This is a genomic window from Indioceanicola profundi (genome assembly GCF_003568845.1).
Classification (GTDB): Bacteria; Pseudomonadota; Alphaproteobacteria; order Azospirillales; family Azospirillaceae; genus Indioceanicola; species Indioceanicola profundi.
In genome coordinates this window covers 3311879-3368379 of the sequence record NZ_CP030126.1, presented here as the reverse complement: position 1 = coordinate 3368379, position 56501 = coordinate 3311879, and the positions used below count along the sequence as shown (strand labels likewise).

Genomic DNA, 56501 nt, shown 5'->3' with positions numbered 1-56501 from the left:
CCACCGAGGCTCGAGATGAATAGCTCGACGGCTCATGGACGGGGGCTCCATAAGCCATCGCACTACTATACGAATTTTCGGATGTCAGAATACTAAGAAAATTGGATCAATCTATCCGGGTCGCAATTCGGCACAGCTGCTGCTTTTATATCATAAGGCATAGACCCGGAGGTAAAGGAAACGGCCGGCCTGCATGGGGCAGGCCGGCCGGGTCCAGGTCCGCGCGGGCGGAGAGATCACATGTGGATGGGGCGGCCATCCACGGCTAGGCAGGCTTCCTTGATCGCCTCGGTCAGGGTCGGGTGGGCGTGGCTGGTACGGGCCACATCCTCGGCCGACGCGCCGAACTCCAGCGCCAGCCCCAGTTCTTCAATCATGTCGCCGGCATTCGCGCCGATGATGTGGGCGCCCAGGATCTTGTCGGTCTTGGCATCCGCCAGGATTTTCACGAAGCCCTCGGTGGCCTGCATGGCGCGGGCGCGGCCATTGGCGGTGAAGGGGAACTTGCCGACCTTGTAGGCGACGCCCTCGGCCTTCAACTGCTCCTCCGTGCGGCCGACCTGGGCCACTTCGGGCCAGGTGTAGACCACGCCGGGGATGGCGTCGTAGTTGATGTGCCCCGACTGGCCGGCCATGATCTCGGCGCAGACGACGCCCTCTTCCTCCGCCTTGTGGGCCAGCATCGGGCCGGCGATCACGTCGCCGATGGCCCAGATGCCGGGCACGTTGGTGCGGAAATGGTCGTCGGTCTTGACCCGCTTGCGCTCATCCAGCTCGACGCCGGCGGCCTCCAGCCCCAGCCCCTCGGTGTAGGGGCGGCGGCCGATGGCGACCAGCACCACGTCGGCCTCGATGGTTTCGGCATCGCCGCCCTTGGCCGGCTCCACCGTCAGGCGGACCTTCTCGCCCTCCACCACGGCTCCGGTGACCTTGGTGGACAGCTTGAAGCTCAGCCCCTGCTTGCCCAGGATGCGCTGCATCTGCTTGGAGACCTCGCCGTCCATGCCGGGCAGGACGCGGTCCAGATACTCCACGACCAGCACCTCAGCACCCAGGCGGGACCAGACGCAGCCCATCTCCAGCCCGATATAGCCGCCGCCGATCACGACCAGCTTGCCCGGCACCTTGTCCAGCGCAATGGCGCCGGTGGAGCTGACGATGCGCTTCTCGTCGATCTCCACGCCCGGCAGCGGCAGCACGTCGGAGCCGGTGGCGATCAGGATGTTCCTGGTCTCGATGGTCTCGGCGCTGCCGTCGGCCTTGGTCACCTTCACCCGGCCCGGCGCCTCGATGCTGCCGCGGCCGTGGAAGCGGGTGATCTTGTTCTTCTTGAACAGGAACTCCACGCCGGTGACGTTGGACTTCACCACATCGTCCTTGTGCTTCATCAGCGTGGGGAAGTCGAGTTCGACCCCGCTCACCTTCACGCCGAAGCCGGCCAGGCTGTGCGCCGCCTCATGATACTTCTCGCTGGCGGTCAGCAGCGCCTTGGAAGGGATGCAGCCGACATTGAGGCAGGTGCCCCCCAGCGTGTCCCGCATCTCCACGCACGCCGTCTTCATGCCGAGCTGTGCCGCCCGCACCGCTGCAACATAGCCGCCGGGGCCGCTGCCGATGACGACGAGGTCGAAAGGTGAGTCAGCCATGGGAAACCGCTTCTTGTTGTGGTGCCGATTGGGGGGCCGGATAGCCCGCATCCTTATCGCAAGGCAACGCACGCACCGCAACACCCGGACAAACAAGGCATCCCTTCTTCCCCGGCATGCGGCAGCTCCCTCCCCCGTTTGGCCGGCAGGCCTAACCAAAAGTAGGTCTTCGCATCCGATAATTAGGGGGCCACCTTATTTAGAACGTCCTTAACGAAAATGCGCTCTCCTGCAAAATCGAGCGCCGAAGGGGGAGGAACCAGGATGCCGGATGCCGCACACGGAAGTGTGTTTACAGTCGATGCAGGCAGAACTTCACTGCGCGGCTCCGCGGTCGCCGAACTGGCCAAGGAGGTCGGGGACCTCGGCGTCGCCATCGCGGATGTGGCCGGCCATGTGGAGGATGTGAGCGGCCGGCTGGGGGATCAGGCCGGCATCTTCCGGGAGTTGCAGGCCGATGCCCACGGCATGACCCGCGGCAATGCCCGAATCGCCGAGGCGCTGGCCGCCTCCCGTGCCGTCTCCACCCGCGTGGAGGGGGAGATCGCGGACAGCCGCGTAAGGGTGGATGAGGCCATTCAGACCATCCGCGCCCTGGCGGAGGATGTGACCGGGATCGAGCAGAAGCTGGCCGGGCTGCAGGACGCCCTGGCCCGCGTCGGCAAGGTGGCGCATGAGATCAACGCCATCGCCAAGCAGACCAACCTGCTGGCCCTGAACGCCACCATCGAGGCGGCGCGGGCCGGGGCCGCCGGCCGCGGCTTCGCCGTGGTCGCGACGGAGGTAAAGAGCCTGGCCGGCAAGACGGCGGAGGCGACGCAGGAGATCGATGCCACGCTGCGCCTGCTGACGGAGCAGACCCGCGAACTGGCCCAGCGCAGCGCGGCCGGCGTCGCCAAAGCCGGCACGGTGCGCGAAGGCACCCACCGCATCGGAGAGGTGATGCAGGTGGTGGCCGGAGCCATGGGGGAAATGGGCCGGGAGCGCGACCGTATCGGCAGCGCCGCGGAGGAGGTCGGGACCAGCATCACCCAGGTGGAGAGCCGGATCATCGGGCTTGCCGCCGGAGTCAGCCAGTCCAGCTCCAGCCTGAACCAAGCCCGCGACCGTCTGAACGGCCTCCTTGCGTCCAGCGAGCGGCTGATCGGCCACACGGCGGAGCTGGATGTGGAGACGGTGGACACGCCTTATATCCGGGCCGTCCAGGATGCGGCGGCCAAGGCCACCGCGGCCTTCGAGCAGGCGGTGGCGGACGGCAGGCTGACCGTCGCCGACCTGTTCGACGAGAATTACCAGCCGGTTTCCGGCACCTGCCCGGTGCAGCACCTGACCCGCTTCACCGAGCTGACCGACCGCGTCCTGCCCGACATCCAGGAGCCGGTTCTGACGCTGTCCGACCGGGTGGTGTTCTGCGCCGCACTGGACCGCAACGGCTATCTGCCCACCCATAACCGGAAGTTCAGCCAGCCCCAGCGGCCGGGGGACACAGCCTGGAACACGGCCAACTGCCGCAACCGCCGCATCTTCAACGACCGCGTCGGGCTTGCCGCGGGCCGCAACACCCGCCCCTTCCTGCTGCAAGCCTACCGTCGCGACATGGGCGGGGGACAGTACACCCTGATGAAGGACGTCTCCGCCCCCATCACCATCCGCGGCCGCCACTGGGGGGCGGTAAGAATCGGGTACCGGGTGTAGTCGAAGGTCGTTTCATCGACCACGGGCAGCGGGGTCAGCGTTCATCCCGAATATCAGGCTCTGCCCTCCCGGTGGAGAGAGTTGGTCTCGGGTTTAGGCAAGGATGAATGGGATGGCGCGCCGGACCGGCGGAGCCGATCCTGGATCACCTTCACGCACCGGCGGATGAGGTGTTCTCCCTCATCCTATCCATCCCATTCATCCTTGCCTGATTCCAGACCGCCTGCCGGAACTGGCGCGGACAGGGTCGAATGGATGGGCCGGTGATATCTCGAAAGATGAAAATGATGAAGAGGATGAAAACGATGGTGCGGGGCTATTCGGCTTCCGCCTCAGCTCCTGCCCGGTCTTTAGAACTGCCTGCGGCGCTCCCGGTCCATCATCTTCATCCTTCCAATCCTTTTCATCATTCATGATGTCGCGGACCCCGACGCCGAAGCGCGGTGAGCTTCCCTGTCGGCCACGCTCCGCGTGACCGACCTACTTCGGACTCGTAGGTCGCAAGGAGGCCGGATTGCGACATGGCAGGGCGGGGGAGACGTCGCAATCCGCTGCGCTCCTTGCGACCTACGTCCTGCGCGCGGCTCAAAGGCGGCTCAGCAGTTCCGCCTTCTTCGCCGTGAACTCCTCCTCCGTCAGCACGCCCTTGCGATGCAGCTCGGCAAGGCGCTCCAGCGTTCCCAGCACGTCATCGGAAGCCGGGGCGGGTGTGGGGCGGATGGGGGCGGCTTCGGGCGGCGGGGCTGCGGGCGGAACCGTCCATGCAGGAGCCTCGGCGGACATCTCCGCCGGCGATGCCTGTCCGCCCGCCCCCACTTGGGGCAGGCTGTCCAGGCGCACGAGCCCGTACTGGCTGGTGAAGGTCAGGGACTGGTCGCCGCCCTGCTGCTGGGACACGCCGCCGATCAGGTGGTCGCCGGTGTCGTACAGCGTCACACGCCCGCCGATCTCCACCGCCAAGCGCCGCGCCGCCGGGAAGACCGCGTAGCGGAGATCGTTCTGGGACCCGGCGGAGGAGGGCTGGCCCAACTCCTCCGGCCACCAGTTCCCGGAGAAGGAGGATGCGCCCCCGGGCACGAACAGGCTGACGCCGGCCAAGCCCGAGGATTGCTGCTGCGATTGCATGGGTGCGGCCGCCATCAGGGAGGGCTGGGCGCGGAGCAGGCCCGACAGTTCGGTGCAGATCGCGTCCACCCTGGCCTTGAGGCCATGGTTGAACATGTCGCCCACCATGGTCATGCCGCCCTGCGACCACTGCCCCATGCCGCCCAGCTCGGGATGGCTGAACTGGGCCATCGTGCCATGCCCGGCCATCAGCGCCCGGAGCAGCGTCAGGACCGCATCCGTGCTGATCCCGTGCCGCTGGGCGATGCCCGCGACGGCCTGCTGCCCCTCCGGGGTGAGTTCATGCATGGGGCCTGTCCTTGGGATCGAGGTTTCCGCCGCACGGCATCTGCCGGGACGCAGTGCCGGAACGCCCCATGGCCGGCCCGGTTCCATGCGCGGCCGCAACTCCCCGGAAACGGAAACGCCCCCGCCGGTTTCCCGGCGGGGGCGCTCGCGTCAGGGCCGGATCGGCCCCCGGATCACACCTCAAGCAGCATGCGCTCGGGGTTCTCGATGCACTCCTTCACGCGCACCAGGAAGGTCACGGCCTCGCGGCCGTCGATGATGCGGTGGTCGTAGGAGAGGGCGAGATACATCATCGGACGGATCTCGACCTTGCCGTTGATGGCGACCGGCCGCTCCATCGTCTTGTGCATGCCGAGGATGCCCGACTGCGGCGGGTTCAGGATCGGCGTGGACATCAGCGAGCCGTAGACGCCGCCGTTGGAGATGGTGAAGGTGCCGCCCGACAGCTCTTCCATGGAGAGCTTGCCGTCGCGGGCCTTCTTGCCGAGATTGCCGATGGTCTGCTCCACCCCGGCGAAGCTCAGCTTGTCGGCGTCGCGCACCACCGGAACCACCAGGCCCTGCGGCGTGCCGACGGCGACGCCGATGTCATAGTAGTTCTTGTAGACCAGATCGGTGCCGTCGATCTCCGCATTGACCGCCGGCAGCTCCTTCAGGGCCGTGATGCAGGCCTTCACGAAGAAGGACATGAAGCCCAGCTTCACGCCGTGCTTCTTCTCGAACTGGTCCTTCAGGCCGTTGCGCAGCGCCATCACGTTGGTCATGTCCACCTCGTTGAAGGTGGTCAGCATGGCCGCAGTGTTCTGGGCTTCCTTCAGGCGCTCGGCGATGCGCTGGCGCAGGCGGGTCATGCGGACCCGCTCCTCCTGGTCGGCGCGCGGGCGCGGGCCGGAGGGCTGGGCCGGCCTCGCGGCCGGGACCGGCGCGGCGGCGCGGCGCGGGGTCTCCAGATGCTGGATCACGTCGCCCTTGGTGACGCGGCCGTCCTTGCCAGTGCCGGCGATGGACCCGGCGTCGACCCCGGCATCGGCCGCCATCTTGCGGGCGGCCGGCATCACGCCCGCACCTGGGGTGGGGGCGGCGGCGGCCGGAGCGGGCTGGGGAGCCGGGGCCGCGGCCGGCTGCGGGGCCGGGGCGGCAGGCTTCGGCGCGGGGGCCGCGGCGCCCTCGGAGATCAGGCCCAGCACGGCATCGACGCCGACATTGGAGCCTTCCTCTGCCGTGATTTCGGCCAGGGTGCCGGCGGCGGGCGAGTTCACTTCCAGCGTGACCTTGTCGGTCTCCAGCTCGAGCAGCGGCTCATCGGCCTGGACCGCTTCGCCGACCTTCTTCATCCAGCGGGCGACGGTGGCTTCCGTCACCGACTCGCCGAGCGTTGGGACCTTGATTTCCGTCGCCATGGGATCGGGCCTTCGTCTCGTTATAGGGCTTCGTTTCGCTTATGAGGCTTTGATTCTTGTACCGGCGTCAGATGCTGAGCGCGTCGTCCAGCAGCTTCGCCTGCTCCTGGTTGTGCCGCTTCAGCAGGCCGGTGGCCGGCGAGGCGGAGGCGGCGCGCCCGGCATATTTCGGCCGGCCGGCCTTGTGGCCGATCTCGCTCAGCACGCCCTCGATCCGGCGGTCGACGAAGTTCCAGGCGCCCATGTTCTCGGGCTCCTCCTGGCACCAGACCACGTCGGCGTTGGGGTACTTGGCCAGCTCCTGGATGAGCGCGCTGGACGGGAACGGATAGAGCTGCTCCAGCCGCAGGATGGCGACATCCTTCTGGCCCCGGCTGTCCCGCTCCGCCGCGAGGTCGTAATAGACCTTGCCGGAGCAGAGCACGACGCGGCGGACCTGCTCGTTCGGCAGCATGTCCACGCCATCCTCGTAGAGGACGCGGTGGAAGGTCTGGCCGTTGGTGAACATGTCCAGGTTGGAGACGCAGGCCTTGTGGCGCAGCAGCGACTTCGGCGTGAACACCACCAGCGGCTTGCGGAAGTCGCGGCGGACCTGCCGGCGCAGGGCGTGGAAATAGTTGGCCGGGGTGGTGCAGTTCACGATCTGCCAGTTGTCATCGCCCGACATCTGCAGGAACCGCTCCATGCGGGCGGAGGAGTGCTCCGGACCCTGGCCCTCATAGCCGTGGGGCAGCAGCATCACCAGACCCGACATGCGCAGCCACTTGGACTCGCCGGAGCTGATGAACTGGTCGATGATCACCTGCGCGCCGTTGGCGAAGTCGCCGAACTGCGCCTCCCAGATCACCAGCGCATGCGGCTCGGCCAGGGAGTAGCCGTACTCGAAGCCCAGCACGCCGGCTTCCGACAGCGGGCTGTCATGGACGTCGTAGGTGGCCTGGTTCGGGCGGATATAGTTCAGCGGGATGTACTTCTCCTCCGTCTCCTGGTCGATCAGGACGGAGTGGCGCTGGGAGAAGGTGCCGCGGCCGACATCCTGGCCGGACAGGCGGACGGTGACGCCCTCCACCAGCAGGGTGCCGAAGGCCAGCGCCTCGGCCGTGGCCCAGTCGATGCCCTGGCCGGTGGCGAACATCTCCTGCTTGGCCTTGAGCTGGCGGGTGATCTTGGAATTGACCTTCACGCCGTCCGGCACGCGGGAAATGGCCTCCCCGACCTCCTTCAGCACGTCCTCCGGCACGGAGGTGACGCCGCGGCGGTCGTCCGGGGTGGCCGTCTTCAGCCCCTGCCACTTGCCTTCCAGCCAGTCGGCCTTGTTGGGCTTGTAGGAGGGGGCGACCTCGAACTCCTTCTCCAGCGCCTGATGGAATTCGGCGGCCATGGCGTCCGCCTCCTCGGCCGTCACGACGCCCTCGCCGATCAACTGCCGGGCATAGACGTCGCGGGTGGTCGGCTGGTTGCGGATGGCCTTGTACATCAACGGCTGGGTGAAGCCGGGCTCGTCGCCCTCGTTGTGACCCTGGCGGCGGTAGCAGACGATGTCCACCACCACATCCTTCAGGAACTTCTGCCGGAACTCGATGGCGATCCGGGAGACGTGGACCACCGCCTCCGGATCGTCGCCATTGACGTGGAAGATCGGCGCCTGGATGGACTTTGCCACTTCCGTCGGGTACGGGCCGGAGCGGCTGTACTGCGGGGCGGTGGTGAAGCCGATCTGGTTGTTGATGATGAAGTGGATGATGCCGCCGGTGCGGTAGCCCTTCAGTTCGGAAAGCAGCAGCGTCTCCGGCACCAGCCCCTGGCCGGCGAAGGCGGCGTCGCCATGCAGCAGCACGCCCAGCACTTCCTGGCGGCTCTCATCCGTCGGCGGGGTCTGGCCGCCGCGCTGGCACTGCTTGGCGCGCACACGGCCGCAGACCACCGGGTTCACGGCTTCCAGGTGCGACGGGTTCGGCGACAGCGACAGGTGGATGACGTTGCCGTCGAAATCCCGGTCGGACGAGGTGCCGAGATGGTACTTCACGTCGCCGGAGCCCTGCACATCCTCCGGATGGGCGGCATTGCCCTGGAACTCGGAGAAGACGGCCTTGAAGGGCTTGCCCATCACATTGGTCAGCACGTTCAGGCGGCCGCGGTGGGCCATGCCCAACACGATCTCCTTCAGGCCCATTTGGCCGCCACGCTTCATCACCTGCTCGATGGCGGGGACCAGAACCTCGCCGCCCTCAAGCCCGAAGCGCTTGGTGCCGGTGTACTTCAACTGCAGGAACTTCTCGAAGCCCTCCGCCGCGGTGATGCGCTGCAGGATGGCCTTCTTGCCGTTCTGGGTGAAGTCCGTCTGGTTGCGGATGCCTTCGATTCGCTCCTGGATCCAGGCCTTCTGCTCCGGGTCCTGGATGTGCATGAACTCCACGCCGATATGGCCGCAGTAGGTCTTCTGCACCGCCTCCACGATCTGGCGCAGCGTGGCCGTCTCCATCCCCAGCACATTGTTGATGAAGATCGGGCGATCCAGGTCGGCGTCGGTGAAGCCGTAGGAGCGGTAGTCCAGCTCCGGATGTTCCGCCCGCTTCTCCAGCCCCAGCGGGTCCAGCTTGGCCTGGAGATGGCCGCGGACACGGTAGGCGCGGATCATCATCAGGGCGCGGATGCTGTCCAGGGTCGCCTGGCGCACCTGCTCGGCCGTGAGGCCGCCGGCGACTGCGGCGGGGGCAGCTTCCTTGCCGCCCTTCTTGTCCTTCGCCGGCGGAGCGGCATCGGGGTCCGGCGCGCCGATCACCGCGGCGGCGGACCTGGACCAGGACGCACCCTGGAGTTCCGCCAGGATTTCCCGCGCATCGTCGCCGAGCTGGGCGAAGAAGCCCTGCCAGCTCAGGTCCACGCTGTTCGGGTCCTGCTGGTAGCGCGCGTAGAGTTCCGCGATGAAGGTGGCGTTGGCGCCGAAAAGGAAGGATGTCTGCTCGGAGGGGGCGAAGTCGAGAGGGGCCATCTGGGGTTCCGCTGGGGTTTGCCCATCCATGCGGTCGGGCTTAACGGGTTGGGCCGGCTTGAAAACGGGTGAGGTTTTACGTCAAGGGCCGGGTGCCTTCAATATGCAGTGCCGCGGTATCAGCTTCCTACGGCGCGCGAGGCTTGACGGGAGACAGGTTTCCCGCATGCGCTGACAGGCGTCCCAGGAGGCCAAGGTGCGGTCGGGTCAGAGATAGTCCTTCCGACGCCCCGAATCCACCCTCCCCGCGCAAAAGCCAACCTCTTTTTCGGCGGTGCGAAAGGATTGATTCCATTGGCAGATGAATTGCCCTGTGCCGCGGGCTTTGCCAGAGTGGCGTGATCCGCCCCTTGATGGACCTGCCGATGCGCCGCCTCGCCCCCGCCCTGCTCGCCACTCTGCTGCCCCTCGCCGCCCATGCGGAGGAGGCTCCGAAGACCGTTTCCAGCGTGCTCGCCACCACCACCGGGGCCGACTGGCGCGGGCTGGAGCCGGAGAACACGTTGGTGATGGAGCTGCCGTCCGGCCGGGTGGTGATCGAGCTGGCGCCCGCCTTCGCCCCGCTGCATGCACGGAACATTCGCGCTCTGGCGCGGGAGGGCTATTTCGACGGGCTTGCCATCGTCAGGGTCCAGGACAACTATGTCACCCAGTGGGGCGACCCGAAGGAGGGGGAGCCGGACGCGCGGCCGATCCGCACCGCCGAATCCGCCCTGCCGCCCGAATTCCTCGTCAAGGACGCCGCGGCCCTTCCCTTCGCTGCCATTCCCGGCCCCGACGCCTATGCGCCGGAGGTCGGATTCGTGGACGGTTTCCCTGCCGCCCGAGACCCGAAGACGGGGGAGGCATGGCTGGCCCATTGCTACGGCATGGTGGGCGTGTCCCGCGACGGGCCGGAATCGGGCAGCGGCGCCGGCCTCTACGCCGTGATCGGCCATGCGCCGCGGCATCTGGACCGCAACATCACCGTGGCCGGCCGGGTGGTGCAGGGGATGGAGCATCTCTCCGCCCTGCCCCGCGGCACCGGCCCGCTCGGCTTCTATGAGACGGCGGAGCAGCGGACGCCCATCGCCACGGTCAAGCTCGCCGTCGACCTGCCGGAGGCGGAGCGGCCGAAATTCCAGGTGCTGAAGACCAGCACGCCGGCCTGGGCCGATTATGTGGAAGCGCGGCGCAACCGCCGTGACGGCTGGTTCGTGGAGCCGCAGAACGCCTCCGACCTCTGTAACACGCTGCCGCCGGTGCGTCCGCCCCCTGCCGGGTGAGGCATCCGCCACCCGTTTGCGCCGCACCACGGGCTGTTCATAAACGGCGCTTTGCCCGATCATGCGCCCCAACGAGAACCAAGGAGAGGAAACCATGTCCCAGTTCAAGGCTCTGCTGGTGTCCAAGCGCGAGGAAGGCGGACAGACCGCCGAGATCGTGGAGCTGTCCGACTCGGACCTGATGGAGGGGGACGTCACCGTCGCGGTGGAATGGTCCACGGTGAACTACAAGGACGGGCTGGCCGTGACCGGCAAGGCCCCGGTGGTGCGCCGCTGGCCGATGGTCCCCGGCATCGACTTCGCCGGCCGGGTCGAAAGCTCCACCCATCCCGACTGGAAGGCGGGCGACAACGTCATCCTGAACGGCTGGGGCGTGGGTGAGACGCATTGGGGCGGCTATGGCGGCAAGGCGCGGGTCAAGGGCGACTGGCTGGTGCCGCTGCCCGACGGCATGACGTCGCAGCAGGCCATGGCCATCGGCACCGCCGGCTATACCGCCATGCTGTGCGTCATGGCGCTGGAGCAGCACGGGCTGAAGCCCGGCGCCGGCGACATCCTGGTGACCGGGGCGGCCGGCGGTGTCGGCAGCGTGGCGGTGGCCCTGCTGGCCGGCCTCGGCTACCGGGTCCTGGCCTCCACCGGCCGCCCGCAGGAGGCGGATTACCTGAAGAGCCTGGGCGCCGCCGACATCATCGACCGCAGCGAGCTGTCCGGCCCCGGCAAGCCGCTGGCGAAGGAGCGCTGGGCCGGCGCTGTCGACAGCGTCGGCAGCCACACGCTGGCCAACGCCCTGGCCCAGACCCGCTATGGCGGCGTCGTCGCGGCCTGCGGTCTGGCGCAGGGCATGGACCTTCCGGCCAGCGTGGCCCCCTTCATCCTGCGCGGCGTGACCCTGGCCGGAATCGACAGCGTCATGGCCCCGCAGGCCAAGCGCCGCGAAGCCTGGACCCGTTTGGCCCGCGACCTGGACCATGGCAAGCTCGCCGCCATCACCCAGACCGCCACGCTGGAGGACGTGCCGCGCCTTGCCAGCGAAATTCTGGCCGGTCAGGTCCGCGGCCGCGTCACGGTCAAGGTGGGCTGATGCCGCCGTAGGTCGCAAGGAGCGCAGCGGATTGCGACGGTTCCGGCGATTGCCCGGCGCCAACGTCGCAATCCGGCCTCCTTGCGACCTACGAGTCCGGAGTAGGTCGGTCACGCGGAGCGTGGCCGACAGGACTATCGCCGCTTCGGCGTCGGGGCTGGTGACAGCTTGAATGATGAAAAGGATGGGAAGGATGAAGATGATGGACCGGGCGCGCCGCAGGCAGTGATCAAGACCGGGCAGGAGCTGAGGCGGAAGCCGAATAGCCCCGCACCATCGTTTTCATCCTCTTCATCATTTTCATCTTTCGAGATGTCACCGGCCCATCCATTCGACCCTGTCCGCGCCAGTTCCGGCAGGCGGTCTGGAATCAGGCAAGGATGAATGGGATGGATAGGATGAGGGAGAACACCTCATCCGCCGGTGCGTGAAGGTGATCCAGGATCGGCTCCGCCGGTCCGGCGCGCCATCCCATTCATCCTATTCACCCTTGCCCATACCCTGAACCGCCCCTTCCCACGGGAAGGACAGAGTCGAATGGCCCGGAACACAGGCGAAGGCCGTCGGCCACGCTCTGCGTGACCGACCTACGCATTAGCGTGATCGCTGGCAATCCTTACAGGCGCGCCAGACGCTCGATCAGCAGGTCCCAGAAGCCGGCCTCGTCGGCCTTGGTCATGTAGACGGCGTTCTTGGGGCGGCCGGTCTTGGCGAAGTGGTCCACCACGGTCTGGCCGATGGTGAGCGGGCTCTGCACCTCGATCTCCACATTCACCTTCTTGCCGGTGAAGAGGTCCGGCTTCAGCAGCCAGGCGATGGTGCAGGGGTCGTGCAGGGGACCGCCATCGGTGCCGTACTTCTTCTGGTCGTACTGGCGGTAATAATCCAGCATCTGGATCGTGGCCTTGGCCACGGGCGTGCCCACCGCTTCCAGCCGGTCCATGTAGCGCTGGGCGGTCAGCACCTGGTGGGTGACGTCCAGCGGGAACATCACGATCTCCGCCCCCGACCGCATCACGATGTCGGCCGCGTGCGGGTCCACATAGATGTTGAACTCCGCCACCGGGGTGGAGTTGCCGCCTTCCGTCTGGGCGCCGCCCATGATGACGATCTGCTTCACCCGGGCGGCCAGCCGCGGCTCCTTCATCAGGGCGCGGGCGATGTTGGTCAGCGGGCCGACGGGGACCAGCGTGACCGTGCCGGGCTCGTGCGCCATCACCGTTTCCACGATCCAGTCCACCGCATGCTGCGGCTGCAAGGGCATTGTCGGTTCCGGCAGGTCCGGCCCGTTCAGACCGGTGGGGCCGTGCACCTCGGGTGCGGTGTGCAGCTCGCGGAACATGGGGCGGTCGCAGCCGGCGAAGACCTTGATGTCCGGGCGGCCGGCCAGCTCGCAGATCTTGCGGGCGTTCACCTCCGTCATGTGCAGCGGCGCGTTGCCGGCTACGGCGGTGATGCCCAGCACCTCGAACTCCTCGGGGCTGGCCAGGGCCAGCAGCATGGCGACGGCATCGTCCTGGCCGGGATCGGTGTCGATGATGATCTTTTCGCGCGCCATGACGGCCACCCTCTTCTTTCCGCAGGTCCGGTTTCCGGGCAGGCAATACCTGGAAAGGGCTTGAGAGGAAAGCGCGGACAGTATTTCATGGCCCTCGTAGGGGTATTCCCCCATATGCCGGCTGCGCGGGCCTTCCGTCCGCCACGGCCAAGGAGGCAGAGCTGTTCGACCGCGCAGTCCAGTTCCACCGTGCGATGAGCCATCTCGCCAACGGCGTTCTGATCTACGCCATCTTCTATGGCGTGGTATGGCTGTTCATGTTGAAGCTGGGACTGGTGGCGCATCTGGGCCTGGTGCCCAGCGGCGGCGAACTGCCCGATCCGGTGGCGCTGGTGCTGGTTCCCCTGCTGCTCAGCGCGGCCTCCTCCTTCCTGGCCCATGCCGGGCTTCGGCTGACGCTGAAGCGGCTGCGGCTGCGGCTGTCGGGCGACGAATCCACCGCCAGCCGGGTGTTCATGGGCGTGCTGACCCTGTTGTCCCTGGGCGGGGCGCTGGCCCGGCTGCTGGACTTCGCCGATGGCCCCTGGAACAACGGTCCCTTCGCCCATGGGGAGTGGATGACGCCGCTGGCCGTGATCGTCGGCGCGTGGGCCGGCGTCGCCCTTCGCCGCCGCGTGCGGCTGTGAGGATCATGTCGTGACCCGGTCTGTTGCGTAGCCATGACCAGCGCCGATCCCCGGCCGGGCCACGACGCGCCCGGCCTTGCCATCTTCGATTTCGACGGAACCCTGGTCCAGGGGGACAGCCTGCTGCCCTTCCTGGAGCTGGTGGCCGGCCGCACCCGCGCCCGCACCGCCCTGCTGCGCGCCGTGCGCGCAAGCGTGTGGGACCGCGCCGTGCGCAGCGGGCGGGAGGACAGCCGCACCGCCGTCAAGGCCGGCCTGCTGAAGCGCACCCTGAAAGGCGTGCCGGTCGAGCAGGCGCGCGCCGCGGCCAAGCAGCTCGGCGCCTGGATACGTTGGAACCCCACCATCCTGGAGGCGCTGCGCCGACATGCCGACCGGGGCGACCGGGTGGTGGTGGCGACCGGGGCCTTGAAGCTGTACATGCCCGACCTGCTGGGCGACCTGCCCGTGGACGATCTGATCGCCACGGAGATGGAGATCGCGGACGGCATCCTGACCGGCCGCATGTGCCATGGCGGGAACTGCGTGCGGGAGGAGAAGGCCCGGCGCATCACCGAGTATCTGGAACGGAACGGCCCCTTCGCCACGACCTACGGCTATGGAAACCGCCCCAGCGACCTGCCCTTCCTGGCCCTGATGGAGCATCCCGTCGTGGTGAAGACGGCCCGGCGCGGGCGCACGCCGTGATGGTGGATTCCGGGAAAGTGCCGGAATTCAGGGCACCGATCCGGCTCAGCCGTGTTCATGGAAGGGACGCCCGCTTGCGGCGGCGATTTCCCGATTTATATCCAAAGGGTGGAGCACCCGTTCCGACCGCCGAAGCGCTGGACACGAGATGAGCCGAACCCTGCCCCGCTTCACTGGACACGATCTGTCGCGCCGCCGCCTGCTGGCGCTGGCCGCCGCGACGGCCGCAGGCGCGCTATTGCCGGCCAGGGCCTGGGCGAAGCCCGCCATCGTCGCCACCACCGGCCAGGTTGCCGACATGGTGCGGATCGTGGCGGCCAGCCGGGCGGAGGTCACGGGCCTGCTGCAGGAGGGGATCGATCCCCACACCTACAAGCTGACCCGCAGCGACATCGGCCGGCTGATGGCGGCGGACGCCGTCTTCTACAACGGCCTGCTGCTGGAAGGCAAAATGACCGACGCCCTGCTGCGCATCGGCGGCAGCGGCAAGCCGGTCCATGCCGTCAGCGAGTGGATGCCCAAGGACAGGCTGCTGGCCCCGGCGGAGTTCGAGGGCCAGTACGATCCCCATGTCTGGATGGATGTCGCCCTCTGGACCCAGGCCATGGACGGGGTGGTGGAGGCGCTTTCCAAGCTCGACCCGGATGGTGTGGACGGTTTCCGGGCCAATGAGGCCGCCTATGGCACGCAGTTACGGCGGCTGCACGATTATGCCGGGCAGGTGCTGTCCAGCGTTCCGGACGCCGCCCGCGTTCTGGTCACCGCCCACGACGCCTTCAACTATCTGGGCCGCGCCTATGGGGTGGAGGTGGTGGGAATCCAGGGGCTGAGCACGGAGAGCGAGGCCGGGCTGCAGCGGGTGGAGGAGATCGTGTCCATGCTGGTGGACCGGAAAATCCCGGCCGTGTTCGTCGAGACCAGCGTGACCGACCGCAATGTCCGCGCCCTGATCGAGGGGGCGGCCAGCCGCGGGCACAAGGTCGTGATCGGCGGAAGCCTGTTCTCCGACGCCATGGGCGCCCCCGGCACCTATGAGGGCACCTATGTCGGCATGATCGACCACAATGTGACGACCATCGCCCGCGCCTTGGGCGGCGACGCCCCGGCCGGCGGCTTCCAGGGCCGGCTGGCCCGCGCGGGCTGAGGAACGGGTGACGCATGCTGCAACGGCTGAAGAGCCTGGATTTCCTGCCGCCCCGCCATGCGGGGGTGAGCCCGCTGGCCGTGCGCAACCTGTCCGTCGCCTATCACCGCCAGCCCGTGCTGCGCGACGTGACCTGGGCCGCGCCCGCCGGCGGGCTGATCGCCGTGATCGGGCCGAACGGGGCCGGCAAGTCCACCTTCCTGAAGACCTGCCTCGGCCTTGTGCCCAAGCTGTCCGGCACGGTGGAGGTCTATGGCAGGCCGCTGAGCCGCCAGCGCCGCCTGATCGGCTATGTGCCCCAGCGGGAGAGCGTGGACTGGGATTTCCCCATCTCCGCGCTGGAGGTGGTGGCGATGGGCCGCTACGGCATGATCGGCTGGTGCCGGCGTGTGTCCAAGGCGCACCGGGAGGCGGCGATGGCCGCCCTGGACCGGGTCGGCATGGCCGATTTCGCCCACCGCCAGATCGGCCAGCTTTCCGGCGGCCAGCAGCAGCGCGTGTTCCTGGCCCGCGCCCTGGCGCAGGAGGCCCAGCTCTATTTCATGGACGAGCCCCTGGCCGGCGTCGATGCCCGCACGGAGGAGGCTGTGCTGGCCGTGCTGAAGGATCTGGACGCCCAGGGCCGCACGGTGATCTGCGTGCACCATGATCTCCAGACCGTGGCCAGCACCTTCGACCATGTGCTGATGCTGAACGGCCGCCTGATCGCCGCCGGCACGGTGGCCGACACCCTGACCGAGGAAAACCTCCGCCTCGCCTACGGCCAGCGCGGGCGGGAGCCCTGGGTGGTGGGGCTGTGATGCGGGCCGGGCTCCGTTCCGTAGGTCGGATCAGGCAATGCGCCGATCCGACACGGAGCTTCCGATCGACACCACCGCGTCGGATCAGCGCCCCGTGGGCTCGATCCGATCTACGGGACGGCGGAGTCCGCCCATGATCCCCTACAACACCCTGGTCGTGCTGTTCGGGGCGACGGCGCTGGGCGTTGCCGCCGGGGTGGTGGGGTGCTTCATGCTGCTGCGGAAGCGGTCGCTGGTCAGCGACGCGCTGTCCCATGCCACCCTGCCGGGGTTGGCCGGGGCCTTCATCGTCGGCGCCCTGCTGGGGGTGGAGGGGCGGTCCCTGCCCCTGCTGCTGGCGGGGGCGGCGATCAGCGGCTGGCTGGGCGTCGTCGCCGTCCAGGCGATCACCCGCCATACAAGGCTGGCGGAGGATGCGGCCATCGGGGCCGTGCTGTCCGTGTTCTTCGGCATCGGCGTAGTGCTGCTGTCCGTGGTGCAGGCCCTGCCCACCGGCGGGGCGGCAGGGATCGAGAGCTTCATCTTCGGCCAGACCGCGGGCATGCGGGCGTCGGAGGCCATCGGTCTCGGGCTGCTGGCCCTGGCGGCCGTCGCCGCGGTCGCGATCCTGTTCAAGGAGCTGCGGCTGGTCGCCTTCGACGAGCAGTTCGCCCGGGTCCAGGGCTGGCCCGCGGGGCGGATCGATCTGGCGCTGATGGCGCTGGTCACGCTGGTGACCGTGGTGGGCCTGCAGACCGTGGGGCTGATCCTGATCATCGCCATGCTGATCACCCCGCCGGCCGCTGCCCGCTTCTGGAGCGACAGCCTGCCGGTCATGCTGGCGGTGGCGGGAACCGTCGGCGGCCTGTCCGGCCTGATCGGGGCGTGGCTGTCCGCCAGCTATGCCGATCTGCCGGCGGGGGCCGTCATCGTGCTGGTTGCCACGCTGCTGTTCTTCCTGAGCCTGCTGCTGGGACCCGCCCGCGGGCTGCTGGCCCGCGCGATCCGGCGGGAGCAGGTCAAGGGCGTCATCGCGCGCGGGGAGGCCGGGCCGTGAACCCGTTCCTGAGCATCGACCTGCCCGCCATCCTGGCCGCGACCCTGGCCTGCCTGTCCTGCGCGCTGGTGGGGAATTTCCTGGTTCTGCGGCGGCAGAGCCTGATGGGCGACGCCATCAGCCATGCCGTGCTGCCCGGCATCGTGGCCGGCTTCCTGGTGGTCGGCACCCGCGACACCATGCCGATGCTGACCGGCGCGCTGGTGGCCGCACTGGTGGCCGGCTTCCTGATCGAGCTGGTGCGCCGCGTCGGCCGGATCGAACCGGGAGCGGCCATGGGCGTCGTCTTCACCGGCCTGTTCGCCCTGGGCGTGCTGCTGATCGAGCAGGGGGCCGCCCACGCCGTGGATCTGGACGCCGATTGCGTGCTGTACGGCCAGTTGGAGGACATCCTCTGGTTCGGCCCGCAGGGCTGGGGCGATCTGGCCGATCCCGCCATCTGGCTCACCCTGCCGCGGGAGGTCTGGCAGCTCGCCGCCGTGTTCGTGCTGGCCGCCCTGCTGATCACCCTGTTCTTCAAGGAGCTGACCATCGCCAGCTTCGACCCGGCCCTGGCCGATCTCCAGGGCATCAACTCCGCCCTGATCCAGCACGGGCTTGTCGCCCTGACCGCCGCCTGCGCCATCGCCGCGTTCGAGGCGGTGGGGTCCATCCTGGTCATCGCCATGCTGATCTGCCCCGCGGCCACGGCCCGGATGCTGACCGACCGGCTGGGAGCACAGATCCGGCTGTCGCTGCTGTTCGGCGGGGCGGCGGGGATCGGCGGCTATGTGCTGGGGGCGTTCGGGCCGGGCTGGCTGGGCTTCCAGAATTCCGTCAACGCGGCCGGCATGATCGCGACGCTGGCGGGTGCGTTCCTTGCACTGGCGATCCTGGCGGCGCCGCGCTATGGGGTACTGGTCCGCCGGCGCAAGACCCGGCCGGCCGACGCCCTGCCCGCCGCCTGACAGACGCCGAATGCCCACCATCACGACCGAGCTGACCGAGCGCCACATCGTCCTGGTGACCCGCGCCACCGCGGGCACGTCCGATCTGGCCCACATGATCCGGGACCAGGGCGGCCGCTTCGTCGTCATGGGGGCGGAGACGGAGCCGGGCCGGCGGCTGGTCCTATCGCTGAACACCGGCAACAAGGGCATCGCCGTGTTCCTGCCCGGCGACCCCGACAGCCCGGACGATCTGGCCGAGGCGGTTGCCGAATGCCACCGCTGCTGGGGCGAAGGGAAAAATGTCGTGGTGCTGAGTCCGGCCGGTCAGGCCGGGTCCTGAGAATCGTCGGACCGATGCCGCCGCCGGAAGTTCTGCCACCAGCGTTCCACCCGCACCATGGCGCGGGAGACAGGGGCCTGGAGGAAGGGCAGGTCCACGGCCAGCAGCAGCAGGCCGAGCGGCAGCATCCAGAGCCCAAGCACCGGCAGGAAGCTGAAAAAACCGCCAATGATCAGCAGCAGGCCCACAGGGATGCGCACCATCCAGAGGCCGGGCTTGCGCAGGCCGCGCACTCCCTTGCCCATGGGCCGGGGCAGCAGCCCCTCCAGCCGGCGGAATCGGCGGTTCAGCCGCCTTTCCTCCTTCAGCGTCGGATCGCCGGGCGGGTGGTCGTGCGGATCGTCGGAAACAGGGGCTGACAAGGGAATTCCTCTGTCGAGAGCGGAGCAAGGCTCCGCACCGCATGGGAGATTGTATGCAGCCGAACCTTGGTCAAGCGCGCATCCGCATGGTCCGGACGTAAGCCCAAACGCAAACCGCCCGGAGGAAGGTCCCCCGGGCGGCTGCCGTACCGTTCACATGCCGGGGCGCTGAGAGCAGCGCCCGTTCCGCGGCTCTTACTCGCGGTTGCCGAAGAGCTGGAGCAGGAACTGGAACATGTTGATGAAGTTCAGATACAGCCCCAGCGCGCCCATGACGGCCAGCTTTCCGTTGCTTTCCGCCCCGAAGCCCTCGTCATAGGTCTCCTTGATCCGCTGGGTATCCCAGGCGGTCAGGCCCGTGAACACCAGCACGCCGATCACGGAGATCGCGAACTGGAGCGCGGAGGACTGCAGGAAGATGTTCACCAGCCCGGCGATCAGGATGCCGATCAGGCCCATGAACAGGAAGGAGCCCATACCGGACAGGTCCTTCTTGGTCGTATAGCCGTACAGGCTGGTCGCCGCGAACATGCCCGCGGTGATGAAGAACACGCGTGCGATGCTGGCGCCCGAGTACACCAGGAAGATGTACATCATCGACAAGCCCATCAGGCCGCAGAACACGAAGAACAGTGCCTGTAGCGTGGAGAAGCTCATCTTGTGGAAGTTCCAGCTCAGCACGAAGACGAAGGCCAACGGGGCCAGCATCACCACCCACTGAAGGGGCGTGCCGTAGACGGCGTTGACGAAGGCCGGCGAGCTGGCGCCGAGGAAGGCGACCAGACCGGTGATCCCGAGGCCGACGCACATGTAGTTGTAGACGCGCAGCATGTGCTGGCGCAGGCCCTCATCGTACTGGGCCTGATCGATGGCACGGCCAGGAGCCGCGTACCGATTATATTGGTTCACCATGGAACGTCCCCGACATGCAATGTTGGAGGTCAGAACTTGATATTGGGAGAAGCGCCCCAGGATTCAACAGGAATCGGACTCGCACCCACCGATGCCTCGCCCGATAAAAACCCTTGAACTTCTTGGGACTTTCAGCAGCTACTCTCCCGTTCTCCCCGTTTCATGCTGGAAATGGGGATGAAGGCGCGCTGGCGCAAGACCTGGGGCCGGTCAGGCCCCTTCGCCGAAGGAACCGCGGGCCGCATCCACGATGCGCGGCCAGGCGCGCAGGCGGTGCACGGCATCCAGCTCCTGCCCGGCCGGCAGCTCCAGCGTCACCTCCACCATTCCCTGCATGTTGGGCGTGGCGGTCACGCATCGGGCGCCGTCGAACTCGTCCAGTATCTCCTGTTCAAGCGCCTGGTCGCGCGCACCCTGGTAGGCATAGACGATGGTCGGCATGGACGTTCCACTCCAAAGGCGGGCCGTATCTGGCACAGGCTGTTCCAGAAGGCCGGGACGGACCATGGCCCGTCCCGCCGTTCGACCTTACCTGTAGGCGCCGGCCATGGAGTTGGAGGCGTGCAGGCTGCCCTGCCCGGTCTCCATCATCCGCTTGAAGCGGGCGAGGTCGTCCTTCATCTGCTGCTGCGGCTCGCGGCCCAGCATCTTGGCGACCGCGCGGCCCAGCATGCCGGCGGGCGGCTCGTACCGGATGACGGCATGGACTTCGGTGCCGCCGCGCGGGGCCGGACGGAATTCCACATGGCCCCAGTTCGGCACGTCCGCGCCCGGCTTGGAGCGCCAGGCGATGCGGCTGTCCGGGCGGTCGTCGGTGACCTCAGCCTCCCAGGAGACGGTCATGCCGGCCGGACCCTTGGCGGTCCAGCGGGAATGGTCGCGGTCGATCACCTCGATCCGCTCCAGGTTCTCCATGAAGTTCGACAGGTTGGAGAAGTCGCGCCAGTAGGCGTAGAGCTCGCTGGCCGGCTTGTCGATGGTGACCGCGTGGCTGACCGTGACGGCCCGGCTCTCATGGTCGACCTTGTCGCCCATGCCGATCCACTCATAGACGTCCGAACGGCCGCTGAAGCTCTGCTGCATGACGCCCAGGCCAGCCAGGGCGATGCCGTAGCCAAGCCAGCCGCCCCGCTTCAGGCCGAGTGCCGCCATCAGACCGCCGACCACCATCGGCGCCATCTGGTAGGCCGCGCCGGTGCCCTGGCCGCGCCGGCGGGACTGCATGCCGCCATTGCTGTCATAGTCCCGGCTGCGGTATCCATCGCCATAGTCGGACGTGCCGTAGACATCGGCGCCGTAGCGATCGGCTTCCTGCCCGGTTGAATAGTTGCTCATTGTTCGTGGCCCCTTTTGTTGGGATCGTCGCGACCCGCTCAACAGAGGCCTGGGAAAGGGGTTCCTGCGATTCGCGGGGGGCGGCTACCCGCGGGCCGCAGGCGCCTGCGAGCTTGCCGCCCGGCTTTCCGGACCTATCCGCGCGCAGGACAGCCGGTCCGGATGTCGGCGCTGATGCATGTTGCGGGCGTGCGCATCGCCGCCGGCTTTGCTAGTCTCCGCGCCGATTTTCACTGCCGGACTGGATGAGAGCCGCCCATGCCCTCCTTCGACATCGTCTCCAAAACCGAACTCGCCGAGGTGCAGAACGCCATCGACGGCGTGCTGCGCGAGGTGTCCAACCGCTTCGACTTCAAGGGTTCCAAGACCACGATCGAGCGCAAGGAGAACGAAATCACCATCCAGACCGAGGACAAGACCAAGCTTGAGCAGCTCCAGGAAATGCTGAAGGGCTATTTCGTCCGCCGCAAGCTGGACCCCGGCGCGCTCGACTGGGGCAAGGAGCAGGAAGCCGGCGGCATGACCATGCGCCAAGTGGTCAAGGTCAAGCAGGGCATCGACCAGGAGCTTGCGAAGAAGATCGTCAAGGCGATCAAGGACAGCAAGATGAAGGTCCAGGCCTCCATCCAGGGCGACGAACTGCGCGTCAGCGGCAAGAAGATCGACGATCTCCAGGCCGCCATCGCCATGGTGAAGGGGCTGAACATCGAGCAGCCCCTTCAATACGTGAACTTCCGCGACTGATCCGGGGCGGCCGGGTACTGCCTACCGTTTCGTCCGGCCCAGCGCCGCATCCACCGCGCGGCGCAGGCGCACGGGGTGGATCGGTTTCTGCACCAGCACCAGCCCCGCCGCCTCGGCCTCCGCCAGCGTGTCCGGGTGGTTGTCGCCGGTCAGCAGCAGGCCGGGAATGCCGGCCCCGTAGGCGGCGCGCACATCCCGGATCACGTCGGGGCCGGATGCCCCGCCCGGCAGCCTGTAATCGGTGACGACCAGCGCCGGCGGGCGTCCGGCCTTTGCCAGCGCCGCCATCAGCGCTTCCCGCGTGGGGGCGGCCACCGGTTCCAGGTTCCATTCCCGCAGCATGCCGTCCAGAGCCGCGAGCTGGAGCCGATCGTCCTCCGCAACCGCGATCAGGAGCGGAAGCGCAGGCTCGGCGACAGTCGCCGGTGCAGCCTGCACCGTTTCCGCCTTCTCCGCCGCCGCCCCGTCGGCCGGCGGCAGCCGCACCGCGAAGCAGGCGCCCTTGCCGGACGGGGAACGGAGTTCGACCCCATGGCCCAGCATTTCCGCCGACCGCCGAACGATGGCAAGGCCCAGGCCGAGACCCTGACGCTTCTCCGACCCGGGAAGCCGGACGAAGGGCGCGAAAACCTCTTCCCGCTTGTCTTCGGGGATGCCGGGACCGGTGTCGAGCACCTGGATTTCCAGCTCCGCCCCGCGGCGGCGCACGCCCAGCAGCACGCGGCCCTGTTCCGTATGCCGCACGGCATTGACCAGCAGCTGGCGCAGCATGCGCTCCAGCATCATGGCATCGGTACGCGCCCTGGCGGTGGAGCGGACCACCCGTAGCGTCAGGCCCTTCGCCTCCGCCTCCGCCGCGAACTCCTGTCCCAGCCGCGCCATCAGGGAGCCGAGTTCCACCTCAACCGGGTTGGGCTTCAGCTTGCCCACCTCCAGCGCGTTCATCTCGATAAGGTTGTTCAGCATCCCCTCGCCGGAATCCAGCGCCTGCTCCAGCCTTTGCGCCAGTTCGTGCTGGCCGGGATCGGTCAGTTTCGATTCCAGCAGGTGCAGGAACAGGCGCATGGCCTGGAAAGGCTGGCGCAGGTCGTGGCTGGCCTTGGTCAGCAGATTCATCGGCACGGTCGCAGGCTGTTCCGGGAGAGGCGGCGGGGGTGGAGGAACAGGGACATGGGGCGGCTGTTCCGCCGCTGGTGGCGCGGAAGGCTCAACGGGCGTCGCCGGGGTGCGACGACCGAACAGATTGCGCAGGAAGCGCAAGACAAGGCTCCGGCTGAAGCGGGATCAACAAACAGCCGTAGATTACATCTCTTTCGAATGGGAATTGGAACAGTCGCTTTCGGTATCCTGACGATTGGGCTACTCCTCCGTGCGGAACCACCCCGCCCGCAGGAATCTCAGGTGGTCAGGAAACGCCGCTCCGTGCCTTCCAGAACCAGGCAGGTCAGCCGGCCGGAGGCATAGGCGCCGGTGTCGATGCCGATGCGGTTGGGCCGCACCTCCGGTTCGCGCACCACCGTATGGCCATGCACGACGGTCATGCCGTGGCGGGCCGTGCTGTCCAGGAATGCATCCCGAATCCACAGCAGATCTTCCGGCTTCTGCCGTTCCAGCTTCACGCCGGGCCGGATGCCGGCATGAACGAACAGGTAGCCGCCCACGCGCAGATGCAGCCTCAGTCCTTGCAGGAACGCATGGTGCGGCTGGGGCAGGGTGCGGGCGAGTTCGGAGCGGGCGATGGGCAGCCACCGCTCCTGGTCCAGATCGGGACGCGGTCGGATGCCGTAGCTGGCCAGCGTTTCCACGCCGCCGAAGCTCAGCCAGGCCGGCCCGACCGAGTGGTCGGTCAGGAACCGCTGCATCACCGCTTCGTGGTTGCCGCGCAGGCAGACCATGCCGAACCCCGGCGGCGGCCCGGCGGACAACCGTTCCAGCACGCCGGCGCTGTCCTGCCCACGGTCCACATAGTCGCCCAGGAAAACGAGCGTGTGCTGGAGGCCGCGGGCTGCCGTGCGCGCATCGGCGGAGATCCGCCGCATCAGCAGATCCAGAAGGTCCGAGCGGCCATGGATGTCGCCGATGGCATAGATGCGCTGGCCGGCGGGCACGCTGGCCGGAGCGTCGTCCGACGCGCCCTTTCGCCTCCACCGGAACCGGAATAGGCCCACACCTCCCCCTTCCCGCCACGGGTATCCTGCTGCAAAGGATAAACAGCCGCGCCCGCAAGAATGGATCGGCGCGCTCCCGTCGGCAGCCTAGCGGAGCGGCGGGAGCGAATCCAATGCCGGGCGGAGGTCACCCAGGCGGACAAGCACCTCCCTCCGGTCGCGGAGCGCCCAATGGTAGGGCTCGGCCGGACCTCTGGAGGCGGCATGGTAGCCAAGACGCAGTTCCCGCCCGGCCAGCAGCGCCGGCAGCAGCCGCGCCGTGGTTTCGCAGCCGATGCCCAGCTTCCGCCCTTCCTTCAACCGCGCAAAGCGGGAGATCAGTTCCGTCGTCGCCGCATCGGCCCCGCCCATCGCACCGGTCTGCACCTCCCGCCAGAAGCCCGCCAGCTCCGGCGCTACGCTGCGCTGCGGCGGCTTCCTGGCATCCAGCGCATCGGCCAGATGACGCAGCTCCGCCGGGCGGTAGAAGGGCTGGGCTGTCCCATCGTCCACCTGGAGCCATGCCGGCCGGCCCTCATCCAGCTCGGTGGGAAGATCCGCATGCAGGCTGGTGCAGCGGCCATCCACATGCAGGATCACATCGGCGGGCCGGCGGATGCCGCGATTGTCCAGAACGGAGGCGCGCGCCGTGACGGTGCAGAAACGTGCGCCGTTGTCCGCCGGCCGCTCCGGACAACTGACGCGCCAGGTCGGCTGGGGGCCCTGCCCAGGGCCAGCCGAGCCCGGCGTGGCGGCAATCAGCAGGAAACCGGCCGCGACGAGTCCGATCAGGCGCAGGGCTGTGCGGGTCCGCATGGGAGACCGGCTCCTCTCCAGGGCAAAAATGGGATATCCGGGAGAGTGATGCCGTAGCTCTTTCAGTATGGTTAATGCGCTGTTCCGCCCGCCCTTGCCGACCTCGCCGGTGGTTGCAGGGGATGGCCGCCGCGACCATATGAGGGATGGGCCGGAAACGGCCCTGAACGAGTGGGAAAGCTGCGGAATGAACGTGTTGGACGACAAGCAAGGAGCCAAGGGGAACCGGTTTCCCCTGAACCCTGTCGCGCTGAAGATCGCCGGCGATGCAATCCTGGCTGCGACCCTGCTCCGCGCCTCCACGCTGGATATGGGGGCGGAGGAAACCGCCGCCGTGCTGCTCGCGCTGCTGCTGGGCATCGGCACCAGCGCCATTTCGGGCATGCAACTGGTCCGGATCGGCCAGCGCCAGCTCTGGGACGTCACCTCCCTTGCCTGCATGGCCGCGATGGCGGTGCTTCTGACCCTGCACGGCGCCCTGTTCTTCGCCCTGGTCCTGGGGGCGTTTTCCGTGTGGCGCTGGCGGCAGTTGACATCCGCCTCCGCGGCTCCGCCCGCCCCGCCGAGGCGGTGACATCGGCATCGGCGGGCATGATGGGCGTTGACCGGGCCCGTCAACGGCCATAACACTTTCGATATGGCCCGACCACAGCTTGCCGGTCTTTCCGTGACAATGCCCAGCCCTGCCCAGCCGTTCCGGCGCCGCCTGCTGCGGATGCTGGCCCTTGCCCCCGCGGCCGGCCTGCTGGGAGCGCCCTTGCCGGCGTTGGCGGCGGCTATCCGCCCGCCGGACAACCACTTCCGGCTCACCCCCCTCATGCTGCCGGTGGCGGAGACGGGTCCCTTCACCTATGCGCGGGTGGTCGCCGATCTGGTGCTGGACCTGCCGACCAGCAAGGAGTCCGTGCAGGCGCTCCAGCCCAAGCTGGTGGGCACCATCCTGCGGGAAGGCTGGGACCTGCCGCTGGGCCACGGGGGCCGCGTGGGGGCCGAGGGGGCGCAGGCTCTGAAGACCCGCATCCTGCGCATCTCCCAGGACGTGGTGGGCCGGCAGGTGCAGGACGTTCTGATCGTTTCCCTGATCGTGGGCTGACCCGCCCCTATCCCCAAAGCTCCGCTTCCGGCGGGTGGACGGTCGTGCCGTCATAGCGCAGCCCCGGCTCCCGGTCGCGGGCCAGCAGCAGCGGCCCGTCCAGATCCACCCAGGCGGCTCCCTGCGCCAACAGCATGGCCGGGGCCATGGCCAGGGAGGTGGCGACCATGCAGCCCACCATCACCTCCAGCCCGGCCGCCTCCGCCGCCTGCTTCAGGGCCAGCGCCTCGGTCAGGCCGCCGGTCTTGTCCAGCTTGATGTTGACTACCTGATACTTGCCGCGCAGCCGGTCCAGGCTGTCCAGCCCGTGCACGCTCTCATCCGCCCCCAGCTTCACCGGCCCGCGCCACCCCAACAGGGCGTCGTCGTCCGCCGCGGGCAGCGGCTGCTCGATCATCTCCACGCCCATGGCATGGAACTCCGGGGCTAGGCGGTCCAGATCGTCCAGGGTCCAACCCTCATTGGCGTCCACCATCAGGCGGGACCGGGGCGCCCCCTCCCGCACCGCCCGCACCCGCTCCAGGTCCAGCCCGTCCCCGGCCAGCTTCAGCTTCAGCAGCGGCTTGGCCGCCGATCCGGCCGCCGCCTGCCGCATGGCGTCGGGCGTGTCGATGGACAGGGTGAAGGCGGTGCTGACCGGGCCGGGCGGGTCCGCCAGATCGGCGATCTGCCAGGCCGGCACGCCGGTCAGCTTGGCCTCCAGGTCCCAGAAGGCGCAGTCCAGCGCGTTGCGGGCAGCACCCGGCGGCAGCACGGCCTGCAGCCCGTCCCGGTCCATGCCGTTCGCCACATCCTCCGCCAGGGCGGCGATCCTCTCCGCCACCTCCTCCACCGTCTCGCCATAGCGGGCATAGGGCACGCATTCGCCCCGGCCGGTGACGCTGCCGTCGGTGATCTCCGCCGCCACCACCCGCGCCTCGGTCTTCGACCCGCGGGAGATGCGGAAGGTCCCGCGGATGGGAAAACTCTCCACGCTGACGGTCAGGGTGCGCAGGGCGTCGGGAACAGGGCGCGGCATGGGTGGTGGGCTCCGGGTGGACTGGGCTGGACCAACAGCCTGCCAAGCTAGCCGATCCCACGCCTTCACCAAAGGGGCAGGCCGGATGGGGAATGGCGTCGGATGCGCCGATCCCGTCTGATGGGGCGTTCATGACGGACAACCACGCAGGAAAGCCCTGGACATGACCCACCCGCACCGCCTCGGCGCGCTGGCGCTGCTCACCCTCGGTCTCGGCGCCGGCCCGGCCCTGGCGCAGGACAGCCGCCTGCCCGCGGCGGGGGAAATCGCCTTCGCCATCACCGGCGGCCCGGAGTTCGACCTGGGCAGCCAGTTCCATGGCGGCGGCGTCGCCGGTCCGGTCGCCGTCGAGTCGCGCGACTGGGGCGATGTCTACGATTATACGCTCAACGTCCAGGCCGACATCGCCCTGGGCCTGGATTCCCGCAGCCAGATCGGCCTGACCCTGGGGTGGAGCACGGCGGAAGGCCAGGGGCTGGATATCGGTACTGTGGGCACGGATGTGCTGTCCGCCGAATTCGACGATTACCAAGCCTATACGGCCGCAGCCTATTACCGGCGTTATTTCGAGGTCGGAACCGGCTTCTTCCCCTATGTCGCCGTCAATGGCGGGGTGCGGTATGTCGAATCCATCGACGCCACCTTCACCTCCGCCGGTCTGCCCGCCCTGGGCCTGCCAGACAGCGTGGAGAGCCGGTTCTACGACAGCAGTTGGGTCCCCACGGTGGGCTTCACCTTCGGCTGGCGGAACAATTTCCGCGGCGTGGCGCTGGGGCTGGAGACCGGGTTGCAATACGAGTTCGAGCTGAAGGACGACGACTCCACCCTCGCCCCGCTCGGCCTTGCCGGCCTGAACGAATCGGGCGACCGCTGGACCATCCCGGTGCGGCTGATCATCGTGTACTGAGACGGCGCTACGCCGGACGGCTGAGGCGTGCGGCGGAATGGCGGTTGATCCAGCAGGTCTCCCGCCCCACTTTCGCGCAAAGCGGAACAAGGAAACGGACCGGGCGATGGCCGATTTGGGGGGAAGCGTGCGCGGGGCTGTTCGGGAAGGGGCGCTTTCCTGGACGGCCGTGGTGATGGAGCCGGGGCGCTTCCTGCGGCATGGCGGCGTGCCGCTGCTGCTGGCCCTGGCCCTGCAACTCTGGATCGGCGTCACCGACCCCATTCCGGCGGATGCCATGGCGGAGGGCGGGGACCCCGCGATGGAGGCCTGGGTGGCGCGGAACGTCTGGTTCCTGCTGGCCTGGGTAATCTTCAGCATCTGGGCCACCATCCGCCTGATGGTGCAGACCACCCGCTGGGCCATGACAGGGGAGCCGGGGGCGGGTTTCCTGGAGCCGGCCTTCGGAGCCAGTGAATTCCGCTATTTCGGCTGGTCCATCCTTGTCGGGCTGGCCACCATCCCCGCAGTGATGCTGATGAGCTTCATCGCCATGACCCTGGCCGGGGCGGGCGGCGTGGCCTTCGGGGTCGGGAGCGGCGGCGACGCGGAGGCCGGCGGATTCGGGGCCGGACTGATGGCGGTCATCGGCACGCTGATCGGCTATGCCGCGGTGACTTTCGTGCTGGCCCGGCTGCTGCCCGGGCTGGTGCCGGTGGCCTTCGGCCGGCCGGGCGCGCTGGTGGAGAGCTGGCGAAAGTCCGGAGCCGTCGCCGGCTATGGCGCTGCCCTGGTCTATACCGTGCTGGCGCCGGTGCTGCTGTTCTCGCTGCTGCTGTCCGACGGCGGCATGTTCACGCCGGCGGAAACCCTGCTGACCCTGATCGGCTATATCGCCTACGCCGCCCTGGCCTTGGCTATCGTTCGATTCTGGTACCGGGCGGGAGAGCCGGGGCGGGAATAGCCGCCCCATTCTTTCCGCTCACGCCTTCGGGTGCGGGACGGTCAGCGCCTGGCAGGTCTGGGGATGGTCGATCCGCACCGTCTCCCCATCCGGCCAGCGCACCTCCACCCGCTCCACCCGGGTCAGCTCGCCCAGCCCGAAATGGGCCACCGGCTCCATCTGGCAGAGATAGCCGGAGCCGCCGTCGATGGCCCGCATCTGGGTGCGCCCGCCGGCGGTGAGCTTCACGATCGCCCCCCGCGCCGGCGCGCCCGCCCGGGTCAGCGGCCGCACCCGCAGCCAGTGGTATCCCCGCGGCTCCGCGATATAGAGCGTCAGCGGCTGCGGCGAATCCTCCCCATGGGCGATCAGCAGTTCGAGCTGGCCGTCCCCGTCCAGGTCGGTGACCACCGCCGCCGTGCCAAGCCCCGCCGGCTCCGCCGCATCGCCGATATCCACCTGCACCCAGCGCTCCTCCCGCCAGGCATAGAGCCGGTTCGGCTCCCCGAACATGTTGAGGAACAGCTCCTCCTGCCCGTCATTGTCGAAGTCGGCGGCGATCACGGTGCGCACCCGGCCCGGTTCGGCCAGCACCGGCGGGGCGATGTCGGCGAAGCCGCCGCCGGGCCGCTGCTGGTACATGCGGTTCCGCCCCTGCCAGTTGCCCAGCACAAGGTCGAACAGCCCGTCCCCGTCCACCAGCGCCACGCCGCGGGCACTTCCGCCGGGATCGGCAAGGCCCCAATCGGCCGCGATCTCCTCGAACTCCCCCTCCCCCGTGTTGTGGAAGAACAGGTTCGGCCCCAACTCGCAGCCCACGAACAGGTCCGGCCGGTCCCCCACCAGCGGGGCGGCGAGGAGGGAGCGGGCGCTGGCCTCCACATCCAGCCCGACCTCCTCCGCCATGTCGGCGAGGCGGCCGTGGTCGTCCAGCTCATACAGCTTGATCGGCCCGCCGAAGCTGGCCACCGCGAATCCGTAGCGGCCCCCGCCGGTGCGGTCGATCACGGCGATGGAGCGGCCGGAATGCCGGTTCATCGCCGGCCAGTTCTCCTGCAGGCTGAACAGGTCCACCCAACGCTGGCCGAAGCAGGCGAACAGCCGGTCGGACACGCCCTTCGTACCGCCATAGGCGTCGGTGTTCAGGATGTAGATTTCCTCCCGCCCGTCCCCGTCCAGGTCGCCGCAGGCCACACCCACGGCCTTGGCCCCCGCATCCGCCAGAGCCTCGAGGCCCAGATCGACCAGCCCGGAGCCGTCCCATTTCAGGATTCGGTTCGGCCCGTCATAGCCGGCGATCACGATCTCGTCCCGCCCGTCCCCGTCCACATCGGCCACGGCCATGCCGTAATGCAGCCCCGCCGGATTCCGGGTGATCAGGTTGGAGCATTCGATGAACATCCGCCGCCCTTTTCCGCTGCCCCTCGCGTCGGTGGAAGCCGCCCGGTTCCGGCCCTCTCCCTGGCAGGAAGAGGCGGGATCGGTGCCCCCGACAGGCCGGAATCCTACCCCCGCATCCCCCCTGCGGCAACCACGTCGGCGGCTGAGCCAAATTCCGTCACGGCAAATTTGGCGCTTGGCAGGGCCCCGAGATTTGGTACCATCCCTCCCCGTCGCCGCAACATCTTGGGCCAGTAGGCGTTTTATCCACAGCGGCGCGGTTGTTGAAAACGGGGATAACTCATGCGCGATGGGGACATGTACAAGAAGCTGGCTCAGGGTGGCGACGTTTTCGGCCAGGTGCAGGTGGGCAACCGCCCGGCCGTTGTTGTGGATCGTTCGCGCGACGCGCTGCTGACCGAGTTCGGCAAGGCCACGCTGACCGACCGCTATCTGCTGCCCGGCGAGTCGTTCCAGGACCTGTTCGCCCGCGTCGCCAGCTATTATGCCGACGACACCGCGCATGCGCAGCGGCTCTACGACTACATCTCCAAGCTCTGGTTCATGCCGGCAACCCCGGTCCTGTCCAATGGCGGGACGGAGCGCGGCCTGCCGATCTCCTGCTTCCTGAACGAGGCCAGCGATTCGCTGGAGGGCATCGTCGGGCTGTGGAACGAGAATGTGTGGCTGGCGGCCAAGGGCGGCGGCATCGGCTCCTACTGGGGCAACCTCCGCTCCATCGGGGAGCGGGTGAAGGGCAACGGCAAGACCTCCGGCGTCATCCCCTTCATCCGCGTGATGGATTCGCTCACCCTCGCCATCAGCCAGGGCAGCCTGCGCCGCGGTTCGGCCGCCTGCTATATCCCGGTCTCGCATCCCGAGATCGAGGAGTTCATCGAGATGCGCCGCCCCACCGGCGGCGACCCGAACCGCAAGGCGCTGAACCTGCACCACGGCATCGCCATCCCCGACGCCTTCATGCGCGCGGTGGAGGCGGATGAGGAATGGGCGCTGACCAGCCCCAAGGACGGCAGCGTCATCCGCCGCATCTCCGCCCGCCATCTCTGGATCCGCATCCTCACCGCCCGGATCGAGACCGGCGAGCCCTACCTTCTGTTCATCGACCATGTGAACCGGGCGATCCCGGAGCATCACAAGCTGGCCGGCCTGAACGTGAAGATGTCCAACCTGTGCAGCGAGATCACGCTGCCGACGGGCCTGGACCCCTGGGGCCAGCAGCGCACGGCCGTGTGCTGCCTCTCCTCCCTGAACCTGGAATATTTCCTGGACTGGCAGGACCACCCCACCTTCATCGAGGACACGCTGCGCTTCCTCGACAATGTCATGACGGACTTCATCGCGAAGGCCCCGGACGACATGGCGCGCGCCAAGTATTCCGCCATGCGGGAGCGGTCGGTGGGCCTCGGCGTGATGGGCTTCCACAGCTTCCTGCAGGGCCAGAACGTTCCGCTCGAATCGGTGATGGCCAAGGTGTGGAACAAGCGCATGTTCGCCCACATCAAGCGCCAGGCCGACGCCGCCAGCCTGAAGCTGGGGGAGGAGCGCGGCCCCTGCCCCGACGCCGCCGAGTATGGCAGCAAGGAGCGTTTCTCCAACAAGATCGCCATCGCGCCGACGGCCAGCATCTCGATCATCTGCGGCGGCACCAGCCCCGGCATCGAGCCCACGGCCGCCAACGCCTTCACCCACAAGACCCTGTCCGGCAGCCACTCCATCCGCAACAAGCATCTGGAGAAGGTGCTGGAGACGTACGGCCGCAACGACGAGGACACCTGGTCCGACATCACGCTGCATGGCGGCTCGGTCCAGCATCTGGACTTCCTTGACGATCTGGAGAAGGACACTTTCAAGACGGCGTTCGAGCTGGACCAGCGCTGGCTGATCGACCTCGCCGCCGACCGCACGCCCTTCATCTGCCAGAGCCAGAGCCTGAACCTCTTCCTGCCGGCCGACGTGCACAAGCGCGACCTGCACCAGATTCACTTCCAGGCCTGGAAGAAGGGCGTCAAGAGCCTCTACTACTGCCGCTCCCTCTCCGTGCAGCGCGCCGAGAGCGACAAGAGCGAAGCCATCGCGGCCCGCAAGGCCAAGAAGGACGCGGATGCCGCGATGCCTGCGGCGAGCACGGATTATGAGGAGTGTCTGGCCTGTCAGTGAGGGCTTGACCGATAGCCGTTGGACAAGGGCCGTGGGAGCGATCCCGCGGCCTTTTTCTTGTGGGGTTTCAACACCGGGGCGCTTCGCTCTGGGACCCCGCCCCGTAGGTCGGCGCCGAGCGCAGCGAAGCCCGACGCTACCTGCCAATGCCTGTGCTAATCGGGCCAAATGGCTGGGCTGGTGACATCTAGAAAGATGAAAATGATGAAGCAGGGCCATTCGGCTGAGGCTCGGACATGCCCAGTCTAGAGCAATGCCTGAGGCGCACTCAGTTCATCATCCTCATTTTAGATGCCACGGACACCAAAGCTCAGGTATTTCCGGGCCCGGCGCCATAATTCGTAGGTCGCGAGGAGGCCGAAGGCCGGATTGCGACATCGCCCTCCCGCGATTGGAAATGTCGCAATCCGCTACGCTCCTTGCGACCTACGGCAGCTCGTAGGTCGGATCAAGCAGCGCGCCAATCCGACACAGTGGCGAAGACCGGCGGTGGTGTGTCGGATCATCGCCGGGGGCTCGATCCGACCTACGGCGGATGCCTTTCCCGCAACTATCGCACTTGCTCCCGCTATACGCTTTCCGCCGCCCGTGCGGTTCCTCCAGGATTCGGGGGAGGAAGGGGTCATGCGGCGGCTTCCCGACATGCCGTAGGTCGGGGCTGAGCGCGGCGAAGCCCGACGCCGCCTGCCAATCCCAATGGATGGCAAGGATGTCCGGGCCATCTGGCCCCGTCCTCCTTGTGGAGGGAGGTGGTTCGGGAATTGGAAAGGATGAATGGGATGGATGGGATGAGGGAGAGCGCCTCGTCCGCTGGTGCGGGCAGGCGCTGAAGGGCTGGCTCCGCTGGTCCGGCGCGCCATCCCATTCATCCTATCCATCCTTGCCCTATCCCAAGCCGTCTCTCACGGCCTGCGCGAGCCGGGCCGAATGGCCGGGCCGGTGACATCTAGAAAGATGAAAATGATGAAGAGGATGAAAATGATGGAGCGGGGCTGTTCGGCTTCCGCCTCAGCTTCCGCCCGGTCTTCAGGACTGCCTGCGGCGCGCCCGGTCCATCATTTTTATCCTTCCCATCCTTCTCATCTTTCATGATGTCGCCGCCCCCGACGCTGAAGCGCCAGCAACCCTGTCGGCCACGCTCCGCGTGACCGACCTACTTCGGACTCGTAGGTCGCAAGGAGGCCGAAGGCCGGATTGCGACGTTGCCGCCCCCCGCGGCAGGAAATGTCGCAATCCGCCGTGCTCCTTGCGACCTACGGCTGCCCGTCATTCCGCGGCCGCTTGCCTGGACGACAGATGCCCTACCGGCTTCCCAGCCAGTTCCGGCACCCGTGCGGTGAGCGGGTCAAGGTCGAGCGACCGGCATAATGCCTCCAGTGCCTCGCGCTGAGCTGCCAGCTTCTCCATCTCCGTCCGAAGTTCGTCCGTGCCCATGCCCCGCCCCCGCAATGTTGATGGCAGAATTTAGGCAGTGCTAATAAGCAGTCACAGCCGGACCTTGGTGCGGTTTCATACGGACTAGGCCTCGGCCGGCATTATGACAGTTTGCCGGCCGAATTACTTAACCCCCACCCCAGTCGATTTTTCCCGATGCTTCCGGCTGGGGCAGGAGGGCGACGCCTGCGCCGACGTCCGTAGCGCCGCCTTGCCGGTGGACAATCCGACAGCAGCCCTCTACATCCGGAGCACTCCTTCCGCCCGAGAGTGAGCCTGCCCGTGCGCATCGCGACCTGGAACATAAACTCCGTCCGCCTCCGCCTGCCCCTGCTGCTGAAGCTGCTGGAGGAGGAGCGGCCCGATGTCGTCTGCCTGCAGGAGACCAAGACCCCGGATGAGCATTTCCCGGCGGCGGAGATCGAGGCGGCGGGGTACGCGCACACCCACTTCCACGGGATGAAGAGCTATAATGGCGTCGCCATCCTGTCCCGCCACGCGCTGGAGACCAAGGAGATCTGGCACCGCTGCGGCAAGGAGGATTGCCGGCACGTCGCCGCCCGCTTCGCCGCCGGGCCGCAGGGCCCCATCGAAATCCACAATCTCTACATCCCCGCCGGCGGCGACATCCCCGACCCGGCGGTGAATGACAAGTTCGCCCACAAGCTCCAGTTCGTGGACGAGCTGACGGCGTGGTTTCCCGATATCCGCACGGCACAGGACCGGATGGTGCTGGTCGGCGACCTGAACATCGCCCCGCTGGAGCATGACGTCTGGTCGCATAAGCAGCTTCTGGACGTGGTGTCCCACACGCCCATCGAGGTGGAGAAGCTGGGGCGGCTCCAGGCCAGCCTGGACTGGGTGGATGCGGTGCGCCACTTCGTGCCGGCCGACCGGAAGCTCTATAGCTGGTGGTCCTACCGCGCCGCCGACTGGGCGGCCAGCGACCGCGGCCGCCGCCTGGACCATATCTGGGTCACCCCGCCCCTGAAGCGGCACCTCGCCGGCCAGAAAATCCTGCGCGACGCCCGCGGGTGGGAGCCGAAGCCCAGCGACCATGTGCCGGTGATCGTTGATCTGAACCTGTGAGGGCGGGCGGCGGGTCCGGCCTATGCCGGCCCGCCATCGCCCTTTCCAGGACCCGTCCCCGGAACCGCGGACGCCGAGGCATCGCCCCCGCCCGCCAGCTCCTCCACCGTGCGCAGCAGCAGGGCGATATCCTGCGCCCGCGACAGCCGATGGTCGCCGTCCTTCACCAGCGTGACCCGCACGTCGCTGCCCGAGAGGTCGCGGGCGAGGTCGAGGGAGAGCTGCCAGGGAACGTCCTCGTCCCGCTGCCCGTGCAGCAGCCGCACCGGGCAGTCGATGGGGATGGGCTTGCCCAGGATCAGGTGCTCCCGCCCCTCCTCCACCAGCCGGCGGGTGATCCGATAGCCGGCGGGGTCGTAGGCGCTGGGCTGGACCAGATAACCGTCGCGCAGCATGGCCGCGCGCTGGTCCTCGCCCAACCGGTTCCAGATCAGCCGCTCGGTGAAGTCCGCGGCGGGGGCGATGCCGACGATGCCGGCCACCCGCTCCGGCCGGGCCAAGGCCGCCAGATGCGCGATCCAGCCGCCCATGCTGGACCCCACCAGCAGCAGAGGTCCCCGTGTCGCCTGATCGATCACGGCCAGGGCGTCGTCGCGCCAGAGGCCGATGGTGCAGTCCTCCCACGCCCCGCCGCTGGCGCCATGGCCCTGGTAGTCGAAGCGGATGAAGCCATGGCCGGCGCGCTCGGCCCATTCATGCAGCGACTGCGCTTTGGTACCGGTCATGTCGGAGCGGAAGCCGCCCAGGAAGACAAGTGTGGGGCCGCGGCCCCGGTGACACCGATAGGCTATTCTCGCGCCACCCCGGCTCAGGCTATGAATGCCGCCTTCTTCCGTGCCGTTTCCGCTGCCGAGCATTCCAGTCCATGTCCCCAGAGGCCGCCATTCCCGGCACCCTACCGTCCGATACCGAGCCCGGCAACGCGGCGGAGGAGTCGATCCGCCGGACCTTCGGCGGCGGCGGCCCTACGATCCTGCAGGTCATCCCCACGCTGGTGACCGGCGGGGCGGAGCGCGGCTGCGTCGACATCGCCGCCGCCATCCAGCGGGCCGGCGGGCGCGCCCTGGTGGTTTCCGCCGGCGGCCCTATGGCGCGGGAGCTGGAGCGTTCGGGTGCGCGCCATATCACCATGCCGGTGGACAGCAAGAACCCGCTGACCCTTCGCCGCAACGCCCGCCGGCTGGCCGCCCTGATCCGGGAGGAGCGGGTGGAGCTGATCCACGCCCGCTCCCGTGCCCCGGCCTGGAGTTGCCACTGGGCGGCGGAGGAGACGCGCATCCCCTTCGTCACCACCTTCCACGCGCCCTACAACTTCAAGGGCCGCTGGAAGAAGCTCTACAACTCCGTCATGGCCAAGGGCGACCGGGTGATCGCCGTCTCCGCCTTTGTGGCGGAGCATGTGGCCGCCAATTACGGCGTCGGCCCCGACCGGCTGCGGCTGATCCACCGCGGCGTGGACGTGCAGTACCTGTCGCCGGAATATGTCAGCCAATCCCGCATCGCCAAGCTGGTGGCGGACTGGCGCCTGCCGGAGGATTGCCGCTTCATCCTGCTGCCCGGCCGGCTGACCCGCTGGAAGGGCCAGGGCGTGCTGATCGAAGCCATGGCGAAGCTGGGCCGCACCGATGTGGTGGCCCTGCTGGCCGGCGACGACCAGGGCCGCGCCGACTACCGCCGGGAGCTGGAGCAGAAGGTGCAGGCGCTGGGGCTGGAGGGGCGGGTGCGGGTGGTCGGCCACTGCGCCGACATGCCGGCCGCCTACATGCTGGCCGAGGCGGTGGTCAGCGCCAGCACCGAGCCCGAAGCCTTCGGCCGCGTCATCGCGGAGGCCCAGGCCATGGGCCGGCCGGTGATCGTCTCCGATCTGGGGGCCGTCAAGGAAACGGTGAAGGACGGGGAGACCGGGCTGGTGGTGCCGCCGGGCGACCCTGACAGCCTGGCCCAGGCCATCGCCGCGGTGCTGGACCTGGACCCGTCGCAGCGCCAGACCGTGGGGCTGGACGGCATGGCCCATGTCCGCCAGCACTTCACCAAGGACCGGATGTGCCGCGACACGCTGGCGGTCTATGCGGAGCTGCTGGGGAAGCGGTGAGGCGTCGGCCGGATCATCCGGCCGGCCACAGCCCCCGTTCCTGGAACACGGATTTCAGCAGGCTGGGCCGGTCGGTCATGATGCCGTCGACGCCAAGGTCCAGCAGCCGCTCCATCTCCGCTTGGCTGTCGATGGTCCAGACATGGACCGGCATGTCCAGCCTGTGGGCGGCACGGAGGAATGGCTTCGTGACCACCGGGATGCCGTGGTGCCGCTCCGGCACCTGGGCCGCCAATGCCGCCGGGCGGGGAAAAGGCAGGCCGAGACCGCGCATCGCCAGCGCGGTCACCTCCATCGGCCCGGCAGAGGTGCAGAGCCGCGGTCCCAGCGCCTTGCGCATGCGGGCGAGCCGGGCGCCGGAGAAGCTGCCGATACAGATCCGGTCCAGCAGCTCCGGCCGCTTCGCCAGAAGGGCGGTCAGCGCCCCGGCCGCCGCATCGGTCTTGGGATCGATGTTCAGCCGGATGTCCGGCCAGCTCGACAGCAGCTCGTCAAACAGCGGGATCGGCTCCGTCCCGTGGATGCGGGCGTCGCGCAACTGCGCCCAGTCATGATCGCCGGGGCGGCCGGGCAGGCCGGTCAGGCGCGGCAGCTCGTCATCATGGAAGACCAGCAGCACGCCGTCGCGCGTGGCCTGCACATCCGTTTCGATATAGCGATAGCCGAGATCCACCGCATAGGCGAAGGCGGTCAGCGTGTTCTCCGGCGCTTCCAACCCGCCGCCGCAATGGGCGAAGGGGATCGGGCCGGAATGGTCCAGATAGGGATGCCGGGCCATGGCTTGCCGCCTATTCCGCCGCCACCGGCTGCGCCGCCCCGCCCCGCTTGCGACGGATCAGCGGGAACAGCGCCGGGATCAGCAGCAGGGTCAGCGCCGTCGCCACGCCGATGCCGGCCAGGATCACCACGCCCACCACCGTCCGCACCTCCGACCCCGCCCCGCCGGACAGCAGCAGCGGCACGGCACCGGCGGCGGTAGAGAGCGCCGTCATCAGCACGGGGCGGAAGCGGATCACCGCCGCCTCCACCGCCGCGGAGCGCGGATCCCTGCCTTCCGCTTCCAACTGGGTGGCGAACTCCAGCAGCAGGATGCCGTTCTTGGCGGCGATGCCGACCAGCATGACCATGCCGATCTGGCTGTAGATGTTCAGCGTCAACCCGGTGAGCCACAGCCCCAGCAGCGCGCCGGTCACCGCCAGCGGAACCGTCAGGATGATGGCGACGGGCAGCTTGATGCTCTCGAACTGGGCCGCCAGCACCAGGAACACGACCAGCAGGGCAAGGCCGAAGGTGAACAGGCCCTGCGACTGCGCCTCCAGGAAGTCGCGGCTCTCCCCCTTGTAGTCCAGGCTGTATGCGCCTTCCGGCAGCTCTTCCGCCGCCACCTGCTGGAGATATTCAAGCGCCTCGCCCAGCGAGTATCCGGGGGCAAGGCCGGCTTCGATGGTGACGGCGCGGGTGCGGTTGAAGCGGTTCAGCTCCGCGGCACTCGCCCCCTCGGTGAAGCTGATCAGGTTGGACAGCGGGATCGCGGCCCCGGTGGTGGTGGAGCGGACATAGACATTGGCAAGATCGGTGGGGGAGCGTCGGTCCGCATCCTCCGCCTGCAGGATGACGTCATACTCCTCCCCCCGCTCCGCGAATGTGGTGACGTTGCGGGAGCCGAACATGGTCTGCAGCGTATTGCCGATGGCGGAGGCCGGAACGCCCAGCTCCGCCGCCCGTTCGGCATCGATGGAGATCAGGATCTGCGGCCGGCGCTCATCATAGTCGGCATCCAGCCCGACCAGGCCGGAATTCTCCTCCGCCCGCTCGATGATGCGATCGCGCCAGTCCGCCAGCACCTCATAAGTCGGGCCGCCGATGACGAACTGCACCGGCCGGCCGCCGCCGCTCTGGCCCAAAGCGGGCCGGCCGCGGGCGAAGGCGTCCACACCGGGAAGCTGGCCCAGATAGGACGACAGTTCCGCCACGATCTGCTCCTGGCTGCGCTCCCGCTCCTCCCAGTCGCTCAGCGCCATGATGGCGCGGGGGCGCGGGTCCGGTCCGCCGAACAGGATCAGCAGAAGCTGGCGGGCCTCCCCGCTCTCCACCAGCTTCAGCATCTCCGCTTCCACCTCCGTCAGGTAGGCGGCGGAATAATCGAAGCCGGCGCCCTCCGGCGGGTTCAGCGCCACGATCAGCCCGCCGCGATCCTCCGGCGGAACCAGTTCCTGCGGCACGGCGCGATACAGCAGCACGGAGGCCACGGCGGCGCCGAGCAGCACCAGGACGGCCAGGGTGCTGCGGTCGACCAGCCGTTCCAACAGCCCGCGGTAGGCATCCTCGATCCGACGGAAGACGCTGTCGATGGCGGCATGGATGCGCCCCGGCTTCTGCCGCTTCAGGATCAGGCCCGAAATGGCGGGAACCAACGTCAGGGCCGCCAGACTGGAAACTGCGACCGTGGCGGCGATTGTCAGAGAAAATTCGCGGAAAAGTCGTCCGGTGTCGCCGGTCTGAAGCCCGATGGGCAGAAACACGGCCACCAGAACCGCGGTGGTGGCGATAACGGCGAAGAACACCTGGGACCCGCCATTTGCGGCGGCTTCCTTGGGGTTCTCCCCGTTCTCGATTCGCCGCCAGATGTTCTCCAGCACCACGATGGCGTCGTCCACCACCAGCCCGGTCGCCAGCACGAAGGCCAGCAGGGTCAGGATGTTGATGGAGAAGCCGAACACATACAGACCGGCCAGACCGCCGATCAGGGCCACCGGCATGGTGATGGCCGGGATCAGGGTGGCGCGCGGGCTGCCCAGGAACAGCAGGATCACCGCCACCACCAGCACTGCCGCCGCGATCAGCGTTCCTACCACCTCGTTCAACGCCGCTTCCACGAAGACGGAGCTGTCATAGCTGACGCCGAGGGTGAGGCCGCCCGGCAGCTCGCTCAACGCGCGCTCCATCTCCGCCTTCACGCCGGCCGCCAGCTCCAGCAGGTTGGCCTGGCTCTGCGAGACGATGCCGAGGCCCACGGTGGTCTGCCCGTTGGAGCGGAAGACCACGTTCGGCTCCGCCGGGCCGACCTCGATGCGGGAAATCTCGCCAAGGCGGATGGTGGCGCCCTCCTCGCTGGTCGCGACGGGCAGGCGGGCGAAGGTGGCGGGATCGCTATATCCACGGTCGACCCGCATGGACAGGTCCACGGCGGCGGATTCCAGCCGGCCGGCCGGAAGCTCTACATTCTCCGCGCGGAGGGCGGCCTCTACATCGTTAGCGGTGACGCCGCGGGCGGCCATGGCCTGCCGGTCCAGCCAGATACGCATGGCCGGCCGCCGCTCACCCCCGATCCGGACCCGCGCTACCCCGTCCACGGCGGTCAGCCGGTCCACCAGCAGCCGGTCCACCAGATCGGTCAGCGCCATCGGGTCCAGGGAATCGCTGCGCAGGGACAGCCACATCACCTCATCGGCGTTGCTGTCCACCTTGATGACCTCCGGCGGATCGATCTCCTCAGGCAGGTCGTCCAGGGCGCGGTTGACGCGGTCGCGGACATCATTGGCGGCCACGTCCACATCGCGGTCCAGCGAGAACTCGATGGTGATGTCGCTCTCGCCGTCCTCGCTCTGGGATTGGATGGTCTCGATCCCCTCGATCCCGGCGAGCTGGTCTTCGATGATGCGGGTGACGCGCGTCTCCACCACCTCCGCGGAGGCGCCGGTATAGCTGGTCTCGATGGTGACGATGGGCGGGTCGATATCGGGCGCCTCGCGCACCGACAGCCGTTGCAGCGCCACCAGCCCGAAGACCACCAGCAGCAGGTTCAGCACCATGGCCCCGATAGGGCGGCGGACGGAAAGCTCCGAGAGGGTCATGCCGGCCTCACCGCGCCAGGGCGGCTGCGGGCGGGGCAGCGGCGGCGGGAGCGGCAGGGGCGCCGGCATCCGCCGCTTCGCCGCCCGCCTGCTCCGCCACCTGCGGGTCCAGCAGGGCGGAGATGGGGGAGGATTCGACGGGCCGCGCCTCGATCAGGTCGCCCTCGGTCAGCTTGGCGGCGCCGTCCACCACCACGGACTCGCCGGGCTCGACGCCCTCGGCGATTTCCACCCGTCCCGGCATGCGCCGGCCCAGCGTCACGGCACGGCGGCTGACCTTCCCCTCGCTGTCGGCGACGAAGACGAAACTGGACGGGCCGATTGAGGTGATGGCCGTCTCCGGGAGCACCACCGACTCGCGCGTGTCCAGCAGCAGCTCCACCCCGACCAGCATGCCGGGGCGCAGGAGCCTGTCGGGATTGTCGAAGGCGGCGCGGATCACGGCCTGACGCGTGGCCGGGTCGATGCCGGTATCGACCTCCGCCAGTTTTCCTTGGAATGAACGGCCGGGAAAGGCGCGGGCGGCGGCCGATACCGGCTGGCCGGGCGCCAGTTCGCCGAGATACTGCTCCGGCAGGCGGAACTCCACCTCCACCGTGTCGATGGCGTACAGGGTGGCGATGGCGTCGCCGGGCTGGACATAAGCGCCGGGGCTCACCCGGCGGAAACTCAGGACGCCGGCGAAGGGCGCGCGGACGGACCGCTTGTCCAGCCTTGCCTGCGCCAGGGCGACACGGGACCTGGTGGTGCGCAGCGTGGCGAGCGCCTCATCCAGTTGGGCCTGGGCGACCGTGCCGCGGCGGCGCAGCTCCTCGGCACGATCGAAGGCGGCCTGCGCCTCCTCCAGCTCGGCATTGGCGGCGTTCAGTTCGGCCTGCTGGATTTCGCTGTCCAGCGTGGCCAGAACAGCGCCGTCCTCCACCCGCTCGCCATCGCGGAACCGCAGCTCGCGGATGACGCCTTCCGTCTCGGCGGTGATGACCACCTGCTCCTGCGGCCGGATGGTGCCGATCGCCTCCACCCGATCTTCCACCGGGGCGGAACGGGCCGGCGCCACCACCACGGCGGTGCGGCGCTCCTCCTGCTCCGCCGGGGCGTCCGCCTCTCCGCCGCCGCGGATGAACCAGACCGCGCCTACGGCAAGAGCGGCCACTGCGGCGAAGGCGAGCAGGGAGGTGCGTTTCATGTCAGGCTCCGGCGCGGTTTCGGTCGCGACCCGACCCTGAACGGCCGGCTCCCGGCTTTACTTAGGGCGCATTGCCCTCACCGCAACCCGCAAACCTGCCCGCGGCCCGGCGGTTCCCGCCCGCAGCCTCAACGGGACCGCGCGATGTCCGGACGGGTCACGCCCCGCTCCGCCGGGCGTTTCGCCCAGGCCAGCAGGGGCACGCCCAGGGCCAGGGCCGCCAAGCCCAACAGGGCGCCGCGCCCGGTATAGGCCAGGCTGGAATAGAGCATGAAGGCGCTGGCGGCGCAGAACAGGATTGGCGTCAGCGGATAGAGCGGCACCGCGAACAAGGGCGGCGGGCTCTGCCGCCGGCGCAGGAAGACGGAGATGCCGACCATCAGCAGGAAGAACCAGAAGACGGGGGCGGTGTACTCCACCATGGCATTCAGCCCGTCGCGGGCCAGCGAGCCCCCGATAATCAGGATCATCGAGATGCAGGCCTGGACCAGCAGGGCGCCGGTCGGCGCGCGCCCCGTGCCCGCCGTTCCCCATTGCCCGATCAACGGCAGGCGGGGATAGTCCCGGCCAAGGGCGTATGTCGCCCGGCTGCCGGTGAAGATGGCGGCGTTCATCGTGGTCAGCGTGGCCAGGGCGACCAGGCCCGCCACCAGAAGCCCCGCCGTTCCGCCCAGCGTGGCCGTGGCCAGATCGGCGCCGGCGGCGCTTGACTCCGCCAGCCGGTCCAGCCCCAGCACCCGCAGATAGGCCACGTTGATGGCCAGATACAGCAGGGTGACCAGGGCGATCCCGATCAGGAATACCCGCACCATGCCCCGGCGGACATCCTTCAGCTCTCCGGCGACATAGGCCGCCTCGTTCCAGCCGCCGAAGGTATAGAGCACGAACACCATGGCCAGACCGGCCACGGTGGTGGTGGACCCGGCGGCGGGCGCCCCCGGATCGCCCTCCATCCCCAGCCCGGCGATGGCCAGGACGGTAACGGAGATGGCCAGGAAAACGGTCAGCACCGCCTGCGTGCGGGCCCCCAATGTCGCCCCGCCCATATTCACGGCCGTGAGCACGGCCACGGCGACCAGGGCATAAATGGTGGGACCCTGCGATCCCAGCGGCAGCAGCGCCTGTGCATAGTCGCCGAAGATGAAGCCGACCAGGGCAATGGAGCCGGTCTGAATCACCGCCAGCCGCGCCCAGGCGAACAGGAACGCGGCAGAGGGGCCGAAGGCGTGGCGCAGAAAGCTGTATTCCCCGCCGGCATCGGCATCGCGGGTGGCGAGTTCCGCATAGCAGAGCCCGCCGATCAGGGCGACCACGGCGCCGGCCAGCCAGAACAGCAGGAACGCCGTATCGCTGCCGGAGTTCTGGGCGACCAGGGAAGGCAGCTTGAAAATGCCCACCCCGACCACCGTGCCGACCAGCAGGGCCACGCCGTCCGCGGTTGTCAGCCGCCGCGCCGGCCGGCCCGGTTCATGGCCGGGCTCCCGGCCGGGCTGCGGTGAGTGCATGGGATCAGTTACCCGATCCGGCGCCGGTCTGGCTGGAGTCCTGCTCCTCCTCGGCCACGGCGCCGCCGCCCTCGATCCGCTCGGCGGTCCACTCAGTGCCGTCGGCAGTCTTGCCGCTCATCCGGTCGCCTTCGACCTCGCCGCGATATTCACGCACGGTTCCGTCCCTGCCGGTCACGGTCAGGTTGATGGTCCTGCCATCAAGCCGGCCATCGCCGACGCCGACGGACGAGGCGTCCTCGTCCCGCGCCTGTCCGGCCACCTTCTGGTAGCGCTGGTTCAGAGTGACGATGCTGGTGCGCTCGCCATCCTCCAGCCGCCAGGCGCCGTTGACCTTGGCCGGCACGATCCAGCGCATGATGCGCTTGCCGTCCACGGTGCGGGTTTCGTCCGGCTCCCAGTCGCCCATGTCGAAGGCGTGGCTGACCACCCGTGTGCCCGGCTCCAGCGTGTCCAGGATCACCGGCCGCAGGCGCAGATTGACCTGCGGCAGCAGGTACATGGTCAGGACCGTGGCCTTGGAGATGTCGGTCTTGAACAGATCCTGCTGCTTGAACTCCACCTTGTCGGTGACACCCGCAGCCTCCGCGTTGGCGTTGCTCTCCTGGATGCGAACGGGGTTCATGTCCACGCCCATGCCCGGCGTCCCGAAGCGGGACGCGGCGGTGACCACGATGCGGCCATCGCCGGAACCGAGGTCGATCAGGTAATCGTCGCCGGAGACCTCTCCCATCTCCAACATGGCGTCCACGACCGGCTGCGGGGTCGGAACATAGGGGACGTCGTACTGGGCCGCCGCCGGCCCGCTTGCCAGGGCTGCCAGCCCGGCCAGCAGCATGACGGCGGGCCGGCGGAACCGTGCGGGGTCGGCCAGGGACGGCAGGAGCATGGGGGCCTCCTCGATATATCTGGGGATGCGATGGCGGGCGCGCATGCACCCGACGATGAACATCTCCAGTCTAGCTGGTGTTCCCCGCGCCGATGCGCAAGCCACGCGAAATCGCGGATCAGGATGTAATAAAAAGGGGACGGTCTCCCGCCCCCTTCTCACATTCCGTTTCTCTAAAATTCGGGGAGTGGATTACTCCGCCGCGACCCTTACTCCGCCGGCGAGGGCTGCACGGGCCGCCCGCACGCCGGCGCCGTACTCTGGATGGATTTGGTCGAACAGGGCCAGTTGACGCTCCGCGATGAAGTCGGGAATGCCGTTCATGGCCTCCGCGATGTTCTCGAACAGGCGCTGCTTCTGTCCGGCATCGAACAGGTTGAACAGGGCGCGCGGCTGGATGAAATCGTCGTTGCCGACACGGTGGCTGTAGCGGTCGGCATCGCCGGAGATGCGCAGCGGCGGCTCCTTCACGCTCTCGTCCTCAGCCGGGCCGTTGAAGCTGTTCGGCTCGTAATAGGCGTCCGGGTTGCCGGTGTCGTTGCGGAAAAACCGCATCGCCCCGTCCTTGTGGTAGTGGTGCATCGGGCACTTCGGCGCATTGACCGGCAGCGCCTCGTAATGGGTGCCGATGCGGTAGCGGTGGGCGTCGGCATAGGCGAAGATGCGGGCCTGGAGCACGCGGTCCGGGCTGAAGCCGATGCCGGGCACGATGTTGGACGGGCTGAAGGCCGCCTGTTCGATCTCCGCGAAGTAGTTGTCGGCGTTGCGGTTCAGCTCCACCTCCCCGACCTCGATCAGCGGGTAGTCGCCATGCGGCCATACCTTGGTCAGGTCGAACGGGTTGTAGGGGGTCTTCTCCGCATCCAGCTCCGGCATGATCTGGACGAACATGGTCCAGCGCGGGTACTCGCCCCGCTCGATGGCGCCGAACAGATCCTCCTGGTAGGTCTCGCGGCTCCGGCCGACCACCTGCTCCGCCTCGCGGTTGGTCATGGTGCGGTGGCCCTGCCGGGTCTTGAAGTGGAACTTCACCCAGAAGCGCTCACCCTCATTGTTCCAGAAGCTGTAGGTGTGGCTGCCGTAACCGTTCATGAAGCGCGGGCTGACCGGCAGGCCGCGGTCGCTGAACAGGGTGGTGATCTGGTGCAGGCTTTCCGGGCTCTGGCTCCAGAAATCCCACATGGCTGTGGCGGAGCGCAGGTTGGTCCTGGGATGCCGCTTCTGCGTGCGGATGAAGTCCGGGAACTTCAGCGGATCGCGGATGAAGAAGACCGGCGTATTGTTGCCGACCAGGTCCCAGTTGCCCTCCTCCGTATAGAACTTCAGGGCGAAACCGCGGACATCGCGCTCGGCATCCGCCGCGCCCAGCTCACCGGCAACGGTGGAGAAGCGGATCAGCAGGTCGGTCTTCTTGCCCACGGTGTCGAACAGCTTGGCGCGGGTGTACTTGCTGATGTCGTGGGTGACGGTCAGCGTGCCGAAGGCGCCCCAGCCCTTGGCATGCACCACCCGCTCCGGAATACGCTCCCGGTTCTGGTGGGCCAGCTTCTCGATGAGCTGGTAATCCTGCAGCAGCACGGGGCCGCGCGCGCCCGCGGTCAGGCTGTTCTGATTGTCGGCGATAGGCGCGCCGGCGGTGGTGGTCAGGCGGTTGGTCATGCGCTGCCTCCCTTTCTAGGTATGTGAACCTGAAAGTGAGGCTAGGCTGGCCCGCGCTATTGTGGAAATCGATTATACAGATGGCTATGATCGTGCATACCTATCGCACATCCAGCCTAGACCGCCATCGATGAACCTCCGCGATCTCCGCTATCTCGTCGCCATCGCCGAACACCGCCATTTCGGAAAGGCGGCGGAGGCCTGCCATGTCAGCCAGCCCACCCTGTCCGGACAGGTGAAGAAGCTGGAGGAGTGGCTGGGCGTCGCGGTTTTCGAGCGCACCAACAAGTGGGTCGTCCCGACGGAGGTGGGGGAACGCATCCTGTCCCATGCCCGCGCCGCCGTCGCCTGCGCCGACGCCGTCGAGGCGGAGGCCAGGGCCGCCCGCGATCCCCTGGTGGGCACGTTGCGGCTAGGCGTGATCCCGACGCTGGGCCCCTATCTGATGCCGCTGGCCTTCGGTCCCTTGGGGCGGGCGCTTCCCCGGCTCTCCATCGAGCTATGGGAGGATGTGACGGAAACCGTGCTGGAGCGTCTGCGAGCGCAGAAGCTGGACGCCGCCCTGGTCGCCACCGCCGTGCCGGAAGGCGAGCTGCGGGAAATCCCGCTCTTCACCGAGCCGTTCCTGGCCGCGGTCCCGGCCGGCCATGCGCTGGCGGAGAGGGAGCGGCTGGCGGAGGCGGAGCTTGCCGGTAGCCTGCTGGTGCTGGCCGACGGGCACTGCCTGCGCGACCAGGCGCTGGCCGCCTGCGGGCGCATGGAGGGGGAGGCCGGGGCCTTCCGCGCCGCCAGCCTGGAGACTCTGGTGAACATGGTGGCGGCGGGCTACGGCACCACCCTGATCCCCGGGCTGGCCGCCGGGGCCATGCGCGGGCGCGACGTGGTTCTGCGCCCGCTGGACGGTCCCGCCTCCCGCACCATCCGCCTGGTCACCCGCCCCAGCTTCCCCCGCATGAAGGCGGTGGAGGCGGTGGCTGCGGTGATCCGGCGGGTGGCGGGCGACTATGCGGAGGCGGCGGGCTGACGTCCGTGGCGGGCGGCCAGCATCATGTTGCAGGCCTTCTGCGCGGTCTCGATCCGTGCGGTGCCGTCTCTCATCAGCGCGGGCGGCAGCAGCGCGCGGGCCGCGTCATCGACCTGGATGTCCAAAGCCAGGATCACCCGCTCGAAGCCGTCATTCGTCATCATGTGCGGAAAGGTGAAGTCTGCGGCCCAGCAACTGCCGACGTCCCAATGATGCTCCTCATGGCTCATCCAGGTCCGCGCCCCAGGCCCGGTGCGGAGCGGCAGGAGCAGCCGCGCCTCCGCCCGGTGGGGCGCCAGGGGATCGTAGTGCCAGTCCAGGACCCAGCCGGGTTCGCTGCGGATCAGGTCGGCACGGGTGACGCAAAGGCCCGTGCGGTGCAGAAAATCCCGCATTATCGGCATGAACGCCAGGGCGGCCCGGGCGGTGCCGCTCACATTTCCCGGCCGGTCCTGCGCGACCACCGGGATGCTGCACCAGCCGGTCATATGAGGAACGCGGGTCCGCCCCTCCGGCCCGACCTGCCGCTCCACCTCCGCCAGGTCGCGGGCAAGGGCGTCCGGGTCCAGCCGGGCATCCAGCGGTGCTGCGAGCGGGAAATCGCATGCCGCCGTCAAGGCCTGCCAGGGCAGCAGTCCCGCCTGGACGCCGTCCCCAACCGGTTCAGTCAAGATTGAGCCCCCTGTAGAGTTCCGCCAAGGGCATCTCCATCCCGCAGCTTTCCAGCATCAGGACGGAGTTCGCATCCAGCACCTCCGGCCGCGGCGGCCACGCTCCCTCACCGTCGCGGCGGTGCAGTTCGGCGCGGATGTCCAGGCTGTCCAGGAACAGGATTTCCCGCACGCTGGGCAGGGCCGCGAAGAGGTGGAGCTTGGCCCGCTGCTCCCGCTCCTGTCCGGGGGAGAGGATTTCCACGATCAGGACCGGCGCCTCCACCCAGGGCGGATCGTCGGACCCGAAGGGCTCGCAGGTCACCGCGATGTCGGCGACCCGGTAGTTATGGTCGGGGTCCAGGCGGGTCCGGATGCCGGCTTCCGTGACCGGCTGGCAGTCGGTGCCGTCGCGGGCGTTCTTCGCCTCCAACGCATTGCCCAGATGCCGGCTCAAGGCCCCCTGCAACCGCCCATGCCGCTTGTGCGGGCTGGCCTGGGCGACGGGTTCGCCGTCCACAAGCTCCCACCGGCAGGACTCGTCGAGATCGGCGGCCAGGAACTCGGTCACCGTCATGAGGGGAGCAGATAATTTACGCGCCGCCTGGGCCATTCCCGCCTCCATGGACGACCTGTCGGTAGGGTAACACGGCGGTGCCGCGCCCCGCATCACCCGATCCCCGCCCCCACATAGCTGGACACGCCCCGGATGTTCTCATCCACGTCCAGCCGGTGGTTCAGGGGCGGGAAGGCGCGGTGGGTGCAGTCCAGGCGGGGGCAGATGCGGCAGTTCACGCCGATGGGTGTCGCCGCCGCCATGTTGTGGATGTCCACCCCATCGGCATAGACCAGTTGGCCCGCATGGACGATGTCCGTGCCCAGCGCGATGGCGAACTGGCGCGGCGGGTTCTTCCAGCCGCCGCCCGGCTTGATCACCCGGCGGGCCAGGGAGAAATAGACCGTGCCGTCCGGCATCTGCGCCAACTGGGTCTGGATGGCGCCCGGCATGCGGAAGGCGTCATGCACGTTCCAGCGCGGGCAGGCCCCGCCGAAGCGCGCGAAGTGGAAGCCGGGGGCGGCGCTGAACCGCTTCGACACGTTGCCGGCATTGTCGATCCGGAAGAAGAAGAAGGGCACGCCCTTCGCCCCCGGCCGCTGCAAGGTGGTCAGGCGGTGGGCCACCTGCTCGAAGCTGGCGACGAAGCGGTTCTGAAGGATTTCGATATCGTAACGAGCCTTCTTCGCCGCCTCCAGGAAGCGGCCATAGGGCATCATCACGCAGCCGGCGAAATAGTTGGACAGGCCGGCCAGCGCCATGCGCTTCACGCCCTCGTTGCTGAAGCCCGCCCCCTCCACGATCGCCGTCAGCAGTTCCCGGTGGCGCAGCAGGGCGATCTGGGCGGAGAGTTGGAAGCTGCGCCCGGCCGGCGGCAGCATCTCGGAAATCAGCACCCGCTTGGAATGCCGGTCGTAGCGGCGCACCGTGCTGCCCATCACCTCCACCGGCATCAGCTTCACCCGCGTGCCGTGGTGCTTCTCCAGGAAGGCGGAAAGGGTGCCGTACAGGTCGGACTGGTCCAGGTCGCCGTCGATCCACAGGGTCTCGGCCGCCGTCTCCACCTCGGGGAAGTGGTTGGACTGCTCCTGGAAGAACTCGCCGACCTCCTCCTGCGGGAAGGCGGTGGCGTTCATGATCTGCATCTTGTCGCCGTCGGCCAGCCGCTCCGCCAAGGCGCCCAGATCCTGCCGCGCCTCCAGATAGGCCCGGTAGAGCGTGACCACCGCCTGCCCCAGCGTGGGGGCGACGGCCGCCAGCTCCTTCATGTCCTGGCCCTTGATGTCCGACATCTCGAACAGGGGATCGGCGAAGACCTCCTTCAGCCCAGCCACCACCCGGTGCTCGTCATCCTCCGCGAAGCTGGAGAGGTCGATGTCGTAGAGCTGCCCGATCTTCAGCAGCAGGGGCACGGTCAGGGGCCGCTGGTTGGCCTCGATCAGGTTCAGGTAGCTGGGGCTGATCGACAGCTCCTCCGCCATCTGGGCCTGGGTCAGCTTCAGCTCCCGGCGAAGGCGGCGGACCTTGTGGCCCAGCATGGCTTTCTTTTCGGACATCTGCCTCTCGCAAGCCGGTCCCGTGGACGCTTCTCGTATTTACAAGATTTACATCCTTACAGCAATCGTCCTGACAAGACGTTACAGCCTAACCACTTTACGGAAATGTCCCGTTGAACCTCAGCCGCGTCCGATAGTTACTGTTCATGTGCGCCGCAGCGCAGAGAGAACAGGACCAACGGCAAGCGCAGGCCGGACGGCGGATTTACAAAGCTCCGCACGGCTGTGGCTCAAAGGGAAAGAAGGAGTTCGACACCATGGCCCCGCTCGATCAAGGCAAGACCCAGGACCTCGCCGACATCCACGCCAAGCGCTGGGACGGCATCAAGCGCGACTACACGATGGAGGATGTCCGCCGTCTGGCCGGCTCGGTGAAGATCGAGTACACGCTGGCGGAGATGGGGGCCCGGCGCCTGTGGGAGCTGCTGCACACCCGCCCCTATGTCCACACGCTCGGCGCCTTCACCGGCAACCAGGCGGTCCAGCATGTGAAGGCGGGGCTGGAGGCGATCTACCTCTCCGGCTGGCAGGTCGCGGCCGATGCCAACCTGGCGGGCCAGATGTATCCGGACCAGAGCCTGTATCCGGCCAACTCCGTGCCCATGGTGGTGAAGCGGATCAACAACGCGCTGCAGCGCGCCGACCAGATCCAGACCATGGAAGGCAAGGGCGACACCTACTGGTTCGCGCCGATCATCGCCGACGCAGAAGCCGGCTTCGGCGGCCCGCTGAACGCCTTCGAGCTGATGAAGGCCATGATCGAGGCCGGTGCGGCGGGCGTCCACTTCGAGGACCAGCTCGCTTCCGAGAAGAAGTGCGGGCATCTGGGCGGCAAGGTGCTGATCCCGATCCAGCAGTTCATCCGCACCCTGAACGCGGCCCGCATGGCCGCCGACGTCTGCGGCACCAGCACGCTGGTCATCGCCCGCACCGACGCCGAGTCAGCCCAGCTCATCACCTCCGACGTGGATGAGCGCGACCATCCCTTCATCGACCGGAACGACCGCACGCCGGAAGGCTTCTACCGGATCAAGAAGGGCATGGGCGTGGATTACTGCATCGCCCGCGCCCTGGAATACGCGCCATATTCCGACCTGATGTGGTGGGAGACCTCCAAGCCGAACCTGGACGATGCGCGCCGCTTCGCCGAGGCCGTGCACAAGAAGTATCCGGGCAAGATGCTGGCCTACAACTGCTCGCCCAGCTTCAACTGGAAGGCCAACCTGGACGAGGACACCATCGCCCGCTACCAGGCCGAGCTGGGGGCCATGGGCTACAAGTACCAGTTCGTCACCCTGGCCGGCTTCCACAGCCTGAACCTCGCCACCTTCGAGCTGGCCCGCGGCTACAAGGAGCGCGGCATGGCCGCCTACTCCGAGATGCAGCAGCGCGAGTTCGCGGCCGCCGAGAAGGGTTTCACCGCCGTGAAGCACCAGCGCGAGGTCGGCACCGGCTACTTCGATGCCGTCAGCCTTGCGATCTCCGGCGGCACGTCCTCCACCACCGCGATGAAGGACAGCACCGAGACCGACCAGTTCCACTGAGCGGGATCGGGGCGGGCCGGCGGTCTCCCGGCCCACCTCCCGAGTTTTCCGGTGCCGCGCGGCAGTACGCGGCGGCACCGGGTCCGAGCCGCCCCTTCAGCCACTGAATGGCGCGAGGGGTTCCGCACCGGCGCGCTGGACCGCCGGTGCATCCGATCCGCGCGACGGATTCTGCCTTCCGATCCAACCCCGGCCGCTGAATGGCCGGAACCGGACCGGGGCCGGCAAGCGGCACGCTGGAGGCCGCGACCCGATGGGACCCGTCACGCGGATCAGTATTCGGCCCAGGGCCGCGCCGGCCCCTCTCCCGCCCTCGGGAGGGGGGCCTCGGCGTCTCCGCCCCACGGGCCCGGAGGCAACGCATGGACCGTTACGAGACGTTCGTTCCCGACGAGGTGCAGCCCTGCACCGAGGCTTCCGTTGCAGCGCCGGCCGCGGCGGCTCCTCCGCAATCGGCCGCCCCGAAGCGCAAATCCGGCACCCCGGCCGGCTGGACTGTGGTCCAGGCGCATGGCTATGCCGTGATCCTGACCTTCGAATAGGGCTTGGCCCCGCTCTCACTCCGCCCCGATATCCGTCCTGCCTTCCAGAAGCCGGGCATACATGGCGTTGATCCGGCCGCGCAGCTCCTGCCAGCCGGTGGGTTCCGGGATGCGGCCATTGTCGATGGCGGCGGTGATGGCCAGCATGGCCTCCACCGCATCGGTGTTGCCATCGCCCTTCAAGGGGGCGTCACGCCCGCGCATGATGTCCCGGGTTACGGACATGCAGTAGTCTGCCAGTTCGATCAGGGAATGGGGGGCGGTCTCGCGCGCCATGCGGGTATCTCCCGTCCGTCAAAGGGTTGGCAGGAAACTGCGGGTCCGGCACGTTCCGGTCAAGGACCACGGAAAGGCGGGACAGCGTCGGAGGGCTGCGCAAAAGAGGTGGCCGCGGCAAGTCCTTCCATTGCCGCCACCTGTAGTTCCCGCTACCGTGCCGTGCAACTACATCCGGCGGACACGACTTTCATGCACATTTCCACTCTCGACCATCTGCCGGGCTTCCGGATCGTGCGCTCCCATGGGCTGGTGCAGGGCTCCACCGTCCGCTCCAAGCATCTGGGGCGGGACTTCATGGCGGGGCTGAAGACCCTGGTCGGTGGTGAGCTGCGCGGCTACACCGAGCTGATGGAGGAGGCGCGGGCGGAAGCGCTGGCGCGCATGATCGCCGCCGCGCGGGAGTTGGGTGCGGATGCCGTGGTGGGGCTGCGCTTCGGCACCGCCGGCATCACCGATGGCGCGTCCGAAATCCTGGCCTACGGCACCGCCGTGGGGGTGGAGCCGGACATGTCGACGCCGGCCGGCTGAGCCCCGCCATGTCCTGGTGGGAGTTCATCCCGGGCCCCCTTCTGGCCGCCCTGACCGCGATGGCGCTGGCGCTGGCGCTGCCGCTGCTGGTGGCCGGTGCGGTGATCGAGGCGCGGCACTATTGCCGGCTGGTGCAAGACGGCGCGGCGCTTTCCGGCATCCGGCTGATCGCATCGGCCTATGTCCTGCCTGGAGGGGCGGTTCCGGGCATGGTCGCGCTGGGGCTGGTGGGCGGCGGCGTGACGCTGGCTCCGCCGCCGCTCGGCCGCTTCGTCCTGATGCTCCGCAAGCTGACCGGCGGGCGCATCGATCTCTACAACCGTCTTTACGACCGCGCCCGGCGCGAGGCGTTGCTGCGGCTGCGGCGGCAGGTGGCCGAACGCGGCGGCGACGGGGCGGTGGGCGTGCGGATCGACGCCGTCCGGATCGGCAATGGCCAAGCCAGCATCTACGCCTATGGGACGGCCGTGCGCGGTCTGCCATTCGGCGAGCCGGGAGCTGGCGAACCGGTTCTGCCTGAAGCGGCGGGGTCCCCGCCGGCCCCGCGCAAGTGGGCGCTCGCCATCCTGGTGGTGAGCGGCGCTGCTGCGGCGGCGATTGTCGGCGTCGGGGAAACCGCCCTCATGTGGGCGCTGGACGAGGTGCCGTGGCTCAGGCAGTTGCTGTCCCACTGGCTGCGGATGTGAGTCCTCCGGGTGGGGGGCGTCTGCCCCCTTCACTCAATTCTGGTTCTCAAAGGGGTGGTGTGCTAATGACCGCCGCTTGAATGCGAGCCGCCACGGCCAAGAGCACAGCACCGATGCACTTCCTGGAATTCGAGAAGCCGATCGCCGAACTCGAAGGCAAGATCGAGGAGCTCCGCCACCTGTCCGACGGCGGCGACCTGAACATCGCCGACGAGGTCAAAAAGCTTCAGGATAAGGTGGAGAAGCAGCTCCGCGCCACCTACGCCAAGCTGACCCCGGCCCAGAAGGTCCAGGTGGCCCGCCACCCGAACCGGCCGCACTGCCTGGACTATATCCGCGCCCTGATCACCGACTTCACCCCGCTGGCCGGCGACCGGCTGTTCGCGGAGGATCGCGCCATCGTCGGCGGTCTCGGCCGGTTCAAGGGCCGCTCCTGCGTCGTCATCGGCCAGGAGAAGGGCAACGACACCGAAAGCCGGGTGCGGCACAATTTCGGCATGGCCAAGCCCGAGGGCTACCGCAAGGCCCAGCGGCTGTTGCAGATGGCCGACCGCTTCGGCCTGCCGGTCATCACGCTGGTGGACACCGCCGGCGCCTTCCCCGGCGTCAGCGCGGAGGAGCGCGGGCAGGCGGAAGCCATCGCCAAGAGCATCGAGACCTGCCTGCGCGTGAAGGTGCCCATCGTCTCCGCCGTGATCGGCGAGGGCGGGTCCGGCGGGGCCATCGCCATCGCCACCGCCGACCGGGTCATGATGCTGGAGCACGCGATCTATTCGGTCATCAGCCCCGAGGGCTGCGCCTCCATCCTCTGGCGCTCCGCCGCCAATGCCGCCGACGCGGCCCAGGCCCTGCGGCTGACCGCCCAGGACCTGAAGGAGCTGGGCGTTATTGACCGCATCGTGAACGAGCCCATCGGCGGCGCCCACCGCCAGCGGGAAGAGACCATGCAGCATCTCGGCAATGCCATCGAGGATGCGCTGGAAAGCCTGCGCGGACAGGACGGCGCGACGTTGCGCCTGAATCGCCGCCAGAAGTTCCTGGATATGGGCCAGAAGGGCCTCAGCTAGGCTCCGCTCCGCCGACGGGGGGAAGCAGGGCGGCGATGGCCGTGGCCAGCTCCTCCTGCCGGAAGGGCTTCTGCAGGATCGGCGCGCCCAGACGCGCCAGCGTGGTCCGGTCGAATCCGGACATCAGCAGGAACGGAATGCCGCCCTCCCGCAGGGCGGCGGCCAGATCGTCCGTCGTGCCGTCCCGCAGACGGTAATCCACCAACGCCACATCCATCGCGCGCCCGGCCGTCAGCCGCAGCGCTTCCGCGACAGTGGCGACCGGGCCGACTACTTGGTAGCCCAACTCCTCCAGCATCATCGCCAGGGACTGGGCGATGATCGCCTCATCCTCGGCGACAAGAATCCGCATGTTGTCTGTTCCCGCCTGTGGGCTGCCCAGGCACGGGCGCCTTCCGTCAGGCTGCCGGGAACTTGGGGCAGTCGTCGGCCGGACGCACCAACATTGGTTAATCGCTGCCCCGATATCCAGCACCTGTGACGGGATTGTCGCATCCCACGGTTTCAGAGGAAGCAGGTCTGACAAGCATGCCGATGTTTATCACAGGCCAGAGATGAACCTCCCCTGCCCAGAGACTGTTAAGGTAAGCGTAACCCGTTCGATCAGCTTTCCATGATATCGGAGTGACGGCGGTTCCGTGTGCCAGTCATCCGGGCCGACCTGGAGAATGTCCGATGCCGCAGACATCTTTGCCGCTCTTCAAGCGCCTTGCCGCGCACGTCGATTTTACTGCGCCCGAGCGGCGCGCGATCGAGGTGTTCAGCCGAGAGCGGCGGAAGGTCCCGGCGAAGACCGACTTCGTGAAGCAGGGGGAAAGGTTCGACCGCGTCGGCATCCTTCACCGCGGCTGGGCCATTCGGGCAAAGGCGCTGCCCGATGGACGCCGGGCGATCCTGAACTTCATGCTGCCCGGCGACCTCTGCTGCATGTACTGCCCGCTGGTCGAGGTGGCGGAATATTCCGTGACCACGGTGACGGAGGCGGAATTCTCCGCCGTGGACTACCAGCAGGCCGCCAGGGTATTCCGCCAGTTCCCCCGCGTCGGCGCTGCCTTCGGCTGGCTGGCGGCCCAGGACGATGCCGCGACGCTGGAGCGGGCGAGCTGTCTTGGCCAGCGCACGGCTTATGAGCGGATGGCGCACATGCTGCTGGAATTCCGCTATCGCCTGCTGCCCATCGGGCTGGTGCAGGAGAACTCCTTCCACATGCCGCTGACGCAGGAGCTTCTGGCCGATTCGCTGGGCATGAGCCAGGTCCACGCCAACCGCATCCTGCGCCGGCTCAAGCAGGAGCGGCTGCTGGATGTGGAGGGCGCCACAGTCAGGCTGCTGGATGTGGATCGGCTACAGGAGGTGGCCGCCTTCGACCACCTGTACCTCCACCAGCGCAGCATCAGCGACAGCGCGATGGAGCGGCTGGCCCGGTCGGCCTGAAGCGGCTGGCAATCATGAAAAAGGGCGGCTCCGGTGGGAGCCGCCCTTTTCAGTTTCACATCCGGAAGCCGGTCAGTCCGGCTTGCCGTGGCACTGCTTGTACTTCTTGCCGCTGCCGCAGGGGCAAGGGGCATTGCGCGGGGTGTCGCGCCAGGTCTCCGGATCGGTCAGATCCTTGACCTCGCCCACCGGCATGGCGCCGGCCCCATAGGCCGCCGGCATGGCGCGGCGCTGCATTCCGGCTGGCAGCGGCTCGCCCGGCGGGGGCAACGCGCCGCTGCCCGCGGCGGCCTCGCCATGGGCGGCCAGGGCCGGATCGTTGCGGGTCATCTCCGCCTCTGCTGGCATGCGGGGCATGGGCATCGGCTCCGGCTGGCGGATCTGTACATGCATCAGCACGCTGACCACCTGCTCCCGCAAGCTGGAAAGCATCTGCTCGAACAGGGTGAAGGCTTCGCGCTTGTACTCGTTCAGCGGATCGCGCTGGGCGTAGGCGCG

The 56501-nt window shown here is 68.2% G+C and carries 52 protein-coding genes (1 of these 52 cut by a window edge); 25 read left to right on the top strand and 27 right to left on the bottom strand.

From position 1 onward, the window contains the following. Positions 1-236: 236 nt before the first annotated feature. Positions 237-1646 carry a dihydrolipoyl dehydrogenase gene (gene lpdA, locus DOL89_RS16090; protein ID WP_119680068.1) on the bottom strand — a complete coding sequence of 470 codons (1410 nt, stop codon included), beginning with the start codon at positions 1644-1646 and terminating at the stop codon, positions 237-239. A 264-nt stretch (positions 1647-1910) separates the two neighbouring features. Here lpdA and DOL89_RS16085 point away from each other — a divergent pair, with 264 nt between their 5' ends. After that, positions 1911-3341, top strand: a complete 1431-nt coding sequence (locus tag DOL89_RS16085; protein WP_119680067.1) for a methyl-accepting chemotaxis protein — start codon at positions 1911-1913, stop codon at positions 3339-3341. A 585-nt stretch (positions 3342-3926) separates the two neighbouring features. Here DOL89_RS16085 and DOL89_RS16080 read toward each other — a convergent pair. From DOL89_RS16080 to DOL89_RS16070, 3 genes are all read right to left on the bottom strand, one after another. After that, positions 3927-4754 (bottom strand): SHOCT domain-containing protein, encoded by an 828-nt coding sequence (locus tag DOL89_RS16080; protein ID WP_119680066.1) that lies wholly within the window; start codon positions 4752-4754, stop codon positions 3927-3929. A gap of 173 nt (positions 4755-4927) precedes the next feature. Continuing rightward, positions 4928-6154 carry a 2-oxoglutarate dehydrogenase complex dihydrolipoyllysine-residue succinyltransferase gene (gene odhB / locus DOL89_RS16075; RefSeq protein ID WP_119680065.1) on the bottom strand — a complete coding sequence of 409 codons (1227 nt, stop codon included), beginning with the start codon at positions 6152-6154 and terminating at the stop codon, positions 4928-4930. A gap of 67 nt (positions 6155-6221) precedes the next feature. After that, positions 6222-9146: a 2-oxoglutarate dehydrogenase E1 component gene (locus DOL89_RS16070; RefSeq protein WP_119680064.1), complete on the bottom strand. Its 2925-nt coding sequence runs from the start codon at positions 9144-9146 to the stop codon at positions 6222-6224. Between the two features lie 338 nt (positions 9147-9484). Between DOL89_RS16070 and DOL89_RS16065 the strand changes: the two genes are divergently transcribed. Then, entirely contained in the window at positions 9485-10411 is a 927-nt protein-coding gene (locus DOL89_RS16065) for a peptidylprolyl isomerase (RefSeq protein ID WP_225889826.1), read from the top strand. A gap of 94 nt (positions 10412-10505) precedes the next feature. Continuing rightward, the gene (acuI, locus tag DOL89_RS16060; protein ID WP_119680062.1) at positions 10506-11495 is read left to right on the top strand and encodes an acrylyl-CoA reductase (NADPH); all 990 of its coding nucleotides are present in this window, start codon (positions 10506-10508) and stop codon (positions 11493-11495) included. A gap of 616 nt (positions 11496-12111) precedes the next feature. Here the strand turns inward: acuI and DOL89_RS16055 are convergent. Further along, entirely contained in the window at positions 12112-13053 is a 942-nt protein-coding gene (locus tag DOL89_RS16055) for a nucleoside hydrolase (RefSeq protein WP_119680061.1), read from the bottom strand. A gap of 194 nt (positions 13054-13247) precedes the next feature. On the opposite strand from DOL89_RS16055, the gene DOL89_RS16050 reads away from it, so the two are divergent. The 7 genes from DOL89_RS16050 to DOL89_RS16020 all read left to right on the top strand — a co-directional run bounded on the left by DOL89_RS16050 (position 13248) and on the right by DOL89_RS16020 (position 18615). Continuing rightward, entirely contained in the window at positions 13248-13679 is a 432-nt protein-coding gene (locus tag DOL89_RS16050) for a hypothetical protein (protein ID WP_119680060.1), read from the top strand. 33 nt (positions 13680-13712) lie between these two features. After that, positions 13713-14366, top strand: coding sequence for an HAD family hydrolase (locus DOL89_RS16045; RefSeq protein ID WP_119680059.1), 654 nt, complete (start codon positions 13713-13715; stop codon positions 14364-14366). Positions 14367-14514: 148 nt separating this feature from the next. Next, positions 14515-15510 (top strand): metal ABC transporter solute-binding protein, Zn/Mn family, encoded by a 996-nt coding sequence (locus DOL89_RS16040; RefSeq protein WP_119680058.1) that lies wholly within the window; start codon positions 14515-14517, stop codon positions 15508-15510. A 14-nt stretch (positions 15511-15524) separates the two neighbouring features. Next, positions 15525-16310 carry a metal ABC transporter ATP-binding protein gene (locus tag DOL89_RS16035; RefSeq protein WP_119680057.1) on the top strand — a complete coding sequence of 262 codons (786 nt, stop codon included), beginning with the start codon at positions 15525-15527 and terminating at the stop codon, positions 16308-16310. 133 nt (positions 16311-16443) lie between these two features. Beyond that, positions 16444-17346 carry a metal ABC transporter permease gene (locus tag DOL89_RS16030; protein ID WP_119680056.1) on the top strand — a complete coding sequence of 301 codons (903 nt, stop codon included), beginning with the start codon at positions 16444-16446 and terminating at the stop codon, positions 17344-17346. After that, positions 17343-18293, top strand: coding sequence for a metal ABC transporter permease (locus DOL89_RS16025; RefSeq protein WP_119680055.1), 951 nt, complete (start codon positions 17343-17345; stop codon positions 18291-18293). Before DOL89_RS16030 ends, DOL89_RS16025 begins: the two co-directional genes overlap by 4 nt. A 10-nt stretch (positions 18294-18303) precedes the next feature. Continuing rightward, positions 18304-18615 (top strand): hypothetical protein, encoded by a 312-nt coding sequence (locus DOL89_RS16020; protein WP_119680054.1) that lies wholly within the window; start codon positions 18304-18306, stop codon positions 18613-18615. Here DOL89_RS16020 and DOL89_RS16015 read toward each other — a convergent pair. The 4 genes from DOL89_RS16015 to DOL89_RS16000 form a co-directional block, all read right to left on the bottom strand. Then, positions 18600-18977, bottom strand: a complete 378-nt coding sequence (locus DOL89_RS16015; protein ID WP_225889825.1) for a hypothetical protein — start codon at positions 18975-18977, stop codon at positions 18600-18602. The genes DOL89_RS16020 and DOL89_RS16015 overlap by 16 nt on opposite strands. Positions 18978-19172: 195 nt before the next feature. After that, positions 19173-19889: a Bax inhibitor-1/YccA family protein gene (locus DOL89_RS16010; protein ID WP_119680053.1), complete on the bottom strand. Its 717-nt coding sequence runs from the start codon at positions 19887-19889 to the stop codon at positions 19173-19175. A gap of 210 nt (positions 19890-20099) precedes the next feature. Beyond that, positions 20100-20330 (bottom strand): hypothetical protein, encoded by a 231-nt coding sequence (locus tag DOL89_RS16005; protein ID WP_119680052.1) that lies wholly within the window; start codon positions 20328-20330, stop codon positions 20100-20102. A gap of 87 nt (positions 20331-20417) precedes the next feature. Further along, positions 20418-21224 carry an SRPBCC family protein gene (locus DOL89_RS16000; protein WP_119680051.1) on the bottom strand — a complete coding sequence of 269 codons (807 nt, stop codon included), beginning with the start codon at positions 21222-21224 and terminating at the stop codon, positions 20418-20420. 258 nt (positions 21225-21482) lie between these two features. Between DOL89_RS16000 and DOL89_RS15995 the strand changes: the two genes are divergently transcribed. Beyond that, complete coding sequence (locus DOL89_RS15995) at positions 21483-21968, top strand: YajQ family cyclic di-GMP-binding protein (RefSeq protein ID WP_119680050.1); 486 nt, start codon at positions 21483-21485, stop codon at positions 21966-21968. 21 nt (positions 21969-21989) lie between these two features. On the opposite strand, the gene DOL89_RS15990 is transcribed toward DOL89_RS15995, so the two are convergent. The 3 genes from DOL89_RS15990 to DOL89_RS15980 all read right to left on the bottom strand — a co-directional run bounded on the left by DOL89_RS15990 (position 21990) and on the right by DOL89_RS15980 (position 24931). Continuing rightward, the gene (locus tag DOL89_RS15990) at positions 21990-23084 is read right to left on the bottom strand and encodes a hybrid sensor histidine kinase/response regulator (protein ID WP_119680049.1); all 1095 of its coding nucleotides are present in this window, start codon (positions 23082-23084) and stop codon (positions 21990-21992) included. Between the two features lie 281 nt (positions 23085-23365). After that, on the bottom strand, positions 23366-24076 hold the full coding sequence (locus DOL89_RS15985; RefSeq protein ID WP_119680484.1) for a metallophosphoesterase family protein: 711 nt from the start codon (positions 24074-24076) through the stop codon (positions 23366-23368). Positions 24077-24223: 147 nt separating this feature from the next. Further along, complete coding sequence (locus tag DOL89_RS15980; RefSeq protein ID WP_119680048.1) at positions 24224-24931, bottom strand: hypothetical protein; 708 nt, start codon at positions 24929-24931, stop codon at positions 24224-24226. A 187-nt stretch (positions 24932-25118) separates the two neighbouring features. On the opposite strand from DOL89_RS15980, the gene DOL89_RS15975 reads away from it, so the two are divergent. Both DOL89_RS15975 and DOL89_RS15970 read left to right on the top strand, forming a co-directional pair. Continuing rightward, the gene (locus tag DOL89_RS15975) at positions 25119-25505 is read left to right on the top strand and encodes a hypothetical protein (RefSeq protein WP_162937568.1); all 387 of its coding nucleotides are present in this window, start codon (positions 25119-25121) and stop codon (positions 25503-25505) included. Between the two features lie 99 nt (positions 25506-25604). Next, a complete protein-coding gene (locus DOL89_RS15970) occupies positions 25605-26024 on the top strand; it encodes a hypothetical protein (RefSeq protein WP_162937567.1) in 420 nt (139 codons plus the stop codon). Positions 26025-26031: 7 nt separating this feature from the next. Here the strand turns inward: DOL89_RS15970 and dgcA are convergent, their stop codons facing one another. Then, positions 26032-27042 (bottom strand): N-acetyl-D-Glu racemase DgcA, encoded by a 1011-nt coding sequence (dgcA, locus tag DOL89_RS15965; protein ID WP_119680045.1) that lies wholly within the window; start codon positions 27040-27042, stop codon positions 26032-26034. A gap of 163 nt (positions 27043-27205) precedes the next feature. Between dgcA and DOL89_RS15960 the strand changes: the two genes are divergently transcribed. Further along, complete coding sequence (locus tag DOL89_RS15960; RefSeq protein ID WP_119680044.1) at positions 27206-27949, top strand: hypothetical protein; 744 nt, start codon at positions 27206-27208, stop codon at positions 27947-27949. A gap of 106 nt (positions 27950-28055) precedes the next feature. Beyond that, positions 28056-28892 (top strand): hypothetical protein, encoded by an 837-nt coding sequence (locus tag DOL89_RS15955; RefSeq protein ID WP_119680043.1) that lies wholly within the window; start codon positions 28056-28058, stop codon positions 28890-28892. A gap of 18 nt (positions 28893-28910) precedes the next feature. Here DOL89_RS15955 and DOL89_RS15950 read toward each other — a convergent pair whose 3' ends face one another. Then, entirely contained in the window at positions 28911-30272 is a 1362-nt protein-coding gene (locus tag DOL89_RS15950) for a CRTAC1 family protein (protein ID WP_119680042.1), read from the bottom strand. A gap of 282 nt (positions 30273-30554) precedes the next feature. Between DOL89_RS15950 and DOL89_RS15945 the strand changes: the two genes are divergently transcribed. Together DOL89_RS15945 and DOL89_RS15940 are read left to right on the top strand one after the other, a co-directional pair. Continuing rightward, entirely contained in the window at positions 30555-32429 is a 1875-nt protein-coding gene (locus DOL89_RS15945; protein WP_205574604.1) for a ribonucleoside-diphosphate reductase subunit alpha, read from the top strand. A 1716-nt stretch (positions 32430-34145) separates the two neighbouring features. Beyond that, entirely contained in the window at positions 34146-34952 is an 807-nt protein-coding gene (locus tag DOL89_RS15940) for an exodeoxyribonuclease III (RefSeq protein WP_119680482.1), read from the top strand. A gap of 20 nt (positions 34953-34972) precedes the next feature. Here the strand turns inward: DOL89_RS15940 and DOL89_RS15935 are convergent, their stop codons facing one another. Beyond that, positions 34973-35677, bottom strand: a complete 705-nt coding sequence (locus tag DOL89_RS15935) for an alpha/beta hydrolase (RefSeq protein WP_404813472.1) — start codon at positions 35675-35677, stop codon at positions 34973-34975. Positions 35678-35817: 140 nt separating this feature from the next. Between DOL89_RS15935 and DOL89_RS15930 the strand changes: the two genes are divergently transcribed. Beyond that, entirely contained in the window at positions 35818-37044 is a 1227-nt protein-coding gene (locus tag DOL89_RS15930) for a glycosyltransferase family 4 protein (RefSeq protein ID WP_162937566.1), read from the top strand. 13 nt (positions 37045-37057) lie between these two features. Here the strand turns inward: DOL89_RS15930 and DOL89_RS15925 are convergent, their stop codons facing one another. From DOL89_RS15925 to DOL89_RS15900, 6 genes are all read right to left on the bottom strand, one after another. Continuing rightward, the gene (locus DOL89_RS15925; protein WP_119680040.1) at positions 37058-37822 is read right to left on the bottom strand and encodes a glycerophosphodiester phosphodiesterase; all 765 of its coding nucleotides are present in this window, start codon (positions 37820-37822) and stop codon (positions 37058-37060) included. A 10-nt stretch (positions 37823-37832) separates the two neighbouring features. Next, entirely contained in the window at positions 37833-40898 is a 3066-nt protein-coding gene (locus DOL89_RS15920; protein ID WP_162937565.1) for an efflux RND transporter permease subunit, read from the bottom strand. 7 nt (positions 40899-40905) lie between these two features. Next, on the bottom strand, positions 40906-42084 hold the full coding sequence (locus tag DOL89_RS15915) for an efflux RND transporter periplasmic adaptor subunit (protein ID WP_119680038.1): 1179 nt from the start codon (positions 42082-42084) through the stop codon (positions 40906-40908). A 128-nt stretch (positions 42085-42212) separates the two neighbouring features. After that, complete coding sequence (locus DOL89_RS15910; RefSeq protein WP_119680037.1) at positions 42213-43589, bottom strand: APC family permease; 1377 nt, start codon at positions 43587-43589, stop codon at positions 42213-42215. 4 nt (positions 43590-43593) lie between these two features. Further along, positions 43594-44478: an SAM-dependent methyltransferase gene (locus DOL89_RS15905; RefSeq protein WP_119680480.1), complete on the bottom strand. Its 885-nt coding sequence runs from the start codon at positions 44476-44478 to the stop codon at positions 43594-43596. A gap of 192 nt (positions 44479-44670) precedes the next feature. Next, positions 44671-46137 (bottom strand): catalase, encoded by a 1467-nt coding sequence (locus tag DOL89_RS15900; protein ID WP_119680036.1) that lies wholly within the window; start codon positions 46135-46137, stop codon positions 44671-44673. A gap of 130 nt (positions 46138-46267) precedes the next feature. Here DOL89_RS15900 and DOL89_RS15895 point away from each other — a divergent pair, with 130 nt between their 5' ends. Continuing rightward, positions 46268-47161, top strand: a complete 894-nt coding sequence (locus DOL89_RS15895) for a LysR substrate-binding domain-containing protein (RefSeq protein WP_119680035.1) — start codon at positions 46268-46270, stop codon at positions 47159-47161. Here the strand turns inward: DOL89_RS15895 and DOL89_RS15890 are convergent. From DOL89_RS15890 to DOL89_RS15880, 3 genes are read right to left on the bottom strand one after another with little or no spacing between them, the layout of a single operon-like run. Further along, positions 47140-47832: an aspartyl/asparaginyl beta-hydroxylase domain-containing protein gene (locus tag DOL89_RS15890; RefSeq protein ID WP_119680034.1), complete on the bottom strand. Its 693-nt coding sequence runs from the start codon at positions 47830-47832 to the stop codon at positions 47140-47142. The two genes, DOL89_RS15895 and DOL89_RS15890, sit on opposite strands and share 22 nt — an antisense overlap. Next, the gene (locus DOL89_RS15885) at positions 47825-48424 is read right to left on the bottom strand and encodes a Uma2 family endonuclease (RefSeq protein ID WP_162937564.1); all 600 of its coding nucleotides are present in this window, start codon (positions 48422-48424) and stop codon (positions 47825-47827) included. Before DOL89_RS15885 ends, DOL89_RS15890 begins: the two co-directional genes overlap by 8 nt. Positions 48425-48480: 56 nt before the next feature. Continuing rightward, a complete protein-coding gene (locus DOL89_RS15880) occupies positions 48481-49923 on the bottom strand; it encodes a helix-turn-helix domain-containing protein (RefSeq protein WP_119680032.1) in 1443 nt (480 codons plus the stop codon). A gap of 257 nt (positions 49924-50180) precedes the next feature. Here DOL89_RS15880 and aceA point away from each other — a divergent pair, with 257 nt between their 5' ends. Then, positions 50181-51467, top strand: coding sequence for an isocitrate lyase (aceA, locus tag DOL89_RS15875; RefSeq protein WP_119680031.1), 1287 nt, complete (start codon positions 50181-50183; stop codon positions 51465-51467). A gap of 362 nt (positions 51468-51829) precedes the next feature. Continuing rightward, positions 51830-52009, top strand: coding sequence for a hypothetical protein (locus DOL89_RS15870; RefSeq protein WP_119680030.1), 180 nt, complete (start codon positions 51830-51832; stop codon positions 52007-52009). Between the two features lie 15 nt (positions 52010-52024). On the opposite strand, the gene DOL89_RS15865 is transcribed toward DOL89_RS15870, so the two are convergent. Beyond that, complete coding sequence (locus DOL89_RS15865) at positions 52025-52285, bottom strand: hypothetical protein (protein WP_119680029.1); 261 nt, start codon at positions 52283-52285, stop codon at positions 52025-52027. Positions 52286-52477: 192 nt separating this feature from the next. Between DOL89_RS15865 and DOL89_RS15860 the strand changes: the two genes are divergently transcribed. From DOL89_RS15860 to DOL89_RS15850, 3 genes are all read left to right on the top strand, one after another. Continuing rightward, positions 52478-52816 (top strand): YbjQ family protein, encoded by a 339-nt coding sequence (locus DOL89_RS15860; RefSeq protein WP_119680028.1) that lies wholly within the window; start codon positions 52478-52480, stop codon positions 52814-52816. Positions 52817-52824: 8 nt separating this feature from the next. Beyond that, the gene (locus tag DOL89_RS15855) at positions 52825-53502 is read left to right on the top strand and encodes a YbjQ family protein (protein ID WP_119680027.1); all 678 of its coding nucleotides are present in this window, start codon (positions 52825-52827) and stop codon (positions 53500-53502) included. A 113-nt stretch (positions 53503-53615) separates the two neighbouring features. After that, positions 53616-54569, top strand: a complete 954-nt coding sequence (locus DOL89_RS15850; protein WP_119680026.1) for an acetyl-CoA carboxylase carboxyltransferase subunit alpha — start codon at positions 53616-53618, stop codon at positions 54567-54569. On the opposite strand, the gene DOL89_RS15845 is transcribed toward DOL89_RS15850, so the two are convergent. Beyond that, complete coding sequence (locus DOL89_RS15845; RefSeq protein ID WP_119680025.1) at positions 54562-54921, bottom strand: response regulator; 360 nt, start codon at positions 54919-54921, stop codon at positions 54562-54564. The genes DOL89_RS15850 and DOL89_RS15845 overlap by 8 nt on opposite strands. Positions 54922-55244: 323 nt before the next feature. On the opposite strand from DOL89_RS15845, the gene DOL89_RS15840 reads away from it, so the two are divergent. After that, entirely contained in the window at positions 55245-56003 is a 759-nt protein-coding gene (locus tag DOL89_RS15840) for a Crp/Fnr family transcriptional regulator (RefSeq protein WP_119680024.1), read from the top strand. Between the two features lie 72 nt (positions 56004-56075). Here DOL89_RS15840 and secA read toward each other — a convergent pair whose 3' ends face one another. Next, on the bottom strand, positions 56076-56501 hold the final stretch of the coding sequence (gene secA / locus DOL89_RS15835; RefSeq protein ID WP_119680023.1) for a preprotein translocase subunit SecA. Its footprint extends 2349 nt past the window's final position; the window shows 426 of its 2775 coding nt (coding positions 2350-2775); the start codon falls outside the window, past its right edge — the gene reads right to left on this strand; it ends in the stop codon at positions 56076-56078.

Coding starts and splice junctions, on each gene's coding strand:
- lpdA (WP_119680068.1), bottom strand. CDS start 1,646: ATGGCTGACTCACCTTTCGACCTCGTCGTCATCGGCAGCGGCCCCGGC.
- DOL89_RS16085 (WP_119680067.1), top strand. CDS start 1,911: ATGCCGGATGCCGCACACGGAAGTGTGTTTACAGTCGATGCAGGCAGA.
- DOL89_RS16080 (WP_119680066.1), bottom strand. CDS start 4,754: ATGCATGAACTCACCCCGGAGGGGCAGCAGGCCGTCGCGGGCATCGCC.
- odhB (WP_119680065.1), bottom strand. CDS start 6,154: ATGGCGACGGAAATCAAGGTCCCAACGCTCGGCGAGTCGGTGACGGAA.
- DOL89_RS16070 (WP_119680064.1), bottom strand. CDS start 9,146: ATGGCCCCTCTCGACTTCGCCCCCTCCGAGCAGACATCCTTCCTTTTC.
- acuI (WP_119680062.1), top strand. CDS start 10,506: ATGTCCCAGTTCAAGGCTCTGCTGGTGTCCAAGCGCGAGGAAGGCGGA.
- DOL89_RS16055 (WP_119680061.1), bottom strand. CDS start 13,053: ATGGCGCGCGAAAAGATCATCATCGACACCGATCCCGGCCAGGACGAT.
- DOL89_RS16050 (WP_119680060.1), top strand. CDS start 13,248: ATGAGCCATCTCGCCAACGGCGTTCTGATCTACGCCATCTTCTATGGC.
- DOL89_RS16045 (WP_119680059.1), top strand. CDS start 13,713: ATGACCAGCGCCGATCCCCGGCCGGGCCACGACGCGCCCGGCCTTGCC.
- DOL89_RS16040 (WP_119680058.1), top strand. CDS start 14,515: ATGAGCCGAACCCTGCCCCGCTTCACTGGACACGATCTGTCGCGCCGC.
- DOL89_RS16035 (WP_119680057.1), top strand. CDS start 15,525: ATGCTGCAACGGCTGAAGAGCCTGGATTTCCTGCCGCCCCGCCATGCG.
- DOL89_RS16030 (WP_119680056.1), top strand. CDS start 16,444: ATGATCCCCTACAACACCCTGGTCGTGCTGTTCGGGGCGACGGCGCTG.
- DOL89_RS16020 (WP_119680054.1), top strand. CDS start 18,304: ATGCCCACCATCACGACCGAGCTGACCGAGCGCCACATCGTCCTGGTG.
- DOL89_RS16010 (WP_119680053.1), bottom strand. CDS start 19,889: ATGGTGAACCAATATAATCGGTACGCGGCTCCTGGCCGTGCCATCGAT.
- DOL89_RS16005 (WP_119680052.1), bottom strand. CDS start 20,330: ATGCCGACCATCGTCTATGCCTACCAGGGTGCGCGCGACCAGGCGCTT.
- DOL89_RS16000 (WP_119680051.1), bottom strand. CDS start 21,224: ATGAGCAACTATTCAACCGGGCAGGAAGCCGATCGCTACGGCGCCGAT.
- DOL89_RS15995 (WP_119680050.1), top strand. CDS start 21,483: ATGCCCTCCTTCGACATCGTCTCCAAAACCGAACTCGCCGAGGTGCAG.
- DOL89_RS15990 (WP_119680049.1), bottom strand. CDS start 23,084: ATGAATCTGCTGACCAAGGCCAGCCACGACCTGCGCCAGCCTTTCCAG.
- DOL89_RS15980 (WP_119680048.1), bottom strand. CDS start 24,931: ATGCGGACCCGCACAGCCCTGCGCCTGATCGGACTCGTCGCGGCCGGT.
- DOL89_RS15975 (WP_162937568.1), top strand. CDS start 25,119: ATGAACGTGTTGGACGACAAGCAAGGAGCCAAGGGGAACCGGTTTCCC.
- DOL89_RS15970 (WP_162937567.1), top strand. CDS start 25,605: ATGCCCAGCCCTGCCCAGCCGTTCCGGCGCCGCCTGCTGCGGATGCTG.
- dgcA (WP_119680045.1), bottom strand. CDS start 27,042: ATGCCGCGCCCTGTTCCCGACGCCCTGCGCACCCTGACCGTCAGCGTG.
- DOL89_RS15960 (WP_119680044.1), top strand. CDS start 27,206: ATGACCCACCCGCACCGCCTCGGCGCGCTGGCGCTGCTCACCCTCGGT.
- DOL89_RS15955 (WP_119680043.1), top strand. CDS start 28,056: ATGGCCGATTTGGGGGGAAGCGTGCGCGGGGCTGTTCGGGAAGGGGCG.
- DOL89_RS15950 (WP_119680042.1), bottom strand. CDS start 30,272: ATGTTCATCGAATGCTCCAACCTGATCACCCGGAATCCGGCGGGGCTG.
- DOL89_RS15945 (WP_205574604.1), top strand. CDS start 30,555: ATGCGCGATGGGGACATGTACAAGAAGCTGGCTCAGGGTGGCGACGTT.
- DOL89_RS15935 (WP_404813472.1), bottom strand. CDS start 35,677: ATGACCGGTACCAAAGCGCAGTCGCTGCATGAATGGGCCGAGCGCGCC.
- DOL89_RS15930 (WP_162937566.1), top strand. CDS start 35,818: ATGTCCCCAGAGGCCGCCATTCCCGGCACCCTACCGTCCGATACCGAG.
- DOL89_RS15925 (WP_119680040.1), bottom strand. CDS start 37,822: ATGGCCCGGCATCCCTATCTGGACCATTCCGGCCCGATCCCCTTCGCC.
- DOL89_RS15920 (WP_162937565.1), bottom strand. CDS start 40,898: ATGACCCTCTCGGAGCTTTCCGTCCGCCGCCCTATCGGGGCCATGGTG.
- DOL89_RS15915 (WP_119680038.1), bottom strand. CDS start 42,084: ATGAAACGCACCTCCCTGCTCGCCTTCGCCGCAGTGGCCGCTCTTGCC.
- DOL89_RS15910 (WP_119680037.1), bottom strand. CDS start 43,589: ATGCACTCACCGCAGCCCGGCCGGGAGCCCGGCCATGAACCGGGCCGG.
- DOL89_RS15905 (WP_119680480.1), bottom strand. CDS start 44,478: ATGCTCCTGCCGTCCCTGGCCGACCCCGCACGGTTCCGCCGGCCCGCC.
- DOL89_RS15900 (WP_119680036.1), bottom strand. CDS start 46,137: ATGACCAACCGCCTGACCACCACCGCCGGCGCGCCTATCGCCGACAAT.
- DOL89_RS15895 (WP_119680035.1), top strand. CDS start 46,268: ATGAACCTCCGCGATCTCCGCTATCTCGTCGCCATCGCCGAACACCGC.
- DOL89_RS15885 (WP_162937564.1), bottom strand. CDS start 48,424: ATGGCCCAGGCGGCGCGTAAATTATCTGCTCCCCTCATGACGGTGACC.
- DOL89_RS15880 (WP_119680032.1), bottom strand. CDS start 49,923: ATGTCCGAAAAGAAAGCCATGCTGGGCCACAAGGTCCGCCGCCTTCGC.
- aceA (WP_119680031.1), top strand. CDS start 50,181: ATGGCCCCGCTCGATCAAGGCAAGACCCAGGACCTCGCCGACATCCAC.
- DOL89_RS15870 (WP_119680030.1), top strand. CDS start 51,830: ATGGACCGTTACGAGACGTTCGTTCCCGACGAGGTGCAGCCCTGCACC.
- DOL89_RS15865 (WP_119680029.1), bottom strand. CDS start 52,285: ATGGCGCGCGAGACCGCCCCCCATTCCCTGATCGAACTGGCAGACTAC.
- DOL89_RS15860 (WP_119680028.1), top strand. CDS start 52,478: ATGCACATTTCCACTCTCGACCATCTGCCGGGCTTCCGGATCGTGCGC.
- DOL89_RS15855 (WP_119680027.1), top strand. CDS start 52,825: ATGTCCTGGTGGGAGTTCATCCCGGGCCCCCTTCTGGCCGCCCTGACC.
- DOL89_RS15850 (WP_119680026.1), top strand. CDS start 53,616: ATGCACTTCCTGGAATTCGAGAAGCCGATCGCCGAACTCGAAGGCAAG.
- DOL89_RS15845 (WP_119680025.1), bottom strand. CDS start 54,921: ATGCGGATTCTTGTCGCCGAGGATGAGGCGATCATCGCCCAGTCCCTG.
- DOL89_RS15840 (WP_119680024.1), top strand. CDS start 55,245: ATGCCGCAGACATCTTTGCCGCTCTTCAAGCGCCTTGCCGCGCACGTC.